Annotated in this window: 50 protein-coding genes and 4 tRNA genes (2 of these 54 only partly in view); 30 read left to right on the plus strand and 24 right to left on the minus strand. The window is 60.6% G+C overall.

The window, feature by feature from the left end:
- The 3 genes from EI291_RS13385 to EI291_RS13395 form a co-directional block, all read right to left on the minus strand.
- Positions 1-581, minus strand: partial view of a metallophosphoesterase family protein gene (locus tag EI291_RS13385; protein WP_125420698.1) — the 5' portion only. It extends 247 nt beyond the left edge of the window; the window shows 581 of its 828 coding nt (coding positions 1-581); the start codon lies at positions 579-581; its stop codon lies off the left edge, out of view.
- 277 nt (positions 582-858) lie between these two features.
- Positions 859-2,514, minus strand: coding sequence for an FAD-dependent oxidoreductase (locus EI291_RS13390; protein WP_125420700.1), 1,656 nt, complete (start codon positions 2,512-2,514; stop codon positions 859-861).
- Positions 2,515-2,672: 158 nt separating this feature from the next.
- Positions 2,673-4,049, minus strand: coding sequence for a sensor histidine kinase (locus EI291_RS13395; RefSeq protein ID WP_125420702.1), 1,377 nt, complete (start codon positions 4,047-4,049; stop codon positions 2,673-2,675).
- Positions 4,050-4,236: 187 nt separating this feature from the next.
- Here EI291_RS13395 and radA point away from each other — a divergent pair, with 187 nt between their 5' ends.
- On the plus strand, positions 4,237-5,628 hold the full coding sequence (radA, locus tag EI291_RS13400) for a DNA repair protein RadA (RefSeq protein ID WP_125420704.1): 1,392 nt from the start codon (positions 4,237-4,239) through the stop codon (positions 5,626-5,628).
- A 197-nt stretch (positions 5,629-5,825) separates the two neighbouring features.
- A complete protein-coding gene (locus tag EI291_RS13405) occupies positions 5,826-7,373 on the plus strand; it encodes a TlpA family protein disulfide reductase (protein WP_125420706.1) in 1,548 nt (515 codons plus the stop codon).
- 328 nt (positions 7,374-7,701) lie between these two features.
- On the opposite strand, the gene EI291_RS22885 is transcribed toward EI291_RS13405, so the two are convergent.
- Complete coding sequence (locus EI291_RS22885) at positions 7,702-7,860, minus strand: hypothetical protein (RefSeq protein ID WP_170172635.1); 159 nt, start codon at positions 7,858-7,860, stop codon at positions 7,702-7,704.
- Between the two features lie 128 nt (positions 7,861-7,988).
- On the opposite strand from EI291_RS22885, the gene EI291_RS13410 reads away from it, so the two are divergent.
- Positions 7,989-8,603 carry an RNA polymerase sigma factor gene (locus tag EI291_RS13410; RefSeq protein WP_125420708.1) on the plus strand — a complete coding sequence of 205 codons (615 nt, stop codon included), beginning with the start codon at positions 7,989-7,991 and terminating at the stop codon, positions 8,601-8,603.
- Positions 8,590-9,993, plus strand: a complete 1,404-nt coding sequence (locus tag EI291_RS13415) for a TonB family protein (protein ID WP_125420710.1) — start codon at positions 8,590-8,592, stop codon at positions 9,991-9,993. Before EI291_RS13410 ends, EI291_RS13415 begins: the two co-directional genes overlap by 14 nt.
- Before the next feature lie 251 nt (positions 9,994-10,244).
- On the opposite strand, the gene EI291_RS13420 is transcribed toward EI291_RS13415, so the two are convergent.
- Positions 10,245-10,532, minus strand: coding sequence for a hypothetical protein (locus EI291_RS13420; RefSeq protein WP_125420712.1), 288 nt, complete (start codon positions 10,530-10,532; stop codon positions 10,245-10,247).
- Positions 10,533-10,726: 194 nt separating this feature from the next.
- Here EI291_RS13420 and fumC point away from each other — a divergent pair, with 194 nt between their 5' ends.
- The 6 genes from fumC to EI291_RS13450 all read left to right on the plus strand — a co-directional run bounded on the left by fumC (position 10,727) and on the right by EI291_RS13450 (position 15,262).
- The gene (fumC, locus tag EI291_RS13425; protein WP_125420714.1) at positions 10,727-12,133 is read left to right on the plus strand and encodes a class II fumarate hydratase; all 1,407 of its coding nucleotides are present in this window, start codon (positions 10,727-10,729) and stop codon (positions 12,131-12,133) included.
- A gap of 180 nt (positions 12,134-12,313) precedes the next feature.
- On the plus strand, positions 12,314-12,907 hold the full coding sequence (locus EI291_RS13430) for a GNAT family N-acetyltransferase (RefSeq protein WP_125420716.1): 594 nt from the start codon (positions 12,314-12,316) through the stop codon (positions 12,905-12,907).
- The gene (locus EI291_RS13435; RefSeq protein ID WP_205701601.1) at positions 12,900-13,307 is read left to right on the plus strand and encodes a diacylglycerol kinase family protein; all 408 of its coding nucleotides are present in this window, start codon (positions 12,900-12,902) and stop codon (positions 13,305-13,307) included. Before EI291_RS13430 ends, EI291_RS13435 begins: the two co-directional genes overlap by 8 nt.
- 120 nt (positions 13,308-13,427) lie before the next feature.
- Positions 13,428-13,898: a DUF6970 domain-containing protein gene (locus EI291_RS23200; protein WP_240635546.1), complete on the plus strand. Its 471-nt coding sequence runs from the start codon at positions 13,428-13,430 to the stop codon at positions 13,896-13,898.
- A gap of 110 nt (positions 13,899-14,008) precedes the next feature.
- Entirely contained in the window at positions 14,009-14,521 is a 513-nt protein-coding gene (locus tag EI291_RS13445) for a DinB family protein (protein WP_125420718.1), read from the plus strand.
- A gap of 123 nt (positions 14,522-14,644) precedes the next feature.
- Entirely contained in the window at positions 14,645-15,262 is a 618-nt protein-coding gene (locus EI291_RS13450; RefSeq protein ID WP_125420720.1) for a thioredoxin family protein, read from the plus strand.
- 176 nt (positions 15,263-15,438) lie between these two features.
- Here EI291_RS13450 and EI291_RS13455 read toward each other — a convergent pair whose 3' ends face one another.
- Entirely contained in the window at positions 15,439-15,918 is a 480-nt protein-coding gene (locus EI291_RS13455; protein ID WP_125420722.1) for a DUF4293 domain-containing protein, read from the minus strand.
- Between the two features lie 91 nt (positions 15,919-16,009).
- On the opposite strand from EI291_RS13455, the gene EI291_RS13460 reads away from it, so the two are divergent.
- From EI291_RS13460 to EI291_RS13480, 5 genes are all read left to right on the plus strand, one after another.
- Complete coding sequence (locus EI291_RS13460; RefSeq protein WP_125420724.1) at positions 16,010-17,209, plus strand: thiolase family protein; 1,200 nt, start codon at positions 16,010-16,012, stop codon at positions 17,207-17,209.
- A gap of 74 nt (positions 17,210-17,283) precedes the next feature.
- A complete protein-coding gene (locus EI291_RS13465) occupies positions 17,284-17,844 on the plus strand; it encodes a GNAT family N-acetyltransferase (RefSeq protein ID WP_205701602.1) in 561 nt (186 codons plus the stop codon).
- A gap of 104 nt (positions 17,845-17,948) precedes the next feature.
- Complete coding sequence (gene truA, locus EI291_RS13470; RefSeq protein WP_125420726.1) at positions 17,949-18,740, plus strand: tRNA pseudouridine(38-40) synthase TruA; 792 nt, start codon at positions 17,949-17,951, stop codon at positions 18,738-18,740.
- 149 nt (positions 18,741-18,889) lie between these two features.
- The gene (locus EI291_RS13475; protein ID WP_125420728.1) at positions 18,890-20,662 is read left to right on the plus strand and encodes an ABC transporter ATP-binding protein; all 1,773 of its coding nucleotides are present in this window, start codon (positions 18,890-18,892) and stop codon (positions 20,660-20,662) included.
- Positions 20,663-20,836: 174 nt separating this feature from the next.
- Positions 20,837-21,361 carry a hypothetical protein gene (locus tag EI291_RS13480; RefSeq protein WP_125420730.1) on the plus strand — a complete coding sequence of 175 codons (525 nt, stop codon included), beginning with the start codon at positions 20,837-20,839 and terminating at the stop codon, positions 21,359-21,361.
- Between the two features lie 74 nt (positions 21,362-21,435).
- On the opposite strand, the gene EI291_RS13485 is transcribed toward EI291_RS13480, so the two are convergent.
- The 3 genes from EI291_RS13485 to EI291_RS13495 form a co-directional block, all read right to left on the minus strand.
- Complete coding sequence (locus tag EI291_RS13485; protein WP_125420732.1) at positions 21,436-22,125, minus strand: hypothetical protein; 690 nt, start codon at positions 22,123-22,125, stop codon at positions 21,436-21,438.
- 282 nt (positions 22,126-22,407) lie between these two features.
- A tRNA-Pro gene (locus tag EI291_RS13490) sits at positions 22,408-22,481 on the minus strand.
- 87 nt (positions 22,482-22,568) lie between these two features.
- Positions 22,569-22,642: transfer RNA gene (locus EI291_RS13495), tRNA-Pro, on the minus strand.
- Positions 22,643-22,937: 295 nt separating this feature from the next.
- Between EI291_RS13495 and EI291_RS13500 the strand changes: the two genes are divergently transcribed.
- Together EI291_RS13500 and EI291_RS13505 are read left to right on the plus strand one after the other, a co-directional pair.
- Complete coding sequence (locus EI291_RS13500) at positions 22,938-23,420, plus strand: T9SS type A sorting domain-containing protein (protein ID WP_125420734.1); 483 nt, start codon at positions 22,938-22,940, stop codon at positions 23,418-23,420.
- A gap of 106 nt (positions 23,421-23,526) precedes the next feature.
- Positions 23,527-24,660 (plus strand): NAD(P)/FAD-dependent oxidoreductase, encoded by a 1,134-nt coding sequence (locus EI291_RS13505; protein ID WP_125420736.1) that lies wholly within the window; start codon positions 23,527-23,529, stop codon positions 24,658-24,660.
- 171 nt (positions 24,661-24,831) lie between these two features.
- On the opposite strand, the gene EI291_RS13510 is transcribed toward EI291_RS13505, so the two are convergent.
- Positions 24,832-26,616 (minus strand): ABC transporter ATP-binding protein, encoded by a 1,785-nt coding sequence (locus EI291_RS13510; RefSeq protein ID WP_125420738.1) that lies wholly within the window; start codon positions 26,614-26,616, stop codon positions 24,832-24,834.
- A 549-nt stretch (positions 26,617-27,165) separates the two neighbouring features.
- Here EI291_RS13510 and EI291_RS13515 point away from each other — a divergent pair.
- The 8 genes from EI291_RS13515 (at position 27,166) to coaE (ending at position 34,296) form a co-directional block, all read left to right on the plus strand.
- Positions 27,166-28,257 carry a Glu/Leu/Phe/Val dehydrogenase dimerization domain-containing protein gene (locus EI291_RS13515; protein ID WP_125420740.1) on the plus strand — a complete coding sequence of 364 codons (1,092 nt, stop codon included), beginning with the start codon at positions 27,166-27,168 and terminating at the stop codon, positions 28,255-28,257.
- Positions 28,258-28,354: 97 nt separating this feature from the next.
- Positions 28,355-29,539, plus strand: coding sequence for a transcription antitermination factor NusB (nusB, locus tag EI291_RS13520; protein WP_125420742.1), 1,185 nt, complete (start codon positions 28,355-28,357; stop codon positions 29,537-29,539).
- Between the two features lie 232 nt (positions 29,540-29,771).
- Positions 29,772-30,083, plus strand: a complete 312-nt coding sequence (locus EI291_RS13525; RefSeq protein WP_125420744.1) for a YtxH domain-containing protein — start codon at positions 29,772-29,774, stop codon at positions 30,081-30,083.
- A 227-nt stretch (positions 30,084-30,310) separates the two neighbouring features.
- Positions 30,311-31,315, plus strand: a complete 1,005-nt coding sequence (locus tag EI291_RS13530; protein ID WP_125420746.1) for an isocitrate/isopropylmalate dehydrogenase family protein — start codon at positions 30,311-30,313, stop codon at positions 31,313-31,315.
- A 186-nt stretch (positions 31,316-31,501) separates the two neighbouring features.
- Positions 31,502-32,029, plus strand: a complete 528-nt coding sequence (locus EI291_RS13535) for a DUF1573 domain-containing protein (RefSeq protein WP_125420748.1) — start codon at positions 31,502-31,504, stop codon at positions 32,027-32,029.
- A gap of 101 nt (positions 32,030-32,130) precedes the next feature.
- Positions 32,131-32,451: a preprotein translocase subunit YajC gene (gene yajC, locus EI291_RS13540; RefSeq protein ID WP_125420750.1), complete on the plus strand. Its 321-nt coding sequence runs from the start codon at positions 32,131-32,133 to the stop codon at positions 32,449-32,451.
- 160 nt (positions 32,452-32,611) lie between these two features.
- Positions 32,612-33,565 carry a YbbR-like domain-containing protein gene (locus EI291_RS13545; RefSeq protein WP_125420752.1) on the plus strand — a complete coding sequence of 318 codons (954 nt, stop codon included), beginning with the start codon at positions 32,612-32,614 and terminating at the stop codon, positions 33,563-33,565.
- Positions 33,566-33,702: 137 nt separating this feature from the next.
- The gene (coaE, locus tag EI291_RS13550) at positions 33,703-34,296 is read left to right on the plus strand and encodes a dephospho-CoA kinase (protein ID WP_125420754.1); all 594 of its coding nucleotides are present in this window, start codon (positions 33,703-33,705) and stop codon (positions 34,294-34,296) included.
- Between the two features lie 201 nt (positions 34,297-34,497).
- On the opposite strand, the gene EI291_RS13555 is transcribed toward coaE, so the two are convergent.
- Together EI291_RS13555 and EI291_RS13560 are read right to left on the minus strand one after the other, a co-directional pair.
- Entirely contained in the window at positions 34,498-35,670 is a 1,173-nt protein-coding gene (locus EI291_RS13555; RefSeq protein WP_125420756.1) for a GNAT family N-acetyltransferase, read from the minus strand.
- A 158-nt stretch (positions 35,671-35,828) separates the two neighbouring features.
- Entirely contained in the window at positions 35,829-37,451 is a 1,623-nt protein-coding gene (locus EI291_RS13560; protein ID WP_125420758.1) for an ArnT family glycosyltransferase, read from the minus strand.
- A gap of 177 nt (positions 37,452-37,628) precedes the next feature.
- On the opposite strand from EI291_RS13560, the gene EI291_RS13565 reads away from it, so the two are divergent.
- A complete protein-coding gene (locus EI291_RS13565) occupies positions 37,629-38,924 on the plus strand; it encodes a hypothetical protein (protein ID WP_125420760.1) in 1,296 nt (431 codons plus the stop codon).
- Here the strand turns inward: EI291_RS13565 and EI291_RS13570 are convergent.
- The 3 genes from EI291_RS13570 to EI291_RS13580 form a co-directional block, all read right to left on the minus strand.
- Positions 38,899-40,512: an ArnT family glycosyltransferase gene (locus EI291_RS13570; RefSeq protein WP_125420762.1), complete on the minus strand. Its 1,614-nt coding sequence runs from the start codon at positions 40,510-40,512 to the stop codon at positions 38,899-38,901. The genes EI291_RS13565 and EI291_RS13570 overlap by 26 nt on opposite strands.
- Positions 40,513-40,628: 116 nt before the next feature.
- A tRNA-Val gene (locus EI291_RS13575) sits at positions 40,629-40,706 on the minus strand.
- Positions 40,707-40,731: 25 nt separating this feature from the next.
- Positions 40,732-40,806: transfer RNA gene (locus EI291_RS13580), tRNA-Val, on the minus strand.
- A 193-nt stretch (positions 40,807-40,999) separates the two neighbouring features.
- Here EI291_RS13580 and EI291_RS13585 point away from each other — a divergent pair.
- Together EI291_RS13585 and EI291_RS13590 are read left to right on the plus strand one after the other, a co-directional pair.
- On the plus strand, positions 41,000-43,471 hold the full coding sequence (locus tag EI291_RS13585; protein WP_170172636.1) for a YhdP family protein: 2,472 nt from the start codon (positions 41,000-41,002) through the stop codon (positions 43,469-43,471).
- An 88-nt stretch (positions 43,472-43,559) separates the two neighbouring features.
- Positions 43,560-44,462, plus strand: coding sequence for a TerB family tellurite resistance protein (locus tag EI291_RS13590; RefSeq protein WP_125420766.1), 903 nt, complete (start codon positions 43,560-43,562; stop codon positions 44,460-44,462).
- A gap of 109 nt (positions 44,463-44,571) precedes the next feature.
- On the opposite strand, the gene EI291_RS13595 is transcribed toward EI291_RS13590, so the two are convergent.
- Positions 44,572-45,681 (minus strand): mechanosensitive ion channel family protein, encoded by a 1,110-nt coding sequence (locus EI291_RS13595; RefSeq protein ID WP_125420768.1) that lies wholly within the window; start codon positions 45,679-45,681, stop codon positions 44,572-44,574.
- Positions 45,682-45,796: 115 nt separating this feature from the next.
- Positions 45,797-47,026, minus strand: coding sequence for a Glu/Leu/Phe/Val dehydrogenase dimerization domain-containing protein (locus tag EI291_RS13600; RefSeq protein WP_125420770.1), 1,230 nt, complete (start codon positions 47,024-47,026; stop codon positions 45,797-45,799).
- A gap of 343 nt (positions 47,027-47,369) precedes the next feature.
- Here EI291_RS13600 and EI291_RS13605 point away from each other — a divergent pair, with 343 nt between their 5' ends.
- Positions 47,370-47,678 (plus strand): ArsR/SmtB family transcription factor, encoded by a 309-nt coding sequence (locus EI291_RS13605; RefSeq protein ID WP_125420772.1) that lies wholly within the window; start codon positions 47,370-47,372, stop codon positions 47,676-47,678.
- A gap of 106 nt (positions 47,679-47,784) precedes the next feature.
- Here the strand turns inward: EI291_RS13605 and hemA are convergent, their stop codons facing one another.
- Positions 47,785-49,056, minus strand: a complete 1,272-nt coding sequence (gene hemA, locus EI291_RS13610) for a glutamyl-tRNA reductase (protein ID WP_125420774.1) — start codon at positions 49,054-49,056, stop codon at positions 47,785-47,787.
- Positions 49,057-49,323: 267 nt separating this feature from the next.
- Here hemA and EI291_RS13615 point away from each other — a divergent pair, with 267 nt between their 5' ends.
- On the plus strand, positions 49,324-50,511 hold the full coding sequence (locus tag EI291_RS13615) for a sensor histidine kinase (RefSeq protein ID WP_240635547.1): 1,188 nt from the start codon (positions 49,324-49,326) through the stop codon (positions 50,509-50,511).
- 94 nt (positions 50,512-50,605) lie between these two features.
- Here the strand turns inward: EI291_RS13615 and EI291_RS13620 are convergent, their stop codons facing one another.
- The 6 genes from EI291_RS13620 to EI291_RS13645 all read right to left on the minus strand — a co-directional run.
- Entirely contained in the window at positions 50,606-51,715 is a 1,110-nt protein-coding gene (locus EI291_RS13620) for a lipocalin family protein (protein WP_170172637.1), read from the minus strand.
- Between the two features lie 69 nt (positions 51,716-51,784).
- The gene (locus EI291_RS13625; protein ID WP_170172638.1) at positions 51,785-52,849 is read right to left on the minus strand and encodes a succinylglutamate desuccinylase/aspartoacylase family protein; all 1,065 of its coding nucleotides are present in this window, start codon (positions 52,847-52,849) and stop codon (positions 51,785-51,787) included.
- Between the two features lie 156 nt (positions 52,850-53,005).
- Positions 53,006-54,388: an ABC transporter permease gene (locus EI291_RS13630; protein WP_125420782.1), complete on the minus strand. Its 1,383-nt coding sequence runs from the start codon at positions 54,386-54,388 to the stop codon at positions 53,006-53,008.
- Positions 54,389-54,392: 4 nt separating this feature from the next.
- On the minus strand, positions 54,393-55,811 hold the full coding sequence (locus EI291_RS13635; RefSeq protein ID WP_125420784.1) for an ABC transporter permease: 1,419 nt from the start codon (positions 55,809-55,811) through the stop codon (positions 54,393-54,395).
- A 3-nt stretch (positions 55,812-55,814) separates the two neighbouring features.
- Positions 55,815-56,522 carry an ABC transporter ATP-binding protein gene (locus EI291_RS13640; protein ID WP_125420786.1) on the minus strand — a complete coding sequence of 236 codons (708 nt, stop codon included), beginning with the start codon at positions 56,520-56,522 and terminating at the stop codon, positions 55,815-55,817.
- Positions 56,523-56,637: 115 nt separating this feature from the next.
- A protein-coding gene (locus tag EI291_RS13645; RefSeq protein ID WP_125420788.1) for a TonB-dependent receptor crosses the window boundary here: on the minus strand, positions 56,638-56,807 show its 3' portion. It continues 2,260 nt past the right edge of the window; only the last 170 of its 2,430 coding nucleotides appear in the window; its start codon lies beyond the right edge, outside the window; its stop codon occupies positions 56,638-56,640.

The following is a 56,807-nucleotide window of genomic DNA, read 5'->3' on the forward strand; positions in this document are numbered from 1 at the left end:
ATCACGTGGCGGCGCACCGAGTTATCGGCCAGCTCGCGCTTCACAAACGTCATGTCCGGGGCCGTGCCGTCGAAGTTATACTCGCGGCCATTCGTATCGACGAAGATGAATTTGGTGTCGCCGTACACGAAGGAGTAGTTACGCGGCCCAAAAATGGCTTCGTAGGCCTTGCGGCCGTTACCCACCAGGTCGTGGTTGCCCACTACCGTCAGGTAAGGCACTTTCAGCTTGCGCAGGTCGTCGTTGATCCAGCGCATTTCCCGGGCAAAACCGAAGTCGGAAATGTCGCCGGCCACCAGCATAAACTGAATGCCAGGCTGCTGGTTCACGCTTTTTACCAGGTCCTCGGCATCATCGTAAAACCGCTGAGAGTCGCCGGTGAACACAAACCGCAGCGTATCGCCGGCGGGCAGGGGGCGCTGGGCCAGCATTGCCAGGTTTTTGGCCGTCAGGTCGCGCTCCGACTCGGGGGCGCGGTGGTCGTTGGGGCTGAATTCCAGCAGGTCGCAGCTGCTGAGCAATAGGGAAGCCGCCACGGGCAGCAGAGCCCGCACGGAAGGAGTTCGGAAAAATGAGCGCATACGCCTCGGCACTGAATACAACAACTGGCCTATCCGGCGGGATAGGTTTGGCGCTATATACTGTGGAGGTAGGTATAGAGTTTGACGAATAGCAGCAGCTCCGGTACCGATATATACTGTACTGGAGCTACCGTTTCCACTGAGCAATGGCTTTAAAGCGCGTCAAGCCCGAAAATCGATTTCTGAAGACATTCTGTGCAAATGCCGCGTTTCCAGCAAAATTTTTTCTGCGTGCCTACCGGGCGGCCAACCTGGCAGGCACGCAAAGCGGGTTCAGCTACTCATCCAGGTACTGGTGCACAAACTTGATGGCCATGCTGCCCTCGCCCACGGCCGAGGCTACCCGGGCCATGGCCCCCGAGCGACTATCACCGGCGGCAAAAACGCCGGGCACGCAGGTTTCCAGCAGGTAGGGCTCACGGCGCGGGTGCTTCCAGGAGGTGGCGTAGCGCGCGTCCGTCACCAGGTCGCGGCCCGTAAGCACGAAGCCTTTGCCGTCGCACACAATGGTGTTGCATACCCACTCGGTGCTGGGCTTGGCTCCAATGAACACGAACAAGGCCCGGGCCGGGCGGCGCTCCAACTGCCCCTGCCGCCGAATGACGACCTCCTCCAGATGATCAGTGCCGCATACTTCCGCCACTTCCGTAAACGGCAGCAATTCAATGTTTTCGGTTTGGTCGATCTGCTCAATCAGGTACGCCGACATGCTGGCGGCCAGACTTTCGCCCCGAATCAGGATGAACACCCGGCGGGCGTAGGTGGCCAGGTACATGGCAGCCTGCCCCGCCGAGTTGCCGCCGCCCACAATGTACACATCCTGCTCCTGGCAGAACCGGGCCTCGGTGCGGGCCGCCCCGTAGTACACCCCCGCCCCACTCAGCCGGTCAATGCCCGGCACTTCCAGGGTGCGGTAGCTCACGCCGGTAGTGAGGATAACGGCCCGGGTTTTTACCTCGCTGCCGTCGCTGAGCCTGAGCACTTTGTAGCCGTCCTGCACACACAGGTCTACCACTTCCTGGGGAGCCAGAATTTCGGCACCCAGGCGCACGGCCTGGGTCCAGGCCCGGTGGGCCAGCTCGCTGCCGCTCAGGCCGGTAGGAAAGCCCAGGTAGTTCTCGATGCGGGAGCTGGTGCCGGCCTGCCCGCCGGGTGTCTGCCGCTCAATTACCAGGGTTTTTAGTCCTTCGGAAGCCCCATACACCCCCGCCGCCAGACCGGCGGGGCCGCCCCCAATCACCACCACATCGTACAGCTCCTGCGAGGCCTGCACCGTCAGGCCGATGCGGGTGGCTACCTCCGTGGGCATGGGGTTGGGCAGGGCCGTGCCGTCTTCCAGAATCACCACGGGCAACTGGTGTGAGGTAAGCTGCTTGCGGGCCATCAGGGCTTGGGCTTCGGCGTCGGTTTCGAAATCAAGCCATTGGTAGCCAATCATGTAGCCCGCAAGAAAGTCCTTCAGCTCGTGAGAGCGGGGCGACCATTGAAAGCCAATGAGGCGCACGCCGCGGTAGGGTGGCTTGTAGGCCGCTTCCCAGGCCGTGAGCAGGTCGCGCAGGGTGGGATAAAGCAGCTGCTCGGGCGGGTCCCAGGGCTTCATCAGGTAATGGTCGAGGCGGGCGGAGTTGATGGCCCGAATGGCTGCTTCGGTATCGGCGTAAGCCGTGAGCAACACTCGTTTGGCCTCCGGAAATAGCTCCCGGGTGCGCGTGAGCACCTCCACGCCTTCCAGATCGGGCATGCGCTGGTCGGCCAGCACCAGGGCCAGCGGCTCGTCCCGGTCGTGCAGCTCCTGCACAATGCTCAGGGCCTCGGTGCCCGAGCCGGCCCGTAGCACGCGGTAGTCGCGCCGAAACTCCTGGCGCAGGTCCCGGTCGATGGCACTGAGTACCTGCGGATCATCGTCTATGCAAAGAAGGACCGGCTTTTTCATGCTTTGGGGGTAACTGAGTAAAAAAGTAACTGCGTAGTAAGTAGGCAGGTGACGGTAGCTATTGAGCAGACGAAATAAGCAGGTAATTACCCGGGCTTTTTTTCGCAGATACCTGCACCACCCGCGCCAGCCGAACAATTACTCCGTTACTCCGCTACTTAGTTGCTCACCGGCAGCCACACGCCAAACTCCGTGTGGCCGGGCTCCGACTGAATTTCCAGGTGGCCGCCGTGCTGCTCCACAATCCGCAGGGCAATATCGAGGCCCAGGCCGGAACCTTCGCCGGCGGGCTTGGTGGTGAAGAAGGGCTCCAGAATGCGGGGCAGTACCTCGGGCGGAATGCCGGGGCCGTTGTCGATGATGAAGACGCGGACAAAATCGTCTTCGCGGCGGGTACGCAGGGTGATTTCGCCCCCGCCGGGCAGGGCATCAATGGCGTTATCGAGCAGGTTGGTCCATACCTGATTGAGGCTGCTGACCTGGCCCCGCACCTGTGGCAGATCAGAAGCATATTCGCGTACTACCCGCAGGTTTTTGGCCCGCAGAGAATAGCCGAGCATGTTAAGGGTGCTTTCCAGGCCAGTGTGAATATCCAGAGGGGCGAAATCCTGCCCCCGGTCCATGTGGCTGTAGGTTTTTACGTTGGTTACCAGCGTAGTAATGCGGGAGCCGGCCTCCTGCACATCGTGCACTAAGCGCAGGCCGGTCAGCTGGCCTTCCAGCCAGGCCAGCGCGGCGGGCCGGGCTTCGGCGGCCCACGCTGCCAGGGCGGCCGTCAGGACCGGAAGGGTAATTCCGGCATCCAGCAGACCGGCCGCCAGCTGGTAACCATCGGGCACGCCCTGGTCTTCCAGCCAGTTCGACAACTCGTCCTCGGCATCGGCGCGGTCCAGGGCCGAGGAGAAAGTGGGCGTAACCGGCGCGGCGGCCAGTCGCGTCAGCTCAGCCAACGCCTCGGGGCTGGGGCAGTGGCGTACCAGCTCCTGCAACAGCCCGGGCCGGGCCTGCAGGTTGCAGTTGAGCCGCTCGGAGGCCCGCATGATGGCCGCAGCCGGGTTGTTGAGCTCGTGGGCCAGGCCGGCCGAGAGCTTGCCCAAAGCCCGCAACTTGTCGTCGCGCTCCTGCGCACGTGCTTCCTGCCGGGCCCGGTCGCTCATCAGACTGACCAGGCGCTGCACCAGCTCGGGGCTGGTTTGCTCCAGCTCCGGAAACTTGCTGCGGTGCAGCATGTACAGCCAGGTTTCGCCCACGGCCACACTTTCGCCCCGAATAACGCGCAGCCGGGAATAGGGTAGTACTCCACTCACCTGGCCGGTTTCAATACGGAAAGCCGGTTCCCGGTTGCCATTATGCAACGTATAGAACTGCAGGCCACCCGCCAGAATGGCCATCATATACTCGGCTTCGTCGCCGGGCCGGGCTACTATTTCACCGGGTTCAAAGCACCGTTGCTCCCCGTTGGCCAGCAGCCAGTCCAGGGTTTCGGGGGGGAGCCCGGCAAAGGTCGGGATGCGGGTTAAGTCGGGAGCAGGCATGGCAGGAAGCTGAGGGTGTCATTTCACGGGCCCACCGCGGCCTGGTGTTAGGAAACACAGGCGCGCGGGCTTCGGGCAATGAGTGCTGCAATAGTACCAACTCCGGGTAAAAGATGTTTCTTGCCAAACTTTTTAGCCCCGCGCTGCATTCTTTAGTTTTCCCTCTCTTGCTTCTGAACTCATCGGCATGGCCAAAGTCAAAACCCTCTTTTTCTGCCAGAACTGCGGTGCCCAATCTGTAAAATGGATTGGCCGCTGCCCCAGCTGCGGCGAGTGGAACACCTACGTGGAGGAAGTAGTGGAGAAGCCCGATACGGCCACGGCCGCCAACGCCTGGAAGGCCTCTACCTCGGTGGGCAGCACCGCCGCTAAAGCCGCCAAGCCCAAACCCCTTGGCGATATTATTTACGAAGAAGAATCGCGCCTGAATACCCACGACCAGGAGCTGAACCGGGTGCTGGGCGGCGGCTTGGTTCCGGGCTCTTTGGTGCTTATCGGCGGGGAGCCGGGCATCGGTAAAAGTACCCTGATGCTGCAGATTGCCATGCAGCTCAATGGATTACGAATTTTATATGTATCGGGGGAGGAAAGCGAGCAGCAGATCAAAATGCGCGCCGAGCGCCTGGGCCGGCAACATCCGGGCCTCTACATCCTCACCGAAACCAACACCCAGAACATCTTCCGGCAGATTGACCAGCTCCAGCCCAACGTGGTGGTGGTCGATTCCATTCAGACGCTGCACAGCACCATTGTGGAGGCGGGGCCGGGCTCCGTGAGCCAGGTGCGCGAATGCACCACCGAGCTGCTCAAATACGCTAAGGATACCGGCGTGCCGGTGCTGCTCATCGGCCACATCACCAAGGATGGCTCCATTGCCGGCCCCAAAATTCTGGAGCACATGGTAGATACCGTGCTGCAGTTTGAGGGCGACCGGCACCTGACCTATCGCATCCTGCGCACTGTTAAAAACCGTTTCGGCTCCACTTCTGAGCTGGGTATTTATGAGATGCAGGGTGCCGGTCTGCGGCAGGTAAGCAACCCCTCCGAAATTCTGCTCAGCCAGCGCACCGAAAGTCTCAGCGGCATTGCCATCGGGGCCACAGTGGAAGGCAACCGGCCGCTGCTGGTGGAAGTGCAGGCGCTGGTAACGCCTTCCACTTACGGCACGCCCCAGCGTAGCGCCACCGGCTTCGATGCCAAGCGCCTGCAGATGCTGCTGGCCGTGCTGGAGAAACGCAGCGGCCTGCGACTGGGTCAGCATGATGTGTTTCTAAATATTGCCGGGGGCCTGCGCCTCGAGGATCCGGCGTTGGATTTAGCTGTGTGTGCCGCTGTGGTCAGTTCGCTGAATGATGTACCGATCCGCAATGAAATATGCCTGGCAGCAGAAGTGGGCCTAAGTGGTGAAATACGGGCAGTTAGCCGCCTGGATCAGCGCTTAAGTGAGGCCGAGAAGCTGGGCTTTGCGGAAATGTACATTTCGCAGTTCAACGCCAAAGGCCTGGACTTGGCCCGCTATGGTATCCGGGTACACCCCTCAGGCCGTTTGGATGAGGTACTGACGGGGTTGTTTGGCTAACCGGCAGGTCCGCGAAACAAAATGGTAATACACGCTCTCTTTGGTCTTAAATTGGTTAAATCCTGTTTTTTACCTGCGTGGTACCGTGCGTTTTCGCATCAGTGTTCAAAACTTTGGTATCGGTCAGGGGGTTACGAAAAAAGTAGCCTGTCGGATTGGACTTTCTCGACAGTTCTCTCGTATCTTCGGAGAAGGAATTGACTTTTACCGCGAATCACCTGACCTCGCACCGCAAAAACCGCCCCCACGGTTATGCAGGGTCCGATTCCTCACTCCGCAACCGCTACCGACCAATGGCCTATAGATCTACTCTCACTGCTGCCCTGATCTGGGCCGGGTTGCTGGCCGCCCCGCTGCTGGGGCGGGCACAGGGAACCGTCATTCTCACGGGTAAAGTGAGTGGCCGCACGACCGATACCGTGGCCGTATCGGTGCGCGAGAACCCCCTTGACATCAAGGAGCAGATTACTTACGCCCGCCTCGACAGCAAGGGCGAGTTCCGGCTGGCCCTGACTGTGAACGGCCCCACCCGCGCCGACCTGGTGTATGGTGATGACGTGGCGGATATGTTCCTGGAGCCTGGCAACCAGCTGGAAATCCGCTTCAAAGGCAACGACCTGGCGTCCTCCGTGCGCTACAAAGGCAAAGGCGCGGAAGCCAACACGTTCATGGCCGAAATGGACGACAAGTTTGTGGAAAACGACGGTTTCCAGGTACTGCCCGACAACATCATGCTGTACGAGGCCCCGTTCCTCACCTTTCTGGACTACCGCCGCAAGGAAGAAAATAAGTTTCTGGAAGATGGGGGAGAGGGCCTGAGCCAGGCGTTCAAGAACTATATCAAGGCCGAAATTGATTACAGCTACGCCAACGACCGGCTCACTTTCCAGGACCTGCGTGAACAGGTAGTGGCCACCGAGGGCCGCCTGAAAATGACGCCGGGCTATTACAGCTTTCTGGACGATAAAGCCCTGATCAATAACCCCGGAGCCGTGCAGAGTGAGATGTACCAGGAGTTTCTGCTCAATTACATCCATTATCTGGCCATTACCAGCGGCAAGCAGCGCTCCGACCCCGACTTCTACCAGGTGTGCTATGACATGGCCAAAAAGCAGCTGAGCGGACCGGCCAAGCCCATCATTATGGGCCGGGTGCTGAAAGAGTCGTTCCGGTTCGGGCACGTGAAGCAGTCAGCCGCCATGCTGGAGGATTTCCGCTCCGTTGACAGTGCAAACGGCTACTACCCGGTGCTGAAGCAGGACTTCGATACGCATAAAGCCTTTGCCATCGGTGCCCCGGCCCCTGATTTCCGGCTGGTTTCCTCCACCGGTGATACCGTGAGCCTAAAGCAGTTTGCCGGCAAGCTGGTGTACGTGAACTTCTGGCGCACCACCAGCGGCCTGGCCCTGCGCGACCTGCCGTACGAGACGGAACTGGCCAAGAAGTTTGAGGGCAAGAACATCGTGTTTTTGAACATTGCTCTCGATGAAAATGAAGGTGCCTGGAAGCAGCTGGTTATCAGCAAGAAGCTGCCGGGTCTGCACGTGCGTACCAACGGGGGCATGCGCTCCGCCGTGGCCCGAGCCTACGCCATTCAGGATGTACCCAGCTACTTCCTGCTGGCCGAGGACGGTACTTTCCTCAACACCAAGCCCAAGCGCCTGAGCAGCCGCGCCGCCTACGACGAAATCAAGGAGTCGTTCGGGAAGGCCAACACCTACAGCAGCACGCTGCCGGGGCGGTAGGCTATTCCACCCTCTGCCAGTAGTGCACCAGCGCCGCCTCTTGCTTTAGCAAGAGGCGGCGCTGTTTTTTTTAGGTATAGCCCGCTATACTTCACCTTACGGCCTTCCTGCCTGCTAGTGCCGAGGATTCTTTGCCGCAGCCAGAGCCCAGCCGCGCGTAGTGCCGTGGCCCCTGCCACAATGTAGCGTTGCGTTCCTGATTCTCACTGCGTAGCCTGCCCCACCGCGCTACCTATTGCCTATTGCTAGCATACCCCGCACTGGCGGGTGTTATTTATCCTTTCACTTTTATCTGGCGCCTGCTCTACGCCGGCCTGCACGCCAGCATCTACAACGGCAACGTGGCGCTGCCCCCGCTGCCCACGGCCACCCAAGCGCTGGCTGCCGGGGCCAAGCCCGGCCGCGTGGGGCTGGCCGCGTGGCCGCCGCCGAAGCGGCCGGGCTGTACCAGCTGCACGTGGGCCAAGGCATCCTGCTGGAGCGCCATACTCTGCAGGTGACCCGTTAGCCGATTGCAAAGAACAGAGCTGGTTTATTGATATAGTGCCTTGTTCTCCCTAGTGAGAATAGGGCACTTGCTTTTTTCCGGCCCCGATACCGTAGCTTGCATAAGCCATGTTGTTCCGCCGCTCCCGCCCCGCACCCGCCGCCGAGCTGTCCGATGAGGACCTGCTGCGGCGCTACCGTGCCCAGGGCGAGGTGGCCGATGTGGGCACGCTCTACGAGCGGCACATGAGCGGGGTGCTGGCCATTTGCCGGCGCTACCTCCGCGACGAAGAAGACGCCCAGGATGCCGTAATGCAGCTGTTTGAGCAGCTGGTGCCCAAGCTGCTCCGGCACGAGGTGGAAAACTTCCCGCCCTGGCTGCATGCCACAGCCCGCAACCACTGCCTGATGGTGCTGCGCGCCCGGCAGCGGACGGGCCCGGCCGTGGTGCATTTTTCTGATGAGGCCGGTATGGAATCGGTAGCGGCCCGGCATCTAACGGCCGACGACCCGGCCGAAGCCGAGCTGCACGAGCAGCACCTGCAACAGCTGGAACACACCCTCGCCGAACTGCCCCCCGGTCAGCGCCAGTGTCTGGAGCTGTTTTATCTGGAAAAGAAAAGCTACCGCGAGGTAGCCGCCCTCACCGGGTTCGACCTGAACGCCGTAAAAAGTCACCTTCAAAACGGGAAGCGCAACCTGCGCCGCCTGCTGCAAGCCTCCGCCTCCGATGCCTCGCCCTGATTCTACGTCCGCGTTTTCTGCCCCGGCCGGTGCCCACCTGCCCGTGGAGCTGCTGCGCCGGTACGTGGCCGGCGAATTGCCGCCCGCCGAGGAGCACGCCGTGGAAGCCCACACGCTAGACTGCGCCGTGTGTGCCGATCTGCTCGAAGGGCTGGAAATACAGCCTACCGCCGCGCACGAGGCCAGCATGGACACGCTACGCCAACGCCTGCACACTCGCGTAGCCGAGTTGGCTACTGAAACTGCTCCTGAGCCGACAGTAGTACCGTTGTGGGCGTGGCGGCCATTTGCGGCGGCGGCCGTGCTACTGCTGTCATTGGGCGTGGTAGGCTGGCTGACGATAAGCCGGTTGAATAGCTCCCCAGAAATTGCCCGCCAGTCGTTGCCGGCAGCAACGCGCCAGTCGGAGGTGGCGGCCACCGTTCGGCCGGCCGAACCAGCTGCTACAGCATCTCCGGCAGTGGCGGCCGTAACACCAAAAGCGCCAACCTCGCCGGTGCGGCGGCCGGTGCTGGCTCCCCGCTACCGCCGCCCGATTGTGGTGGCTGATGCGGAAACAGCACCGGAGCAGCCCGCCGACCTAGCTGGGTTGGCTGCTTTTGCTGATTCCCGCCCGGCAGCTGCTGCGGCTGAGGTGGCGGCAACGGTACCGGAGCCGGCAGCGGTGATGATGTCGAAAGCCGAGCCGGTGGCCGGTAACGCGGACGTAGCGGCGGCTCCGCAACCAGCGGCGGCGAAAGCCAAGATGGCGCGGGTGGCGGGCGTTGCAGCTGCCGCGCCGGCTGCGGCTCCTGAGGCAACCCGTACTATTCAGGGCCGCGTGACGGATAATGCGGGCCAGCCGCTGCCCGGGGCTACCGTGCTGGTACCCGGCACGCAGAACGGCACCAGCACCGACGCCGATGGTAAATTTCAGATGAGTGTGCCCGCGGCTACCGGGCAGTTACTGGTTACCTCTATTGGCTACACCAGTAAAACCCAACCCCTGCGCCCCTCCGATTCCACGTTGGCGCTGGCCCTGTCTCCCGATACTAAGCAACTCAGCGAGGTAGTGGTAGTGCGCCGCGAGGCTCCGCCCATGCTGCCCAGCATTTCGGCCACGCCGGCCGGGGGCTACGGTAAGCTGCGCCAGTATCTGGCCGACAGCCTCGATTACCCCGAAAAAGCCCTCACAGACCGCCGCGAAGGTACCGTGCGCGTACAGTTCATAGTAGGAGCCGACGGCAAGCTTAGCGACTTTAAAGTGGTAAAATCCGTGTCGCCGGAGTGCGACGAGGAGGCCCTGCGCCTGCTGAAAGAGGGCCCCACCTGGTTCCCGGCCGTGCAGAACAACCGCCGCACCGCCCGCAAAGTCGTCGTCAACGTCCCGTTCAAAATAGAGCAACGGTGAAGTGGTGATTTAGCGAGTTAGTGAAGTGGTAAATAGTCATTGCGAGGCGTAGCCGAAGCAATCCGTTCTTCAAGCAATTCGCAGCCTTGCCCCACGCAAAAGCCCCTGACGCCATAACTAGGCATCAGGGGCTTTCTGCGTTTCAGGGAGTAGAGCAGTGAAAAGGACAGATTGCTTCGGCTACGCCTCGCAATGACCATTTACCATTTCACTAACTCGCTAAATCACTAAATCACTAAATCACTTCACCGCTACCCGCTGTAGCCGCCGCCGCTTTCGGGTTCGGTGGCGCTGCCGCCAGCTTTGTCGTGGGTGGGCAGCTCGGGCTCGGTTTTCAGCTCTACTTGGCTGTAGTCGGGGGCACCGTTGCCAGTGGTGGGTACTGCGGTTTCGTTAGTGGCCGAGGTGCCGCCTACGCGGGTGCTGGTGGACTCCTGGTTTTCGTGGTTAGGCGGCGTGACGGCGGCGCTTTGGTGAGCAGTCGGCGTGGCGGGCGAGGTAGACAGGGCGTCGGATTCGTCTTCGAAGGTCTTTTTCATGGGAAGGGCAGATAAGTCGGATGGAAAGCTACTGGCCGGCTATACGCAGCCTGCGGGCTGGCGGCCGCGCCTGATACCCGCAGAATTTGGGGATTTTGGGTCGGGTACGGAGCCAGGTTGCGTACTTTTGCCCGGCGGCCCCGGCCGCAGCCTGTTTCCCTGTCACCTCATCCTCTTCTCACCCCACAAGAAGCATGACGCAGTTCCGCACCGAGAAAGATACCATGGGCACCGTGCAGGTGCCGGCCGACGCCTACTACGGCGCCCAGACCCAGCGCAGCATCGATAACTTCCAGATTGCCCAGGACATCAACCGGATGCCCAAGGAAATCATCCGCGCCTTCGCCTACCTCAAGAAAGCCGCTGCCCTCACCAACCGCGACGCCGGCATCCTGCCCGCCGACAAAGCCGAGCTGATTGGCCGCGTGTGCGACGAAATCCTGGAAGGCAAGCTCGACAAGGAGTTTCCGCTGGTGGTGTGGCAGACCGGCTCGGGCACCCAGAGCAACATGAACGTGAACGAGGTGGTGGCCTACCGCGGCCACGTGCTGCAGGGCGGCAGCCTCTCGGATGAGAAGAAGGTGCTGGCCCCCAACGACGACGTGAACAAGAGCCAGAGCTCCAACGACACGTTCCCGACGGCCATGCACATTGCGGCCTACAAAATCCTGGTGGAAACCACCATTCCCGGCATCGAGAAGCTGCGCGATACGCTGAAAGCCAAGTCGGAGCAGTTCATGCACATCGTGAAAATCGGCCGCACCCACCTCATGGATGCCACCCCGCTGACGGTAGGCCAGGAGTTCAGCGGCTACGTGTCGCAGCTCGACCACGGCCTGCGCGCCATCAAGAATACGCTGGCGCACCTTTCGGAGCTGGCGCTGGGCGGCACCGCCGTGGGCACCGGCATCAACACGCCCGCCGGCTACTCGGAGAACGTGGCCAAGCACATTGCTGACCTTACCGGTCTGCCCTTCATCACGGCCGAAAACAAGTTTGAGGCCCTGGCCGCCCATGATGCCATCGTGGAAGCCCACGGTGCGCTGAAAACGGTGGCCGCTTCGCTGATGAAAATCGGCAACGATATCCGCCTGCTGGCCTCAGGCCCGCGCGCTGGCATCGGCGAGCTGCACATCCCCGACAACGAGCCCGGCTCCAGCATCATGCCCGGCAAGGTGAACCCCACCCAGTGCGAGGCCATGACGATGGTAGCCGCTCAGGTAATGGGCAACGACGTAGCCATCAACATCGGCGGCATGAACGGCCACTTCGAACTGAACGTGTTCAAGCCCGTGATGATCTACAACTTCCTGCACTCGGCCCGCCTCATCGGCGACGTGTGCGTGTCGTTCAACGACAAGTGCGCCGTGGGCATTGAGCCCTTGGAAGCCAACATCAAGAAGCACGTGGATAGCAGCCTGATGCTGGTAACGGCCCTCAACCCGCACATCGGCTACTACAAAGCCGCCGAAATTGCCCAGACGGCCCACAAAAACGGCTCGACCCTGAAGGAAACCGCCCTCCAGCTCGGCTACCTCACCGAGGAGCAGTTCAACGAGTGGCTGAAGCCCGAAGACATGGTAGGCGAGATTAAGAAGTAGTTGTTAGTGCTTAGTTGATAGTGCACAGCGAGTGTTTCGATAAAACGGCCTAAGCACTATCAACTAAGCACTAGGCACTACCAACTAAGCACTAAACAAAGCGCCGCTGCCTGATTCCGGGTAGCGGCGCTTTGTTTTTTCGGCATCTTTACGCCGCACTCCCCAATTCATTCCGCCCGCATGGATTTCTCCCAGGATATTCAGCTCGAAAACAACCGCGTGCTGCTGCGGCCCCTGCAAACTGCCGATTTTGAAGCTCTGCGCCCGGTAGCCGCTGCGCCGGAGCTGTGGGCTTACACCCTCACCCGCGCTGACGACCCCATCAGTCTGGCTACGTACCTGACGGAGGCCACGCGGGGCCGGCAGCAGCAGCGCCGCTACCCGTTCCTGATCATCGACAAAGCCACCGGGCAGGTGGCCGGCAGCACTAGTTACTACAATGTGGAGGAGGCCGACGCCCGCCTCAGCATTGGTTACACCTGGGTAGGGGAGGCGTTTCAGCGCAGCGGCCTGAACCGGGCCGCCAAGCACGCCCTGCTGCGCCACGCCTTCGATGTGCTGGGCTGTGAGCGGGTGGAGCTGGAAACGGATTCGCGCAACCTGAAGTCGCAGCAGGCCATGCGCCGCATGGGGGCCACCGAGGAAGGCACGTTGCGCAGCCACCGCTACACCCAGGGCGGTATCCGCCGCGACACGGTCATTTTCAGCATCATCCGGCCCGAGTGGAACATGCTGCGCCAGACGGTTTTTCAGCAGTTTGAGGCCCGTGGCTGAGCCCAGTAAACCTACCCCGCGCCGTTTTCCGGCCCTGGTGCGCAAGCGGGCGGCCAGCTTCGGCTATGCTTTCCGGGGCGTGGTGGCGGCTCTGCGTACCGAGGTGCATTTGTGGGTTCACGCCGCGGCTACAGTGGTGGTAGTGGGGCTGGGACTATACTTTGGGCTGGCGCGCTGGGAGTGGGCCGCCGTGGCGCTGGCCGTGGGGGCCGTGTGGTGCGCCGAGCTGGTGAATACGGCCCTTGAAGCCGTAGTGAACCTGGTGTCGCCGGATTACCACCCGCTGGCCGGCCGGGCCAAGGATGTGGCCGCCGGAGCGGTGCTGGTAATGGCCCTGGCAGCGCTGGTGGTAGGGCTGCTGATTTTCGGCCCGCGGGTGTGGGCTCTGCTGGCACTATGAAGAAAGGCGTGAGCTACTGAACAATGGATAGATAACTGCGTAACGCAGGTTTGTGTGCATCTTTGCCGCCCCATTGCGCGTGCGGATGCAGCGGTTCCCCGCCTAACTCACCTTCGACCTATGCGTTTCTTCCTGTTTCTGGCTGCTGCCTCCGGTGCCGCCCTGCTCAATACCACCGCCTGCCAGCGCAACGTGGCCGTTACCACGCCCACCGATGCGCCCCAGACCGGGCTGGCCGGCAGCGTATCCACCCCGGCTCCCACCAGTGCCAATACCGTGGAACCTACCCCCGATAATCAGCCGGCCTTTGATGACCGGAAGCGGCCGAAATGGCTGGAAGACCGCATTCAGCAGCACCTGAACGACAAAAAGGCCAACCCGCCCATTCACGTGTACAGCTACCAGTTCAATGGGGCCACGGTGTACTATGAAACCAGCCCCTGCTGCGACCAGTACACCACCCTCTACGCCGCCGACGGGAAGGTACTCTGCCACCCCGATGGCGGCTTCACAGGACGGGGCGACGGTAAATGCGCCGACTTTTCTAAAAACAGAACCGAGGAAAAGCTGGTTTGGCAAGATCCCCGGTAAAGTAACAGTGAGTACAGAGACATGAGAAGTGAGATTCTGTACCGCTTCCTTTTTTCCCTTTTGCCTGGCAGAGTCTCACTTCTCATGTCTCTGTACTCATTTCTATTACCATGATTAACACCATCGAAAAGCTGGGGGCCTACTCCGTGTGGGCTAACGCCACCCTGCTGCGCCACCTCGACGGCCTCGTGGCCGAGGGTGCCACCCTGCCCCAGGGTGCACTGCGCATCTTCAGTCACGTCCTCAATGCCCAGGCTATCTGGCTGGGCCGCCTTACCAGCACACCCAGCCCCGTAAAAGTGTGGCAGGAGCATGATCTGGCCGGTTTGCACCATTGGCACGAGCAAACGTCGGAGCGGTTTCACCAATACGGCGTGGAGGCTACCACTACCAACCAAGCCGAGCTGGAGCGCCTCATCACCTACACCAACTCCATTGGGGAAGGCTACACCAGCCAGGTGTCGGATATTCTGACCCACGTACCCATGCACGGCAACTACCACCGCGCCCAGGTGGCCAAGGAGTTGCGCGCCGCCGGTCTGGAGCCCATCAACACCGACTTTATCACGTATTGCCGGGAGTTGTCGGCAAAGGCGGAAATGGCCGACGCGCCGAGCCTGTAAGGAAGCACCTGAATCAATAGTTTCTGAAAACCCCTGCGGTGAAGCTTCGGCTAACCGCAGGGGTTTTTCGTTTGTTATATTCATCTAACACTTTCTCCACCGTTTTCTGAGTTGCTACTCCGCATGAATCCTCCCGCACAACCTCCCGTTATCAGCCCTGAGCGCCTGGCCGAAGCCTATTCCTACGATGCGTACCGTGCCCTGATTGACACGCTGATAGCCGAAGGCAAAACCACCGGCGAAAATCAGTCGGACGACCTGACGGCCTACGCCCGCCTCAACATTCAGCGTATGGAGCGGCTGGATAAAAAGGCCGAGCTGACCCCGGAAATGCAGGCGGCGCTGGACAAGCTCACCCGCAGCTACGAGTGGGTGATTATCACGGAAGGCTGGTGCGGCGACGCGGCCCAGATTGTGCCGGTACTGGAAAAAATTGCCCGGGCCAGCCACGGCCGGCTGCGCACCCATTACCTGCTGCGCGACGAAAACCTGGACCTGATGGACCGCTACCTCACCAACGGCAGCCGCTCCATCCCCAAGCTGCTCATTCTGCACGCCGATACCCTTACGGAAGCCACCAGCTGGGGACCCCGCCCCAACGAGGCCCAGAACCTGCTGCTGGAGATGAAAGCCGCCGGCGCCACCCACGAGGAATACGCCGAGAAAATCCACGGCTGGTACGCCAAAGATAAAACCCTGAGCACCCAGCAGGAGCTGCTGCAGATTGTGCGGGCGTTGTAGTAGAGTTATCAGTTGTTGGTTGTTCGTTGATAGCTGGCTGAAGCCATCTGCACGACAAAGCCCCACCGAAAAACCGCGTTTACGATTTTCCGGTGGGGCTTTTTTCGCGGTGGCATTGTGCCAGTGTCTGCTCTTTAGTCGGCTAACAACTGACAACCAGTAATCAGCAACTAAAACTACCGAAGGCGGTCCATGCTGCGGACCAGCTGCTCGTCGCGGCGAATGAAGCGGGAGGCCAGCAGGTTTAGCAGCAGACAGAGAGTGGCAATGTAGAAGCCGGCCTCAAACGTGCCGGGAATCTTGATGTTGAGCATCTGCTCCCCCACGTTGGAGAAGTAGAAAGCCGCCCCGATAGTAGCCGTAATCAGCAGAATATTGAGCGTGCCCAGCTTGAGCTGGTTGAAGCGGTTGCGGAACTGAAAGATTTCCAGCAGAGCCACCGCCGCCGAAGCTACGGCCAGCGCCGCAATGGGCCAGGGGTTGGCCGGGGGCACCGACATGCCGGCATCGGCGTGCTGGTAGCCTAAATGCGTGGCCGTGAGCACCACGGTTTGCTTGCTGGCGGGGTCGGTTTTGCTCCACAGGGGCAGGAACAGCAGGCTCAGCATGCCCAGGGCCAGCAGCAGCAGGAATACGCTTTGGATTCTTTGTATCATCTTTGTGTTTTGACAGTTCGATTACTGGATCAGCCCCCTGACAGGGCCGGCAAAAGTAGCCAACTACGACCGGAATAACGCATTTAACCCGATGCCAACTGCATACATTGTGGACGCCGTCCGCACCCCTATTGGTAAATTTGGTGGCGAGCTCAGCAGCGTCCGCCCCGACGACATGGCCGCCCACGTACTCCGGGAGCTGCTGCGCCGCAACCCTTCCCTGGATAAATCCGCCATTGAGGACGTCATTATCGGGGCTGCCAACCAGGCCGGTGAGGATAACCGCAACGTAGCCCGCATGGCGGCGCTGCTGGCCGGTCTGCCCATTACGGTGCCGGGCAACACCGTCAACCGTCTCTGCGCTTCTGGCCTGCAAAGCATCATGGATGCTTCCCGGGCCATTCGGGCCGGGGAAGGCGACGTGTATCTGGCCGGCGGGGCCGAAAGCATGACGCGTGCCCCTTTCGTGATGGCCAAATCGGCCACTGCCTTCGCCCGCGACTTCACTGCCCACGATACCACCCTGGGCTGGCGCTTCGTGAACCCCAAGCTCTCCAAGCTGCACCACCCCTACGCCATGGGTGAAACGGCCGAGAATGTAGCCCGTCGCTACGGCATCACCCGCGAGGAGCAGGACCAGTTTGCCTTCGAGTCGCAGCGCAAATACCAGCGGGCCTTCGAGAAAGGTCGGTTCCGCAAGGAAATCGTGCCGGTGTTCATTCCGCAGCCCAAAGGCAACACGGCCCTGTTCGACCAGGACGAGCCGCCCCGCCTCTCCAGCCTCGAAAAGCTGGCCTCTTTGAAACCGGCTTTCCAGGTAGATGGTACCGTAACGGCCGGCAACTCGGCTGGCATCAACGACGGTGCTGCCGCGCTGCTGCTGGTGAGCGAGGAGGCCCTCACGCGCTACAACCTGAAGCCCATGGCCCGGGTGGTGGCCTCGGCCGTAGCCGGCGTCGACCCCGCCTTTATGGGCATTGGTCCGGTGCCCGCCACGCAGAAAGTGCTGCAGCGTGCCGGCCTCACCCTGCAGGATATGGACCTGATTGAGCTGAACGAGGCTTTTGCTGCCCAGAGCATCGCCTGCATGCGCGACCTGGACCTGGACCCCACCAAAGTGAATGTGAATGGTGGCTCCATTGCCATTGGCCACCCGCTGGGCGCCAGCGGCTCGCGCATCTCGGCCACCCTGCTCCACGAGATGCAGCGCCGCGACGACGTGCGCTACGGCCTGGCTACCATGTGCGTAGGCGTAGGCCAGGGTGCCGCCGTGATTTACGAAAAGATGTAACCGTCATTCCGACGCGAAGCGAGGAATCTGAGTTTGCTGTTAAAGGCTCAACCAGATTTCTCGCTTCGCTCGAAATGACAAAGCGTGATTTGTGCATGGCCGATTCGTTGCTGACTCCTGTACTTGCCCTGCCGGTAGCAGGAGCCCGGCTGCGGCCCTGGCGCTTCTCGGATGCTGATGCTTTGGCCCGTCACGCCAACGACGAGCGAATTGCCCGCAATCTGCGCGACACCTTCCCTTATCCCTACACGCCCCAGGACGCGGAGTTCTTTCTGTGCCTGGTAGCCGACAGCCAGCGTGACCTGTTTCTGGCCATTGAGGTAAATGGGGAAGCCGTGGGCGGCATTGGCGTACACTTTAAGTCGGATGTGCGCCGCCGCTCCGCCGAAATCGGGTACTGGCTTACGCCGGCCTGCTGGGGGCGGGGCATCGTCACGGAGGCCGTACGTACGCTCAGTGCTTATGTGCTGGCCAACTTTGATGTGTGCCGACTCTACGCGGCCATCTTCGCCACCAACCCCGCCTCCGGCCGTGTGCTCGAAAAAGCCGGCTACGAGCTGGAAGCCCGCATGCGCCGCAGCATCGTGAAAGATGGCCAGATGCTGGACTCTTTGCTGTACGCGCTGGTGGTATGAGTTGGTAGTTGTTTGTTATTGATTGTCAGTTGTTGGTGCTCAATACTCATCACCTGACAGCTGCCAACGAATAACTGCCAACGAACAACGAATAACTAAACGCCATGCGCTACTTTCTTCACCTGGCCTACGATGGCACCGCGTTTCACGGCTGGCAGATTCAGCCGGGCGTGATTACTGTGCAGCAGGAACTGGACCGCTGCCTCTCGCAGGTGCTGCGACAGCCGGTGTACTGCCTGGGCAGCGGCCGCACCGACTCGGGCGTGCACGCCAGCCACCAGGTAGCTCACTTTGATGCCGACCTGCCCCCGGGCCTCGACGAAGCCACGCTGCTCTACCGCCTCAACCGGGCGCTGCCGGCCGGTATCCGCTGCCAGGTGCTGCACCCGGTGCCGCCCGACGTCCACGCCCGCTTCAGCGCCAAAGCCCGCACCTACGAGTACCACGTGCGCCTCACCCCCGACCCGTTTGCCGCCAACTTCAGCCTCTACCTCGACCGGGCCCCCGACGTGGCGGCCATGAACGAGGCGGCGGCCATGTTGCTGGGTACCCACGACTTTACCACGTTTTCCAAGGTGAAAGGGGCCGAGAAGCACTACAACTGTACCTGCTTCGAGGCCGGCTGGCACGAGGAGCCGGGTGGGCTGGTGTTCCGCATTCGGGCCAACCGCTTCGTGCGGGGCATGGTGCGGCTGGTGGTGGGCACCTTGCTGAGCGTGGGCCGGGGCAAGATGAGCCCCCGGGAGTTCGGGGAAGTATTCCGCAGCCTCAACCGGGTGCACGCCGGCGGGGCCGCCCTGGCCAATGGCCTGTTCCTGTGCCGGGTAGAGTATCCGGCTGAAATTCTGGGTGATGCAGCGTTGCCTACCGGTTTGCCGTACTTCTCCAAAGTGTAGCGCACTGCTGAACGACACCGTTAAAATGTCCTTCCTGGGCTGCGGCTCCTCCTTTGCTCGGAAGGACGTTTTAACGGTTTCCTGTCCTCCCTATCTAACCCATTGCCGCACCCGTCGGTTACTTTCAGACCCCCACCCAACAACCCGAAATGGAGCAAGCAACTACCGCCCCCAAAAGCGGCAATATCTTCGACTGGCAGGTGCTGCGGCGGCTGATGGTGTACGTGCGGCCCTACCAGCGCGTCTTTTACTTCCTGATTTTCCTCACCATTGCCACCGCGGTGCTGGGTACGCTGCGGCCCTTCCTGATTCAGCGGATGGTGGACGTGACCATTGAGCAGGGCGACTGGCAGGGGCTTAACCGTATGTTCGGGCTGCTGCTGGTGCTGCTGGTAGCCCACGCCATTGTCAGCTACCTGCAAACGTACTTCGGGGGCTGGCTGGGCCAGTACATTGTGCGCGACATTCGGGTGGACTTGTACAAGCATATCCTGGATTTGCGCCTCAAGTTCTTCGATAAGACGCCCATCGGCCAGCTCGTGACGCGCAACATCTCCGACGTGGAAACCCTCTCCGACGTGTTCAGCGAAGGGCTGGCGGCCATGATTGGCGACATTCTGCAGCTGGTGTTCATCGTGTCGTTCATGTTCTACATTGATTGGCGACTGACGCTGATCAGCCTCTCGGTGATTCCGCCGCTGCTGTTCAGCACCTACGTGTTCAAGGAGAAGGTGAAGAAGTCGTTCCAGGAGGTGCGCACGGCCGTGGCCAACCTCAACTCCTTTGTGCAGGAGCACCTGACGGGTATGAACGTGGTGCAGATTTTCAACAACGAGGAGCGGGAGCTGCGCAAGTTCAAGGCCATCAACCAGGAGCACACCCGCGCCAACATCCGCTCAGTGCTCTACTACAGCATCTATTTCCCAGTGGCCGAAGTGCTGGCCGCCGCCGGCGTGGGCCTGCTGGTGTGGTACGCGGCCCAGGGCCAGATTGAGGGCACCATCTCCAAGGGCGCGCTCATTGCCTTCATCATGTACAACGCCCTGTTCTTCCGGCCCATCCGCCAGATTGCCGACCGGTTCAACACCCTGCAGCTGGGCCTTGTGAGCACGGAGCGTCTGCTGAAGCTGCTGGATAGCAAGGAACTGATTGCCGACAACGGCACCTACGCCCCCGCCGACCTGCGCGGCGACGTGGATTTCGACCACGTGTGGTTTGCCTACAACGACGAGGAATGGGTGCTGCGCGACGTAAACTTCTCGGTGAAGGCCGGCCAGACGTTTGCCTTTGTGGGCGCTACCGGAGCCGGCAAAACCAGCATCATCAACCTGCTCAGCCGCTTCTACGAAATCAACAAAGGCACCATCCGCATCGACGGCCACGACCTGCGCGAGTACGACCTCAAGGACCTGCGCCGCCACATTGGGGTGGTACTGCAGGATGTGTTCCTGTTCGCCGGGGCTATTCGGGACAACATCACCCTGGGCAAGCAGGACATTACCGACGAGCAGATCTGGGCCGCGGCCGACCTGGTGGGAGCCCGCCGCTTCATTGAGCGCCTGCCCGGCGGCCTCGATTACCAGGTGATGGAGCGTGGGGCCACGCTGTCGGTGGGCCAGCGCCAGCTCATCAGCTTCGTGCGGGCCATGGTGTACCAGCCCCGCATTATCATCCTGGACGAAGCCACCTCGTCGGTGGACAGTGAAACCGAGGAGCTGATCCAGCAGGCCATTGAAAAGCTGATGCAGGGCCGCACCAGCCTCGTCATTGCCCACCGCCTGAGCACCATCCAGAAAGCCGCCCAGATCATCGTGCTCGACCGGGGCGAAATCAAGGAGGCCGGCACCCACGAGGAACTGCTGCGCCACCAGGGCTTCTACGCCAACCTCTACCAGATGCAGTACAAGGACGTGCTGCAATAGGCCGGGGAGAACAGCACGTCATGCGGAGGCGTAGCCGAAGCATCCCGCGTGCTGACGTTGCAGTAGTAACTCAACCCTTCAGAACGTCATGCTCCGACAAGCTCAGCATGACGTTCTGTTGTTTCTTTGCATCTCCGAGCCGGAAAAACCTTCCCGCTTCCTCACTTCTCTGATATGAATAGAATTTTTCTGGCCCTGGCCCTGCTGCTTACCGCCGGGTTTGCTGTGGCCTACTGGCGCATGGGCGGCTTCAAAGCGGCCACCGTGGCCCTCGAAACTACTGCGAAACCCTACTATCTGGCCGGCCGCTACTACGAAGGCCCGGCCCAGGACGAAGCCTTTGGCGACCTGACCCGGGAGGCTTACAACCTGCGCAAAGCCGGCAAGCTCCGCGGCGACTTCGGCAACATCTTCTACAACAGCCCCGAAAGCTCCCGCGACTCGGCCCGCGTGTTCGTGGGCGTACTCGTGGCCGACACAACCTCCCAGCAACTCCCTGCCGGCTACCGCTACCGCTTGTTTCCGGCCGGCCAACGCGTACTACACGCCCACATCGACGCCAGCTACCTGGTTGCGCCTGATAAGCTGTACACCGGCGTGAAGAAAGCCGCCGAAGCGCAGAAACTTACGTTGCAGAACGTATATCTGGAGCATTTCCCGGAGCAGGGAGAGCCGGAAGTGCTGGCCGTAGTGAAGTAACGTAACCTTTCTAAAGCAGAACGCCCGTCCAGAATGTTATATCTGGACGGGCGTTCTGCTTTAGAAAAGACTTGCTATCGACCCAAATACAGCGAGATACCCAGGTTAAGATCATTCAGACCAAATCCCAAATCGAGGTTACTGGTCGTGTTTTTTACTTCTATACCGGAACCCGAGGTGTCACGCTTATCAGTCAGACGGTTATATGTGGCTCCCCGGAGCGTAAGCTCCAGCCCCAGCTTGTTGGTTGGGAAAAATACGATGCCTGGCAACAGGCTGGCATAAAAACCTTCCTGACGATTATCTGCCCCGCGCGGGAACCCATTAGCGGTGTTACCTGAGGTGTAGATATTCTGGTAGCCACCACCTAATTGCCCGTACAGTGCAAATTTCTCACCCACGAATTTATAGTATCGGCCAAATAGTCCACCGCTCAAGCTCCGCGTTTTATTTTCGGTTGGCACATAGGTTGGGCCGTAAGGGGAATTGACGTAGTAATAGCCCTGCGACTTATTCAACGATGCTCCCGCTGAGATGCCGAGAGCTAAGTTGTCAGCAACGAAATATCCTACACTGGGAGTGAAATAGGCGGTTTCATTTTTGATTTCCATAGTGGAAATGCCTGGTAGAGAAACGCTCTGTTCCTGTTTTTGCCGACTGTAACCAATAGAGCCGGAGAGGAGCTTGGTGCCGGCAGCTATTTGTGCCTGAACTGATAGGGTGCTGAAGCCGAGAATAATAGCTCCGAAAATAGACTTTTTCATATGAGAGAAAAGAAGAATGAGTGAACGAAATTACCTGCCTGACTTCAGATAGAAAGGATACTCGTGGAAATAATGCTTCCCGTTTATGCAGTTGATGCATAATATCAAGTAATGGTTGCAACGCACTCAGCGGAAAGCAAACATAGTATAGTAGCCTGTTTTTATCTTCAATCATTATAACTTTTTATAGAAATGAAGAGAAAATAATCGTATTGCACATAGACGCAAAAAAGCCCGCTGAACCGGAGTTCAGCGGGCTTTTTAAAGGAGAGAGTACCAGAGTCGGGGTGGCAGGATTCGAACCTACGGCCTCGTCGTCCCGAACGACGCGCGCTACCGGGCTGCGCTACACCCCGAAAGTAATTCGGATACTCGTACTGTTCTGTCGAAAAAAGCCTCCGGGTGGGGTTCCCAGAGGCTTTTCGATCAGATAAACTCTTCGGTCGGAGTGGCAGGATTCGAACCTACGACCTCCAGCACCCCATGCTGGCGCGATACCAGGCTACGCTACACCCCGAGGAATTGTGATGCAAATGTAACCCGCTAAATGATATTCGCGCAACTCTGCGAGTGTTTTTTTCTGGGTTTGGCTTCGTATAGTTGAGCTGAAACGGGCATAATGAGCGGTAGAGGTTTCAGAATGTGCACGTTGGAAGCGCGAAAAAAAGCAGGCCGCCCGAAATAAAAATTAGCTCTGGCGCGTTTATTGCGCTGGTTGGGCTTCGCGCTTTACGCTCGACCAATCCGATATGGGGGTAGAGTTTCGTACCTTTGTCTACCCGTATCGTTCACATAATCTGATAGGAACGCGTATGAAAACTTCTACTTTGCTGGGTTGCCTGCTGGCACTGCTCCTAACCGGGCAATTTGCGCAGGCGCAAACCAAGGCTGCCGCCAAGCCGGCTACCTCCGTTGCCAAACCCGCCGCAGCCAAACCGGTAGCGGCCCCGGCTTCCAAGCCCGCAGCTGACGCTGCATCTGCCTCCATGGTGGCCGTGGCGGCTCCGGCTCTCATTACAGATAAGATGGCGGACCCCACGCCCAACACCAACGCGCTAAAAGTGCGGGCCGAAACCAACCCGCTTACCAAGCGCCTCACGGTGCGCACCGATGCCACCGGTCCCACCCGCGTGGAGCTCAACAGTACCGATGGCCGTCCCGTCCTGACCCGGGACATGATTTCGGGGGATGCTGCCGCCGTGCTGGACGTGAGTAATCTGCCCGCCGGCTCCTACATCGTGCAGTGCACTGCCGGAGAGCGGCGCGGTATGAAACGCGTAATGATAGGACAATAGAAGGCTCTTCTTTCAGTTTTCCAAAAAGCTCCGTAGCATTAGCTGCGGAGCTTTTTGTTTGTCTGAACTTTCGGCCGCCATTTGTACTATGATTGGTTGACTACGCATGAAAAACCTGTCGTATTGGGAGCACCAGACGTTTCTGCAAGGCGCGGATGTAGTCATAGTCGGGGCGGGACTGGTGGGGCTCACGGCTGCTATTTATACCCGGCAGCTGCGGCCCACGGCGCGGGTGCTGGTGCTGGAGCGCGACGTGCTGCCCAACGGAGCCAGCACCAAAAACGCGGGTTTCGCCTGCTTTGGTAGTATCTCGGAGCTGCTGGAGCAAGAGCAGCGCGGCAGCACCGACGACTTGCTGCGCGTGGTACAGGCCCGCTGGGAAGGTCTGCGCCGACTGCGCGAATTGCTCGGCGACCAGACTATTGGCTACCGGCCGGAGGGTGGTTTCGAGCTGTTTCGCCCGCAGGAAGCCGAGTTGGCTGCCACGTGCCAAGCGCACATCGATTACTACAATGCCCTGTTGGCTCCTGTCATTGGCCACACCAATATATTCCGGGACGTCTCCACCCACCTATCTGCCCTGGGCCTGAGCGGAGCCACGGTGATGCTGGAAAATACCGCCGAAGGCAGCCTTGATACCGGTTGGATGATGCAGGCGCTGCTGCAGTGTGCCTGGACCGCGGGTGTTACGGTGCTGCATGGCTGCTCGGTGCTGGCTGTGGAGGGTGGGCCCAATGGCGTGCGGGTGCAACTGGAAAATCTGGAGCTGACGGCCGGCCAAATGCTGGTAGCCACCAACGCTTTCAGCCGGCAGCTGCTGCCGGAGCTGGATGTAGTACCCGGCCGCGGGCAGGTGCTCGTAACGGAACCCATTCCCGGCTTACGCCTGCCGGGCACGTTTCACTACGATAAAGGCTACACCTATTTTCGGCAGGTGGGCGAGCGGGTGCTGCTGGGCGGCGGCCGCAACCTCGATTTTCAAACCGAAGAAACCACCGAGCCCGGCCTCACGCCGCGGGTACAGCAGTACCTGGAGCAACTGCTCTACGAAGTCATCCTGCCCGGCCGCCGCCCCCGCATCGACTACCGCTGGAGCGGGGTAATGGCCTTCGGACAGGAGCTGGAACCTATCATCCGGGAGGTGCAGCCGGGCCTGTTCGTAGCCGTGCGCTGCAATGGTATGGGTGTGGCAATGGGTGCCGGCAGCGGCTGGCAAGCGGCGCAGCTGATGAATAGTTGATTTTTCGTCATTGCGAGGCGAAGCCGAAGCAATCCTTCCTGCACGAAGCGCCAAGCCCTGAAACGCAGAAAGCCCCCGGCGTATGTGCTAACGCCGGGGGCTTTTGAATGAATTAAAGCGAGGAGTCTGGAAAAGGAAGGATTGCTTCGTCGTGCCTCCTCGCAATGACGGTTAAGCTTCCTCGCTTTGCAGCTGCCGCTCGTAGAGCGCGCGGTAGAGGCCGTTGGGGTCCTGCATGAGGGCCTCGTGGGTGCCGTGCTGCACAATCTGACCGTCATCGAGCACCAGAATTTCGTCGGCCAGCTTCACGGAGCTTACCCGGTGGCTGATGATGAGGCTGGTGCGGTTGTGCATGATGCGCTGGAGCGCATTCAGAATGGCGTTTTCGGTGTTGGTGTCTACGGCCGACAGGGCGTCGTCCAGAATTAGGATTTTGGGCTCCTTCACCAGGGCCCGGGCAATGCTCACGCGCTGCTTCTGCCCGCCCGAGAGCGTGATGCCCCGCTCGCCCAGCTTCGTATCGAAGCCCTCCGGGAAGCGCATGATGTTGTCGTACACATTGGCATCCTTGGCGGCCTGCTGCATGCGGGCCTCATCGGGCTCATCCAAGCCGAAGTTGATGTTGTTGCGGATGCTGTCAGAGAACAGGAACACATCCTGGGGTACGTAGCCAATCTGCCCGCGCAGGGTGCGCAGCGACAGGTCGCGTACGTCCTCGTTATCTACCCGAATGCTGCCTTCCATTACGTCGTAGAGACGGGCGAGCAGGGCGGCCACGGTGCTTTTACCTGAGCCGGTGTTGCCGATGACGGCCAGCGTTTGGCCGTGCCGAATGCGGAACGACACGTCGCGCAGGGCCTGAATGCCGGTGTCGGGGTAAGTGAACGATACGTGGTCGAACACGATGTCGCCCTGCAGCTCCAGCTCCAGGTTCTGGCGCGACACGATGTCCGTTTGCTGGTGCATGAACTCGTTGATGCGGGCCTGGGAGGCTTCGGCGCGCTGCACCAGGGAGCTGGTCCAGCCCAGCGCCGTTACGGGCCAAGTGAGCAGGTTCACGTAAATCAGGAACTCGGCAATGCTGCCCGTGGTGATGGTGCCCCGAATCACTTCCTGCCCGCCAATCCAGACAGTGATGATGGTGCTCAGCCCAATCAGGAACAGAATCAGCGGGAAAAACAGTGAATTCACAAAGTTCAGGCTCAGGCTTTTCTGCTTGTACTCCTCCGACGCCACCGCAAACTGCTGCCGCGAGTCTTCCTCCCGCACAAACGACTTAATCACGCGGATGCCCGAAAACGCCTCCTGCACGAAAGTGGTCATGCCGGCCAAAGAGCGCTGAATCTCGTCGCTCTTCTTCTCAATAAGGTTGTTCACGTAGAAGATGCTCACGCTCAGGATGGGCAGCGGCAGCAGGGTGTAGAGCGTCAGCTTCACGTTCACCATGAACATGAGCGGCACGATGAGCAGGAACAGAATCACGAGCTGCATGAAGTACATGAGCGCCGGCCCGATGTACATACGCACCCGCCCCACGTCCTCCGAAATGCGCGACATCAAATCGCCGGTGCTGTGGCGGCGGTAGAAGCTCAGCGGCAGGCTCTGGTAGTGCTGGTAGATTTCGTTTTTCTGGTCGTTTTCCACGTGTCGGCTCATCACAATGAGCGTCTGGCGCATGAAGAACAGGAAGATGCCGCGCAGCAGCGCCATCAGCAGAATCAGGATGCCGTACAGCAGCACGTTGCGCCCGAACAGCTCGTACACCTGGCTCTGGGCCTGGGTGCCGGCGTAGAGGTGGTACAGGTCGATACCTTCCCCTACCAGATCGAAGGCGTAGCGCACAATCTGGGCCGGGAAGATGGCCAGCAGCGTGCTGAGGGCCACAAACAGCACACCCCCGAGGAAGTGCCACTTGTAGCAAAACAGATACTTATTGGTAGCGGAAAGTGCGCGCACGGTAGATGGGGTATGGGGGAAGGAGGGTGCGTGGGCTGAGATTGGAGCTAGTTACCCTCCTTGGAAAGGAGGGGTTAGGGGCGGTTGATATGCGTCAGAGCATTACTAGTGCTACATCTAAAATCCGTTCTGACAGCATCAACCACCCCTAACCCCTCCTTCCCAAGGAAGAGAACCTTGTTCAGGCGCTGTTAGCATATTTTCAACGGGAGCCGGCAGAAACTAGCAGGTTGGGTAGTAGAAAGTTAAAAGACTGCTAAACGGTTTCGGTGACTGTAAAACGTGGGGATAACGCCCTAGTTGCCAAACGTCTAAACCGAGGAAAAGACGGGTGGTCAGTGGCCGAAATCGGAAAAACGGCGTACTTTTGCACCCGCATTGCGGGCGGTCCTGAGCAAAGGAGCGGGCTGTGGGTTTCATTGAACGACGGGAAAACAGCCACGGGGCGTTGTCATTCGTTTAACGAAACGCGGAGTGCAGCCTCTTTACCAACGCCGCCCAAAGGTACAACAACCACCCCACCCACCTCTTTTTTCCACCCCAACAGCAATGGTAGAAACGAAAGTGCTGACCGAATCGTCGGTCTTCGGGCAAATTGCCGAGTATCAGCATGAGCAGGTAGTATTCTGCCATGACCACGAAACCGGTCTGAAAGCCATCATCGGCATTCACAACACCGTGCTGGGGCCGGCCCTGGGCGGTACCCGCATGTGGCATTACACTTCCGAAGCCGAAGCCCTGAACGACGTGCTGCGCCTGAGCCGGGGCATGACGTATAAAGCCGCTATTTCGGGGTTGAACCTGGGTGGGGGCAAAGCCGTCATCATCGGCGACGCCAAAACGATGAAGACCGAGGCCCTGCTGCGCAAGTTCGGCCGCTTCGTGCAGAACCTCAACGGCAAGTACATCACGGCTGAGGATGTGAACATGACCACCAAGGACATGGAGTACATCCGCATGGAAACCAAGCACGTATCGGGCCTGCCCGAGAGCATGGGCGGCAGCGGCGACCCGTCGCCGGTAACGGCCTACGGCACCTACATGGGCATGAAAGCCGCCGCTAACAAAGCCTTCGGCTCCGACTCATTGGCCGGCAAGCGCGTGGCCGTGCAGGGCGTAGGCCACGTGGGTACCTACCTGATGGAATACCTGCAGAAGGAAGGCGCGCAAATCGTGCTCTGCGACTACTACGAAGACCGCGCCCTGGAAGCCGCCGCCCGCTTCAATGCCCGCATGGTGGGCCTGGATGAAATCTACGACCAAGACGTGGACATCTACTCGCCCTGTGCCCTTGGTGCCACCCTCAACGACGACACCATTTCGCGTCTGAAGGCCCAGGTAGTAGCCGGCTGCGCCAACAACCAGCTGGCCAACGAAGACGTGCACGGCCCCGAGCTGGCGCGCCGCGGCATCATCTACGCCCCCGACTTCCTCATCAACGCCGGCGGCCTCATCAACGTGTGCTCCGAAGTACAGGGCGGCAACCGCCAGTCGGTGATGACCCAGACGGAGCGCATCTACGACATTACCACCCAGGTGCTCCAGAAAGCCGAGCAGGAAGGCAGCCACCCCCAGGCCGCCGCCACCCGCCAGGCCGAGGAGCGCATCGCCGCCATCGGCAAGGTTAAATCAACATACTAATTTGAGTTGCCAGTTGCCGGTTATCAGTTGTCAGTTTAGTGGACTTACTCCTGAACGACACTGGTAACCGGCAACTGACAACTGACAACTCAACCACATGCTCAACCGTCGCACGCTCCGCATCAAGGTCATGCAAGCCCTGTACGCCTATCATCAGGCTGTCGGGTCCGATTTTCTACTCGCCATTGACCGGATTGCGGATGCCTTCGCGCCCGATTTGAACTCGCCGGAGCCCCAGGACCGCAAGATGTTGCAGGGCCAGCGCAAAATGGCCGAGCTCATTTTCAAGGAGTGGCACAAAACCGGCGAGGAGCCGGAAGCCACCGACGACACCGACGTAAACGACGCGGTGAAGGACGCCATCAAGTACTACCAGAAAGCCGTGGGCAAGGATGCCACCTACTACGCCGGTCAGATGGTGTACGCGGCTGAAAGCATTCATAACCAGTACATTCACCTGCTCAACATCCCTGAGGCGCTGCTGCAGGTGATTGAGGAGGAGCGGGTGCGCGACTCCCGCCGCCTCACGGCCGCCAAGGAGCCCCTGCTGGATGCCACGCGCCTGCTGGAAAACAAGGCCATTGAAAAGCTCATCGGCAACCTGCAGCTGCAGGACCTTACCATCCGCCGCGCCATGCGCTGGCACGGCGAGGATGAGTTGGATGCCCTGCGCACCGCCTGGCGCAATGAGATGAAGCAGGACCCGGAGCTGCTGAGCTACCTGGCCGCCCCTGCCGGCAGCTACGAGGAAGACCAGGAAATCCTCAAGCATCTCTACAAAACCTACGTGTTCAAGGGCGAAAGCCTGCCGGCCTACATTGAGGAGGACGACCTGAACTGGGAGGAAAACCGCGCCGTGGTGAAAAACCTGGTCATCAAGACGGTGAAGATGCTCGATGAGGCCGCCGACGAAAACCTGGTGCTTATGTCGCTGTCGGCCAACTGGCAGGAAGACAAGGAGTTTGCCGAGAGCCTCTACCAGCAAACCCTGGCCGACGACGAGAAGTACGAAAAACTCATTGCCGAATCAGTGCAGAACTGGGACGTGGAGCGCGTGGCCCTCACCGACAAGATTCTGCTGAAGATGGCCCTCTGCGAGATGCACCTGTTCCGGGCCATTCCGGTGAAAGTGACCATCAACGAGTACATCGAAATCAGCAAGATGTACTCCACGCCCAAGAGCAAGCAGTTTGTAAACGGTATTCTGGACAAGCTGGCCCAGGACCTGACGGCCAGCGGCGCTATCCGCAAGTCGGGCCGGGGGCTGCTGGACAACCAGTAAAACCATTGGCGGCCTACTAGAACGTCATGCAGAGGCGCAGCCGAAGCATCTCGCGTGCTGATGTTGGTAAATTAATTCAGACATCAGCACGCGAGATTCCTCGACTCCGCTGCGCTGCGCTCGGAATGACGTTCCAGTGGAGGGCTATATCTTCCGGCGCTTTTTTACGTACTATTGGGCACTCCCAATGCTCACGTCATTTTCCACCTGTACTCACTTCTAAGCAAGAAATATGAGTAGCAAAACCACCACCGGCATTCTGTGCTTCGCCGGCGGCGCCCTCACCGGGGCCGTAATCGGACTTCTGTATGCGCCCGAAAAGGGCCGCGAAACCCGCAGCTGGCTGAGCTATCAGCTGGAGAAATACCGCGAAACCCTGGCCGACCTCACCGAAAACTTGGTGACCAGCCGCGCCGACCAGGGCCCCAGCTCCGCCAAGAGCGAAGGCCAGCGTGTAATTCAGGACGCGAAAAGTAAAGCCGAACAGCTGCTCGGCGACGTGGACCAGCTTATCAACCAGATTAACTCCCGCAAAACGGTATAGCCAAATGTGGGAAATGCGAAAATGTGCGAATGTGCCCTCGAACCATCTGGGCACGTTCGCACATTTTCATTTTCTTCATTTTCAGCACCCGCCGGTAGGCGGTACCTTTGTACAAAATTGTGGGATTGGGCCGGTTGTTGCGGTCCGCCCCGCCTAGTACCCCCGCGAGCTGCTCTCCTCCGCTGCCCGGCTCGCCTTCCTCTTGCCCATTAACCCAACTCAATAGCATGCATCTCATCACGCTCATCCCCGGCGACGGCATTGGCCCCGAAATCACGAAAGCAGTAACCGATATTTTCGCGGCGGCCCAGGTGCCCGTGCAGTGGGAGGAACAGAACGCCGGCCAGACCACCTTCGACCAGTCGGGCGAGCTGATTCCGCAGGCCCTGCTCACGTCGCTGGAGAAGAACAAGGTGGCCCTGAAAGGTCCCATCACCACGCCGGTAGGCAAGGGCTTCCGCAGCATCAACGTAACGCTGCGCCAGAAGTACGACCTGTACCAGAACGTACGCCCCAGCAAAACCACAGCTGGTATCAAGACCCGCTACGAGGGCATTGACCTGGTGCTGTTCCGCGAGAACACCGAGGGCCTGTACGCCGGCCTGGAAATCTGGGATGAGCACAACGGCATTGGCGACTCCATTGCCCGCGTGACGGTGAAAGGTGCCCGCAACATCTGCCGCGCGGCCTTTGCCTACGCCGCCAAGCACGGCCGCAAAAAGGTAACGCTGGCCCACAAAGCCAACATCCTGAAAGTGCCCGGCAAAATCATGCTGGACGCGGCCCAGGAAGCCGCCCGCGAGTTTCCGCAGGTGCAGTACGAGGAGAAAATCATCGACAATATGTGCATGCAGCTGGTGGGCAAGCCCGAGCAGTTTGATGTGATTGTGACCACCAACCTGTTCGGCGACATCCTCTCCGATCTGTGCGCCGGCCTGGTAGGCGGCCTGGGCGTGGTAGCCGGTGCCAACATCGGCGACGACATGGCCATCTTCGAGGCTGTGCACGGCTCGGCTCCCGACATTGCCGGCCAGGGCAAAGCCAACCCCACTGCTCTGCTCCGCTCGGCCCTGATGATGCTCCACCACATTGGAGAGCACGAGCAGGCCGTGAAAATCGAAAAAGCCCTGGAGCTGACCCTGCAGGACAAAGCCAAGTGCACCGGCGACTTGGGCGGCTCGGCTTCCACCTCGGAATTCGCCCAAGCCATCATCGACAACCTGGGCAAATAGGTTCTCGCGTATAAAAGAACGTCATTCCGAGCGGAGCCGAGGAATCTCGCGTGTTGATGTTGTAGAAGTAACTCTACCGTCAGCACGCGAGATTCCTCGGCTGCGCTCGGAATGACGTTCTAATACCAACAATCAATTACCTTTAACGCCCTGAAGACCACCGACGGACTTCTTTTCCTGATCCTTATGAAACGTACGCTGTTTTCTGCCGTTCTGCTTTCCGGCGCGCTGCTGATGGGCGCCTGCAACAACAATAAGACCGCTGAGGTGGGCACCGAGGGCATGAATGCCGCCGCTGCCAACGCCAACGAGGCCGCTGCCAACCCCACCGTTGACAACCCCAACGTAACCAACGAAACGGAGGCCCCGAACCCCAACGCCCCGGTAATGACCTTCGCCGTATCGGAGCACGATTTCGGCGACATCAAGCCCGGCGAAGTGGTGAAGCACACCTTTGAATTCACCAACACCGGCAAGTCGCCGCTGCTGATTGAGAATGCTACGGCCAGCTGCGGCTGCACCACGCCCAACTGGACCAAGGAGCCCATTCAGCCCGGCGCTAAAGGCACCATCGACGTGCAGTTCGACTCGCACGGCAAAATGGGTATGCAGAATAAAGAGGTTGCCATTCAGGCCAACACCCAGCCCAGCATCACCAAAGTGGTGATTAAAGCCAACGTGCTGAGCGAGGGCCAGAACGGTCCCACCCGCTAAGCCATACACTGCCCCAGCGGGGCTTTACAGAAAGTTGAGGCATGACCAACCGGTCAGCGCTTCAACTTTCTGGTTTTTAGTGTTTACCAGATTTCACTCGCATGCTCGCAACCCTATTTCTACAAGCTGCCCCCGCAACGGGTAGCAGCCTGATCAGCTACCTGCCTATTGTGGGGATGGTCATTGTCATGTACTTCTTCATGATCCGGCCCCAGCAGAAGCGTTCCGCTGACGCCAAAAAATTCCGGGCCGCGCTGGGCAAAGGCTCCAATGTGGTAACCATTGGCGGGTTGCACGGTAAAGTGGTGGACCTGACTGAGGAGACTGTGACGGTAGAAGTGGACAAAGGCGTGCGCCTACGCTTCGACCGCTCGGCTATTGCTCGCGAAGTGACCAGCAAAAACGCTACGCCCGCCGCGTAGTGCCCGGCGTTACCTGCTGCAAAGGCCCCGGCCAAAGTATCCTTTCAGGCTACCCCAGTTTGGAAAGGTGCTTTAGTCGGGGCTTCGGCGTATCTAGGGGCAGTAGCACCGCAACCGGCTAGTTAGTACCTTGCCAGCCCCCATCATTCTGCCCGTTGCTGTGTCGTCTGTTCGTCCTACCCGTTGGCTGCGCTGGTTTATCAACCCGTTTTACGGGCAGGAGCGGAGCTATTGGCGGGCCGTAACGGCGTGCTTCCTGGTAGCCAGTACCTTCTGGCTGCTCAATGCTCTCAACAAGACGTACACCACGCGTATTACTTACCCACTGGCCTGGCGCTACGACGAAAGCCGCTTTGTGCCGGTGCAGCCGCTGCCCACGGAGGTGCCTGTAAACGTAACCGGCCGTGGCTGGAAGCTACTGCGGCGGCAACTGCTGCTGGACGTAAAACCTGCCGAGTTGACGCTGAGTACGCCCGCCACTACCCGCTACCTCACGGCCCGTGCTTTGCGGCCGGCGCTGCAGCAGGCCATGGAAGGCCTGCAGTTCAACTACCTGCTCTCGGATACGTTGTGGGTGGAGCTGGACCGGCTGGTGAGCCGCCGGGTGCCCCTGGCTTTGAGCCCGGCAACCAACGGGCTGGCCCTGCCCTATGATGCCCGGTTTGAGCCCGCGCAGGTTGTGTTTCGGGGTCCGGAAAGCAAAATCAGCACCCTGCCCGACCCGTACCCGGTGCATCTGCCCACGGCCCCGGCCGGCTCCAGCACCGGCGACATCCGGGTGCCCATTGGCGGCCCGGATCTGGTGCAGACCAACGTGCAGGACGTGCGCGTACGGCTGCTGCGCCGCCCGGTTATTACCATTCCGGTAGATGTGGTGCCCGAACTGCTGGATGCCCCGGCGGGCCGAAAGTATAGCTTCACGCCGGCTACTGTGCGGGTGCGGCTGCAGTTTTTTCCGGAAGATACGGTCGGCTTCCGGCCTGAGCAGGTGCGGGTACAGCTGCACTACGGCCAGTTTACCAACCAGGATTCCAGCCTGCGCCCCTTCCTGTCGGAGAAACCGGCCCGGGCCCGGGGCTACCTGGTGCTCACGCGCGGCGTAAAGGTGCGGTAGGAGAGTTGAATGATGAAATGGTGATGCCTTAGCGGAGTAGCGGGCACTTTCATGGCTATCAACTCCTACATTCTGTCTTCTCGTGCCATACCCCCCAATTCATAACTCATCATTCATAACTCAACTCTCCCCAGCGTATGCTGCAAATCGGAATTACGGGCGGAATCGGTTCCGGCAAGAGCGTGGTGTGCCGGCTGTTTCAGGTGCTGGACGCGCCGGTGTACGACTCGGATGCCCGCGCCAAATGGGTAATGGCCCACGATGCGCAGTTGCGCGACGAGCTGACGGCTGCTTTTGGTCCCGAAACCTTCGATGCCCAGGGCCAGCTTAACCGCGCCTACCTAGCCCGCGTGGCCTTCCCCGACCCGGTGCAGCTGGCCCGCCTTAATTCGCTGGTACACCCGCATGTAGGCCGTGATTTTGCGGAATGGGCGACTGCCCGCCAAGCCGAGGGCCACGCCTACATCCTTAAAGAAGCCGCCCTGCTCTACGAATCGGGCGCGTACCGACAGCTTGATCGGGTTATCACCGTGTTTGCCCCCCAGACCCTGCGCCAGGCCCGGGTGCTGCGCCGCGACCCGCACCGCACCCCCGAGGATATCCTCACCATCATCGGCAAGCAGATGAGTGAGGAGGAGAAACTGGCCCGCGCCGATTACGTGGTCCATAACGACGACGAGCAACTGCTCATTCCGCAGGTGCTGAAGCTGGACGCGGAGTTTCGGGCGTAGAGACGCAATATCTTGCGTCTTGTCATTGCTGATGTTGCTTGTCCAGAACCAATCGTTCAACGACGAGACGCAAGATGTTGCGTCTCTACACGCAAAAGCCCCTGACGCCAGCACGGACGTCAGGGGCTTTCTGCTGTTCAAGAGTTGGCGCTTTGGTAAGGACGGATTGCTTCGTCGTGCCTCCTCTAAATGACAGTGTTGCTACCGAATAATCGGGCACCGTTCGAAGGGGCGGGTGCGGTCGAACTGGTAGCGGTAGGTGGTGTGGGTTTTGTAGATGCGGGCCCCGATGGAGCGCGTGACGGCCAGCATGCGGGGGTTAAAGTCGCCAATCCAGTTCATTTCGATGTCGTGGTAGCCGGCGCGCATGAACTCGTGGCGGGCGTGCACCATCAAGGCGCTTTCCACGCCCTTGCCCTGCCAGGCCGGCACCACCCCGAAGATGACGCCGAACAGCTTTTTGTCGCGCCGCTGCTCGTATTTGCGCTTTTCCCAGAGGAAGCGCAGCTTGGCCCACAGGTTGAAGTTGCGGCCCACGTGCTTGAAAATCTGGTTCAGCTCGGGCAGGCTCACGAAGAAAGCCACCGGCTCCTCGCCGGCGTAGGCAAACCACAAAATCCGCTCATCCAGCACTGGTTTCATCTGCTTCACTAGGTCGCGGGCCTTGTCCAGGCTCATGGGGTTGATGCCGCTGTGGTTGGCCCAGGCTAGGTTGTAGACGTGGTGGAAGTCGCGGGCCAACTTCTCGGCGTCGCGCTTGTTGGCGTGGCGGAAGCTGAACTCAGGGTGCTCCTGGGCGTATCGCTCGGCGGCTTTGTCGAAGGTGGGGTGCAGGGCGGTGGCCACTTCGCGGTAGCAGGTGTACTGCTTGAAATAGAGCTGGAAGCCGTAGTTCTCGAACAGCTGCTGGTAGTAGGGCTGGTGGAAGAACATGCCGTAGTTGGGCTCGGTGAAGCCATCCGTGAGCAGCCCCCAGAACCGGTCCCGCTCCCCGAAGTTGATGGGCCCGTCCATGGCCGCCAGCCCGCGCTGGGCCAGCCACTGCCGGCAGGCCTCGAACAGCTCGTTGGCGGCCGCCTGGTCGTCGATGCACTCGAAAAAGCCCATGCCGCCCACCGGCTGGGTGGGGTCGGGCTGGGGCGTTTCGTGGTTGATGAAAGCCGCCACCCGGCCGATGACCGTGCCGGCCGCATCGGTCAGCACCCACCGGATGGCCTCGCCATGGGCGAAGTTGTGGTTCTTCTGCGGGTCGAACACCGCTTCAATCTCCTGATCGAGCGGCGAAATCCACTGGGGCTGGTTCTGATAAATCCGGGCGGGCAAATCCAGAAACTGCCGGACGCGGGCCGGCGAATTCACTTCAAGCAAAGGCATGGGAAAGGCAATTGGCAATGGGCAATTGGAAAGGAGCGGTGCTGTCATCCTGAGCGACGACGAAGGACCTTACCATGCCAGCACGAGTCGTTGTTACGAGTATCGTTCTACTGTCATAAGGTCCTTCGCAAGCTCAGGATGACCGCCCCACTAATTGCTCACCGATTTTTTTCAAAGACGGACAGCAATTTAAGGCCATTTACGCGGCGCACGTACACTTCACGGCCCAGGAAGTCGGGGTAGGGGCCGGGGTGCCAGCGGTAGGTGGTGAGGAAGTAGCGGGCCTGGGCCGGCGGCACCATGCTGAGGCGGGCGCGCTCTTTGGGCGGCAGCAGTAGCTGGGCGTTGTGCAGCATCAGGGCCGTGCGGGCCTCGGTAGCGACAGTTACGGTGGCGCTGGAATCGTGGGCCATAATCCACTCCACCCCCTCCCGGCCCGAGAGGCCCCAGTAGTCGCGCTCAAACAGCCGCTCAGCGGTGGGGCCTGGCAGAAAGCTGAAATACACGTTCTGGTAGGGGTGGTCGAGCACCATGCGCAGGGCGGTGTGGCCGAGGCCGAGGACCAGCAAACCAGCCGCCGCATAACCCGCCAGTAGGGCCGGCCGAGTGGTAGCCCGTTGCCAGCCGCGCCAAGCCGCCTGCGCCCCGCGCCCCGCCAGCAGCAGCAGGGCCGGGTACACGAAATACAGGTGCCGCCACCCGTCATATACCACCGAGTGCAGCACGATAATGGCCAGCAGCGGCCCGAAAAACCAGGCCAGCACCAGTAAATCCTGTCGGCCGGCGGTGGTGCGGAGCCAAACCAGCGGCCCGCGTACGGCAGCGGCCACCACTACGGCTACCCCCGCCAGAAACAGCGCCACGTACGGCAGCGGCGTGGTGACCAGTATCCAGACGGGCACGTAATGCCAGGGCAGCTCCCGTACCGATATTTCCTGGCCCAGGTACAGCGTAAGCATATCGGCGCGGTAGCGGCTGAAGCTGCTGAAGGCGGCCGTAAAGTGCTGCCAGGGCTGCTCCCACAGATAGGGCCAGCCGGCTATTACCACGGCTACCAGCAATGGGGCCATCAGCAGCAGGCCTGCCCCCAACCGCCGCCACAAAGCTGGCCGGGCCCAGGCTTCCAGGCCCGCAAACCCAATGGTAAGGGCCGCCAGCAGCACGCCCATAGTGCGTACGTCAATGGCAGCGCCCACCGCCACGGCGTGCAGGGCTGCCCGCGGCCAAGTAGGCCGCCGCAGCCACCGCTGCAGCGTGCCGATGCCCACGGTGAAAAACCCCAGAAACACGAGGTCCTTGTAGTTGTAGAACGATTCGGCAAACATCCTCGGGGAGAGCACCAGGGACGCCGCCACGACCAGCCCCCACGGGCCGCTGCTCAGGTAGCGCGCCCCCACCCGGTACACGGCGTAGGTGCCCGCCACGCAGGTCAGCCAGATGACGAGGTGGCGGAAAAAGTACACGTCGCGGGAGTCCTCCACCCGGGCCACCTTCTCCAGCACCACCAGCGGCAGCTGGTAGAACACGCCGTGGTCCACATCCTGATTTTCGCTCATGTCCGGAATCTGGGCGAAGGTGGCTTGGCGATGGGCCAGCGCGGGGGCCAGTTTCAGGGCCACGTACTTGGCGTTGATGATGCCGTTGAGCCGGTCCAGCTGCTCGTCCCAGCCCACGCCGTAGTCGCGGTGCAAAGCCACGCCCAGCAGCGTCAGCAGCCCGAAAAACGCGCCCACCAGCCAACGAAACCAAACGGGGCGGGCGGGAGCAGGGGTAGAAGGCATACGGGCAGGAATAGAATGGCCGGCTGTCATTCCGAGCGGAGCGAGGAATCTGAAGTAATCAGCGAAGGAAAATCCAGATTCCTCGCTCCGCCCGGAATGACAAGCGGGCGGCTGGAAAGCTGCGGAAACGCCGCTAAATTCGGCAATTCATTCTCAATCCTTATTTTCCATTCTCTAGTGCTGCGCTCCATTCCCCGCTACATCTGGCCCGTGGCCGCGCTGCTGCTCGTCGTTCGGCTGGCGCTCAACCTGGGCCTGAACCCCGGGCTGGAATGGAACTACGATGAGCGCCGCAACGGCCGCATTGCCGATAACTACCTGGCCGGCAGGGGCTACGTCAGCCTCGACCCCGAGCGGAAGCAGCTCCGCCCCGATTCCTTCCACGCCAGCTTTCCGGTGTTCGTGTACGTGGGCTGGAGCCGCGCCGGCCTGCCCCGGCACTACCTTACGCTGCTGGTGTACGCCGCCGCGGCCGGCCTGTATTTGGTGGGCGGGCTGTACGTGCAGCGCACGTTGCGCTACTTCGGGCTGGCCCCAGGGGCGGCCTGGGCAGGGGCGGGGCTCTGGGCGGTGTCGCCGGGGGTGGTGTACTACATCGGGGCGTTCTGGTGGTTCGAAAACCTGGCCCTGCCGCTGCTGATTCTGGTGGTGTACAAGCTGCTGCGGCTGCACGGCGGGCGGCCCCTGCGCTGGCCCGATGCCCTGCTGATTACGGCCAGCGTGGTGCTGTCGTGCCTGTTGCGGGGGTACCTGCTGGCGGTGTACGGGTTGCTGTTCGCGGTATTTCTGGGGTTGATGAGCTGGAAGCCGGCCCGGCCGCGGCAGGCGGCCTGGGGTCTGGGCCTGGGGCTGCTGCTGGCCCTGGGGCTGGCGCACGCGCCCATCTTCCTGAAAAACCACCGCCTGTTCGGGGCCTACACGCTCAGCAACCAGGCCGGCTTCGAGCTGTTGCAGGGCCATAACTCCATCACGCAGGGCCGCTTCATGTTTGACTGGGACGAGCGTCAGAGGCCGTTCGACCAGTTTGTGCGCCGGCATATTCCGCAGCTCGATTCCCTGAATCAGTACCAGGAAAGTCAGGCCCGGGCCCGGCTGGCGCGGGAGTGGGTAGCGGCGCACCCGGCCGGGGAGCTGCGCCTCTGGGCGCGGAAAACGGCTTTGTTCTTCTCCCCCGAAAACTTCATTGCCGACGCGCCCCGCACGCCCTGGAACCCTTTCACGGCGCTTACACTCCTGGCTTTTTTCGGGGTGCTGGTGCTCACGCTGGGGCGCTACCGGGGCCTGCGCTTCCGCGCCGCCGATGCACTGCTGCTCACGCCACTGGTAGCCACGTGGCTGCTGAGTCTGGTGTTTTTTGTGGGGTTCCGGTGGCGGTTTTTTGCCGAGCCGGCCCTGCTGCTGTTTCCAATGCTGGTGGCCGGGCGGCTGGGCTGGCTTCGGTCGGGGCCTACTGCTCAGGATACTGATAGATAGAGAGAATCGGCAGGCCACCGGCCGTTACCCGGTATACCTCCCAGCCCACAGGCGTCACCACGGTGCCCGATTGGCTGCGGTAATCCAGGATAACAAACCGCCCCGGTGCTTTTTCATTCACCACTAGTCGCGCCTGGTCGGCTGGGGGCAGTAGGGTACGGTTGTTTTCAAAGGGCGAAATGTGCTGCGGGTCTACCACAATCTGACCCTGGGGGTAGGTGCTCACCAAGTACTCCAACCCTTGGCGGTAAGCCAGGCCCCAGTAGTCACGCTCAAACCACTGCCCGGCCAGCCGGGCGGGCAGCACGCTGAAATACACCTGCTGCTGCGGGTGCATAAGGACCATGCGCGTGGCGGTAACCAGCAGCTCAACTGCTACTACGCCGGCCCCAACCAACGGAATCCGCCGGCGTTGGACGGCCTTTTGCGCCCAATGCCACGCCTGCCAGCCTCCGCCCACGGCCAGCAGCAATAGGGCCGGATACACAAAATACAGGTGCCGCCATCCATCATACAGCACGGAGTGTAGTCCGATTACCAATGCCAGGGGCGCCAGCAGCCACCCCGCAAATAGCAGATCGAGCCGGCCGGCGTAGGTGCCCAGCACAGCCAGCGGCTGCCGTAGCAACCGGCTCAGCAGGAACAGCAAGCCCATAAGGGCTGCCAGTGTATAAGTGAGCGGGGTGGTAATCAGCAGCCAGACCGGCGCATAATGCCAGGGCAAGGCCTGCGCCGAAACGTACTCGCCCCAGTAGAGGACCTTGCCCGGCCACCGGAAGTGCTGCATGGCCACAAATGCCTCCCGAAAATGATCCAGCGGTGCTGCCCACAGGTAAGGCCAGCCAACGATGCTGGCGCACAAGGCGCAGGCAACATACACGGCCGCCACCAACCCAAGCCGCCGGGCCGGCTGCGTAGGCTGCACCGCTTCTAGCACCAGCAGCACCAGTGTAAACGGCAGGAGCATACTGCCCAGGATGCGAATATCCAGCGCCGCGGCGGTGGCCAGTCCGTGCACCACTGCCCGCCCCGGCGTGGGCCGGACCAGCAGTCGGGCCAGGGTGTACATGCCCACCGTAAACGCGGCCAGGAACACTAGGTCCTTAGCGTTGTAGAACGACTCGGCAAACATGCGCGGTGACAGCACGAACAGCCCCGCCGTGAGCAGCGCCACGTACTGGTTGCGGAAGCGCAGCAAAGCCAGCCGGTACAGAGCCCACACGCCGCCCAGGCACACCAGAAACGTACTTAGGTGCCGCCAGAAATAGTACGTGCGCAGATCGGGGCTGGCCAGCAGCGTATCGAGCAGGGCCAGAGGAAGCTCAAACAGCACGCCGTGGTCATTATCCACGTAGCCCTGCAGCGGGGGCACCGCCTGCAGCGCCGGCTGCTGCGCGGCCCAGCTGGGTGCCAGCAGATCGGCCACATAGCGCAGGCTGACCAACCCGTTCAGGTGGTCCACGGGCTCATCCCAGGATACGCCGTAGTCCTTTACCAGCCAAACGCCCAGCAGCAATAGTCCCCCGAAAAAAACGGGTGCCAGCCAGCGGGGTCCCCGAACCGGGGGAGCAGCAAAAGAGGAAGCCATTCGCGAAACAGACAAACCACACACAGGAAAGCGGCAAGTTACTTTGCGAAGTAGCAAGGGGCTGCCGGCAGGCCGGAAAACAAAAAAAGGACTGCCACGGGTGGCAATCCTTTTAGTGGTGGGAGATACTGGGTTCGAACCAGTGACCCTCTGCTTGTAAGGCAGATGCTCTGAACCAGCTGAGCTAATCTCCCGAGGGTAAGCGTACTCTAAAAAAAGTGGGAGATACTGGGTTCGAACCAGTGACCCTCTGCTTGTAAGGCAGATGCTCTGAACCAGCTGAGCTAATCTCCCAATGGGCGTGTCCTGTTTGGGATGGCAAATATGGGGGGCTGTTTTCGAAAACGCAACACTTTGTGCCATCTTTGACGCAAGAATTTTTGCAACAATTCAGTTATCAGAGCCCAACTGGCTGCCAGTCAGAAATTTCAGCGGAGGAAACAGTGTGCGTAGATTTCTGAAAATTTTCTGTTTTACCGGGCTGGCCATGGTGTGTATAGCATGGCTGGGGCTGTGGCTGGGCGAGGATGCTGTGATTCGGTTGTTCGTAACGGGCCTGAACCGCTACCTGTGCGTACCCGTGCAGGCCAGCCGGCTGGAAGTGTCGGCGCTGGATCAGTTTCCGCGGCTCTCCGTTACGCTACACGATGTAACGGTGCACGGCTCTCTGCCCTCCGATACCGTGCAGCTGGCCCGGGCCCGGCGGCTGTACTGCGCCTTCAACGTGTGGGATGTGGTAAGCGGTCAGTACCGAATCCGGGAGATAACGCTTACCGATGCCCGGGTGCACATTCGACGCAATCAGCAGGGCGTGGGCAACTACCACCTGCTCTGCCCCGATACGGCCGCTACCTCCCCCGATGATGCCCCCTTCCGGCTGGCGCTGGAAGGTATCCGGCTGGAGCGAGTGGCCGTGGTGTATGAGGACGCCAGCCGTCAGCAGCGTATTGCACTGCGCGCACCCGATGTTCAGGCGCGGGTAACCATAGCCGGCCCGCTGGTAATTGTGAAGGCTGCCGGCGCGACGGAAGTGCAAACCGTCCGGCTCGGCACCGACGATTATTTCCAGCAGAAACAGCTGCAACTGCAGGCCACCGTTGCCATTGACCGGGCGCGGCAGCAGCTGGCTATTCAGTCGTCTACCATCGGCATCGGGCCGGCCCGGTACGAGGTGGCGGGCACTATCGGGTATCAGGCCGCCCCGCACCTGGATTTGCGGTGCGAAGCTACCGGAGCCGATATTCAGGCGGTGCTGGCTCTGTTGCCGCCCCGGCTCACGCGCGCGGTGGCGGGCTACCGGAGTCGGGGGCAGGTGTATTTCGGGGGCACGGTGCAGGGTGAGTGGTCGGAGGCGCACAACCCAGCGGTGCAGGTGCGGTTCGGCTGCCGGAATGCCTCGTTTTTTCACCCGAAATATCAGCAGGCGGTGGAGCAGGTGAGCTTAACGGGTACATTCAGTAATGGAGCCGCCCGCTCGACTCGTACGACGGTGCTGAGCCTGCAGAACGTACACGGGCAGCTGGCTGGTCGGCCGTTTAGCGGGGTGCTGCGCCTGGAGAATTTTCAGAATCCGCAGTTGACACTTACCGCCCGGGCCAACGTGGACCTGAGCCGGGCGGTACGGTTTTTTCCGGTGTCGGCGGTGCAGTCGGCCCAGGGTACGGCGCAGGTAGCTCTGCAGCTGAATGGACCGCTACGGACTATCCGGACGCAACCCACCGCCCGGCAAGCCAGCGGCCAACTGACCTTTCAAGGCGTGGCACTGCGCCTGCGCGACTTCCGGCAGCCATTTACCGGGCTTACAGGGGAACTAGCGCTACGTGGTTCCGATGTGGCTTTCACCGGGTTGCGGGGCCGGCTGGGTAGCTCCGACTTTCAGGCTCAGGGCGTTTTGCACAACGTAACCGGCTGGGCGGCCAGCCCTGGGCAGCCGTTGCGGGTGCAGGCTGCTGTGGTAGCTAACCTGCTCGATTTCAATCAGCTGTTGTATGTATATCAGCCAAGGAAAAGCCCGGCGGCGGTGTCACCCCGGCCAGCTTCGGGCGGCCTGCACGTACCGGCCACGCTGGCGCTGAGTGTGCAGGTACAGGCCCGGCAGGTGCGGTTTCGGCGGCTGCGGGGGCGGCAGCTGCGCGGCACGCTGCGGCTGCAAAACCAGGTGTTCAGCTCACCGGGCCTGACGCTGCTGGCCGCCGGCGGTCAGGTGAGTGTGCGGGGCACTGTGGACGCCCGCCGCGCCAGTCTGCTGAAAGCCAGTACCGTGGCCAGCTGTCAGCAGCTGCCGCTGGATAGCCTGTTTTACGTGTTCGAGGATTTCGGCCAGCAGTTCCTCACGGCCCGTCACCTGCGCGGCCGCCTCACCGCCACCGCCGAATCGGACACGTACTTCGATGCACATCTGACGCCGCTGACGGAACGGCTGGAAGCCGAGGTGCACGCCACTATTCACGATGGGCAACTGCTGAATTTTGAGCCGTTGCAGCGCCTGAGCCTAGTGGCCGACCGCGCCACCTTACGTCACCTTCGCTTTGCCGAGCTACACAATAGCCTCTATGTGCAGAGCCGCACAGTATATATCCCGCAAATGGATATCCGCTCCAATGTGCGGGCGGCCTCGCTGATTCGGGTAACGGGCACGCATACGTTTGATCAGCAGCTGGACTACCATGTGCAGATTCCGCTGCTGCCGGGCCTGCTGCCCCGGGCCGCAGCCCGCGCCGATGGGCCGGGCCTGCGCCTGGCCATCCAGGGTACCGAAGACCAGTTTACCGTTCGGTACGAAACGGGACCGGACAGGCCGCGTGAACCGCCGGTAGCAGCCGGTACGCCGCTGCCGGCTTCATCCGCCGCCCCGGCACCCGCGCCCGGTACCCGGCCGGCTGAGCGGCCCTCGTTCGAGCTGAAAAAGCCGGTGAAAAAGCCGGCCCAGCCTCAGGTGGGAGAGTATTTTGAATTTTAAGGGCAATACATTCGGTGCGTGGGTCAACCTCAGCCGCTGGCAGTGCGTTAAGGAGGGCGAGTTATGTCCCACTCCAACTCCTCTCGCCATGAACGATACGCAACTACTCCAGAATTACTCCGATCAAGAAAAAGCAGCTTACCTGAGCGTAATAGCTAGTCTGGCTTCCGCCGACCGGGAAGCCTCGGCTGCTGAAATCGAATTTTTGCAGCAACTGGCCCACCAGGCCGGCCTGAGCGGTGGTGCTACCCAGCAGGTGCTGGCCTCAGCCAAAGATGCCACCAACGAATCCATCAAAAGCAACCTGGATGCGTTGCGCGGCAGCGACCTGCGCTTCTCGCTGGTTACCGACCTTATCAGCTTTGCCCGCGCCGATGGCTCGTACGCCAACGACGAGGAGGCCATGGTGAATAAAATAGCTGCCTACCTCAACATCACACCCCAGCAGACCCAGGCGCTCAACCAAGTGGTAGACCAGGCTGCCCAAGTTCCGCACGATGCCAGTGACCCCGCCAAGCAGGGTTTCTTCAGCGGCATCACCGATAAGCTGGACAGCGTTGGCATTCCGAAAGGTGCCCTGATGGCCGGCCTGCTCGGCGTGGTGGCCCCCATGGTTATTTCGAAAGTGATGGGCGGCCGCAGCCAAAGCTCCGGTATTGGTGGCGGTATGATGGGTGGTGGTACTATGGGCGGCCTGCTCGGCGGTGCTGCCCAGAGCGGTATGGGCGGCTTGCTTGGTGGCCTGCTGGGCGGTGGTTTGCTCAGCGGCGTACTCGGCGGCGGCCAGTCCCAGTCAACTGATTCGTACGGCAACTATCCGCAGCAAGGCTCACACGTGGGCAGCGGCGGCCTGGGCTCGTTGATGTCGATTCTGGGCGGTCTGGGCGGTCAGCCTAACTCCCAGCCCCGCAGCAACGGCGGCGGCGGCCTCGGTGGCCTCATGAGCGGCGGTATGGGCGGGTTGCTCGGCGGCCTGCTCGGTGGCCGGTAATCAGCCCTTAGTTAGCCCTAATGCAAAAGCCCCCGACGTTGTCTAAACGTCGGGGGCTTTTGCATTGGAGTATAGATTGTTATCAAATGGATAACGGGACCAAGCGTGCTTAGGCGGGCAGCCCGTTTACCTGCACAATGGTGGTGCCGGTGCTGGCGAAGGTGCCGCCGGCCTGCTCCACGGCTTCGATGAGGCGGTAGTTCAGCTCCTCCTTCACCTGCAGATATTCCTCGTAGTTGGTGGTTTCCACGAAGTATTGCACCGTTACTTCCTTGGCGGCCGGGGTCAGGGCCGAAAACTGAATTTGCACTTCCTTGGTCACCAACGGGTTTTCCTCGATAGCGCGCTTGCCGTCCTGCACAATGCGGTGGAGCTGCTGGCTGGTGGTGGCGTGGCTCAGGGCCAGGGTGAAATTCACGCGCCGGGCCGTACGCAGGCTCAGGTTGTCCAGCGGCTTGTCAATCATGCTTTTGTTGGGGACCGTCACGTAGCTTTTCTCGGCCGTGCGCAGGCGGGTGCTTCGAAAACCCACTTTCTCCACGGTACCGGTTACACCGCCCACATCCACCAAATCACCCACGGCGAAGGGCCGGTCGAGGAAGATGGTGAACGAGGCAATCAGGTTTTCCAGGCTTTCCTTGGCCGCAAAGGCCACGGCCAGACCACCAATGCCCAGGCCCCCGATAAGCGCCGTTACGTTTACGCCGAACACCTTGCTCAGCATCACCAGAAACGTGATGGTAAGTACCAGCACTTTCAGCAAATCCTTGGCGAAGGGCACCAGCTGGTTGCTGATGCGGGAGGTGCTGTTTTCGGAGCGGCGCTGGAATACCAGCACCAGAAAATCGATAATGCGCAGCCACACCCAGCCGATACCCCAGATAACGGCCATCTGAAATAGCCGGAACAGCAGCACCTTCGGCCAAGGCTCGTTGCGCCCAATTTCGGAGCTGCGCACCGGGTAGTCCAGCACCTGAAACGCAAAATAGGCCGTTATTAGGAAGATAACGATGGACAGCGGCTGAATCAGCAGGGCCTGAAACTGGTGCTCGGCCACTCCCTCCGTGCGCTTGCGGATAAACCGGAACACCAGCTTGGACAGGAGCCTCGACAGTAGCGTTTTGAAGGCGTACCCAAACAGCAGAATGCCCGCGCACCACAGGTACGCCGTCACGTTGTTGCCCAGAAAGCGGTAGTTGAGGATTTCCTGGATGCTCATTTACTAGTGCTTAGTTGTTAGTGCTTAGTTGTTAGTGCCTGGTGCTTAGGTTGTTCGACGTTATTCTTGGATTGAACAACCTAAGCACCAGACATTAGGCACCAAGCACCAGACTCTATACCAACTGGCGCAGCGCCATTTCGAACGACTTCTGGGCAATGCCAGTGCGGGAGTCGCCTTGGTGGCGGGTGCGGGCTAGGGCTGCCCGAATCACGCGGGAGGTGTCCTGGAAGATGGCTTGGTCGGTAATTTCGGCGTTGGATTCCATCAGGTAGGCGAATACCCGGGCCATGCCGCAGTTGGCAATAAAATCGGGGATGACGCTGGTGTGGTCGTCGGCAAACTCGCCGGTGGGGCCGAAGAAGATTTCCGGATCCTGGAACGGCACGTTAGCACCGCAGCTAATTACCTCCAGCCCGCCGGCTACCAATTGCTCCACCTGCTGGCGCGTTACCAGCCGGGAGGCCGCCGCCGGAATGAAGATTTCGGCCCCGCTGCTCCAGATGCGCTGGTTCACTTCCTCGAAGGAAAGCAGGTTATCGGCCGTAAGCGCATTCCCTTCGCGGCGCAGAAACAGCTCCCGAATTTCCTCCAGCGTGAAGCCGTCTTCCTTGATAAGGCCGCCGGCCCGGTCGATGATGCCGGTAATGCGCGCGCCCTGGCTGGCCAGGTAGTAGGCGGCTGCCGCGCCCACGTTGCCCCAGCCCTGGATGATGGCGCGCTTGCCCTGCACTGCGCGGCCGCCCCACAGCTCGTAGTAGTGGCGCACGGCCTCGGCCACGCCATAGCCGGTAATGAGGTCGGCCACGGTGTATTTGCGGCTCAGATCGGGGGTGAAGGAGGCGTCTTCGAGCACCTTCACCACGCCCTGGCGCAGCTGGCCCAGCTTCTGAATCTTCTGGGGCTCGGTGGCGCGGTAGTGCCCGTTCACGATGCCCTCCTGCGGGTGCCACAGGCCATAGTCCTCCGTAATCGGAATCACGTCGTGAATCTCGTCTACGTTCAGGTCGCCGCCGGTGCCGTAGTAATTCTTCAGCAGCGGAATAACGGCCTTGTACCAGCGCTCCAGCACGCCGCGCTTGCGCGGGTCCTGGGGGTCGAAGTTGATGCCGGATTTGGCTCCGCCGATGGCCGGTCCCGACACGGTGAACTTCACCTCCATGGTTTTGGCCAGGCTTTCCACCTCGCGCTTGTCCAGGCCCTTGCGCATACGGGTGCCGCCGCCGGCCGCCCCGCCGCGCAGGGAATTAATCACCACCCAGCCCTCGGCTTCGGTTTCCGAGTCTTTCCATTCAAAAACGATTTCGGGACGTTTGTTCTCAAACTTGGCCAGCAGGTCTTTCATTGGGGGTAGTAGATGGAGTGGGGTGGAATTCAGTGCCGCAAAGGTAAGCAGCCACTGCGGCAACCAACCGGGCGTTGGGCGGTCCGCTGCCGAATAAACGCGTAGCGGATACGTTATACATCGACCCAGACGAAAACCAAAATCGGAGGTCACGCATCCTTACCTGGCAGATATCGTCTGTTCTGAGTGTGTAGCCGTAAAAGGGTACACGGATCCAATTTCGGCGCTTTTATAATTTTTTTTTGCCCCTGGTACGTTGGGAGGAACTTTGCAGGGTTGAAATATCGTATTACCCATATTCCTGCATATCCACCCACTGGTACCACCACCGTTGTAACGATATATGAAACCTTTGCTTTCCCGAGTAGAATCCAAAAAAGTAGATAAGGCCGCCGCTATGCTGAAAGTGCTGGCCCACCCCAAACGGTTAGCCATTGTGGACCTGCTGGGCAAGGAAGAGAAAATGACCGTCACGGAAATTTACCGTTCCCTGGATTTACCGCAGGCCATTGCCTCTCAGCATCTTATCACTCTGAAAGACCGGGGTATCCTGTCGTCGTTCAAGGTGGGCACCAAAATCTACTACTCGCTGTCCATTCCCAAGCTGCTCGATGTAATCGACTCGCTGGAGGATTGCTGCGACACGATTTAATACCGCCCCTCATCCACTGGTATCGTTACCTGTGCATGCAAAACGCCCGCCCTACTGCTTGAGTAGGGCGGGCGTTCTGTTGAGTTGGTTGGGTACCGGGAGCGGGCTACGCTACGTCGGGCTGACGCTCCAGGTCGAACAAGTCGGTGAGTACGTCGATGAGCTGGTCGGCCTCGCCGCGCTTGCAGGCAGCTTTCAGCTGTAGCACCGGCTGCTTCAGGATTTTCTGCATCAGGGAGCGGGTGATGTCGTCCATGCGCTTGGTTTCCTCGGGGCTCATTTTCTTCTGGTAGCGGTCCATTTCCTCCAACCGAATCTGCTCCAGGGCATTCTTCAGCTTTTGAATGGTGGGCGACACCAGCATTTCCTTGCTCCAGTCCTGCAGACCGTGGATGCTTTCCTCGATGATGGCGCGCACCTGAGGCACGGCGGCCAGACGACGCTCCAAAGCGGCCGAAGCCTTGCTCTGGATGGCATCGATATTATAGACCAGCACGCCGGGTACCTGCTCCACATCGGTAGCAATGCTGCGGGGCACGGAGAGGTCAATGAAAAACTTATAGCTCAGCACCTCCAGGCGCTCCACCATGTCGCGGGTGAAGAACGGGTCCTGGCGGGAAATGCTGCTGATGATGACATCAGCCTCTTTCAGACCCTGCACCAGATTCTCGAAATCCAGCACCTGCAGGCCGCATTCCTGGGCCAGTTCGTCGGCTTTGGAGCGGGTACGGTTGCAGATGGTTACGTCGGTGAATACCTTGCTGTCGCCGAGGTGGCGGCATACATCGGCCCCGATTTCGCCCAGGCCCACTACCAGCACGCGCGGGTTGGCTACGTCGGCCGTCAGCTCCTCTACCAGCTCCAGGGCGGCGTAGGAAGTAGAAGCGGCCCCGTCGCGGAAGGAGGTTTCCTGCTGTACGCGCTTGTTGGTGAAGAACACCGTGTGCAACAACCGGTGCAGAAAAGGGCCGGCGGCATCCTCATCAGCCGACCACTGGTAGGCCTGTTTGACCTGATTGCTGATCTGCAAGTCGCCGACTACCTGAGCATCGAGGCCCATGGCCACCTCAAACAGGTGGCGCACAGCTTCCTGCTGCTCGTTCAGGACATCGAAATAGGGGAAGTACTCCGTTACTTCGGGCAGATTTTTCAGCTGGCCCAAAGCTTCGATGATGGCCGGGCTCTGGTCCCGCTCCGCCGAATAATACACCTCCGTACGGTTGCAGGTGCTCAGCACCAGCAGGTCGGTCAGGCCAAACTCGTGGTGCAGGGTGTGCAGAAAACGCCGGCAGGCAGCCTCATCCAACGCAATCAACTCCCGAATTTCGAGGGGAGCTTTTTTGAAGGACAGACTTAGGGCCTTGAAAGGTTGAAGCATAGCAGTTGCTAGTGCGAAAATCAGGGGGCAAAAATACGTTACAAATTGCTAGGGTAAAAACAGTTGGTGTATGCAGGAGGTTCGGAAACTGCACGATTTACCGGCATAAACTGCTTTTCAGGCAAGTTAGCCCCGGTTTCGGGTGCCGAAACATGATAAAAATCAGTTGCCGGGCGTTACCTGTATCAGGGTAGCCCGTGGCCCCCGCGTATCTTCGCCGGGGCGGCGGCCGTATCCGGCCCTGCTGACTCCCGAATTTTCGTGCCCGTGCTGCCCATCCCCATCTACGACCAAAAGTCCCGCATCAAGCTCGTTATTGTGGCCGTGGCCCTGCTGATTGGGGCCGCCACTGTTATCTACACCAACGTGCTGGTGCAGCGCCTCTCGGAGCGGGAGCAGGAGCAGATTGACCTGTACGCCAAAACCCAGCGCTACATCATTAACACCGAGGAAACGTCCAACCTGTCGTTTCTGATGGATGAGATTATCGGGGCCAACACCACTATTCCGGTTATCGTGACGGATGGGGAAGGCAATATTGTGGATGCGCGCAATGTGAACGTGCCCAAGGGCGCGTCGGAGCAGGCTTCCATTAAGCTGTTGCGCAAGGAAATTGAGCTGATGAAGGAGCAGCACCCGCCCATCATCATCGAAATCGGGGCCGGGCTGCGCAACTACATTTATTATAAGGAGTCGGATTTGCTTACGCAGCTACGGCTGTACCCGCTGGTGCAGCTGGCTATTATCGGGTGCCTGGGGGTTATTGCCTATTTCGCCTTCAGCTACTCGCGCCGGGCCGAGCAGAACCGCGTGTGGGTGGGTCTGGCCAAGGAAACAGCCCACCAGCTGGGTACGCCTTTGAGCAGCCTGGTGGGCTGGCAGGCCTACCTGCGGGAGAGTGAGCGGTTTCGGGGGGAGCCCATTGTGGAGGAACTGGGCAAGGACATCCGGCGGCTGGAAATTATTACCGAGCGGTTCAGCAACATCGGCTCGGTGCCGGTGCTCAACGACGAGAACATCCTACGCGTTACCCAAAACGCCATTGCCTACCTACAAAGCCGGGTGTCGCGCAAAGTGACCTTCGAGGTAAAAACCGACCTGCCCACCGACACGCCCGCCCAGGTAAACATTCCGCTGTTCGACTGGGTAATCGAAAACATCTGCAAAAACGCCGTGGACGCCATGGACGGTAAGGGCAGTATTACCATTCACCTGCGCCGCCCCATCCGCAACAAGTCCCAGATTGCCATTGACATAACGGACACCGGCAAGGGTATTTCCAAGAGCAAGCTGGACCGGGTATTCCAGCCCGGCTTCACCACCAAAAAGCGAGGCTGGGGCCTGGGCCTGGCTCTGGCCAAGCGCATTATTGAGAACTACCACAAAGGCAAGCTCTTCGTGAAGTGGAGCGAAGTAGGCCGCGGCACCACCTTCCGGGTGATTCTGAACGGGTAAGTTTTAGTTGTCAGTTGCTTGTTGTCAGTTATTAGTTCGCTTCAATTGAATCTAGTAACTAACAACTAACAACTGACAATAAGCAACTGACAACTCATTTCCCCCGGTTGGTCAGCTCCACGTAGCTGTTGCCGCTGACGGGGCGGCCGTGGTGGGTGCCTTCTACCCGGCACATGCCTTCCCAGTAGTGCATTTTGATGCCGGCGAAGAGCTTAAGCGTAAGTTCCTGGTCGGCTACCAGCGGCGTAATGGTGAGGTCGTACTCCTGGCTGGGAATGCGCAGGCGCCACTTGCTGGGGTAGGGAAGCTTGGAGTGGGGGCTGGTCCAGTACTCCTGCACTTCCAACTGAAAATCGTCGGCTTTGAGGTCTGCCACGTTGCCCCGTTCAGCCCCGTTGTAGGTGCCGCCGCTCACGCTCCGGTCGGAGTTCCGGTCGAAGAGCTGGTAGGTCATGATTTCGTGGTGCTCAACGGCCGTAGGACTGGGCTGGCCGCTTTCTGTGAGCAGCGGCTCATCCAGCTGCAGGGAAAACCAGTCCCAGCCGATGCCTTTGTTGGTTACGCTGTTGCAGTTCCACTGCCGGTCGTACCACAGGTAGCCCTCCACCTCGTGCATTTTGCCATCTACCTCAATGGTGCCCTGCGTGGACATGCGCGGGTAGCTGTAGTAGCCGGCCTTGGCTACGTCGCCGTAGTTTTCGTAGCCGGTGCCGCTGTGCAGCAGCAGGCCTTTATGGGGCGTGGTACGCAGGTTGATGGCGTAGCCGGGGTGGGCCGCCATCCGGCCCTGCAGCACGTACTCGCCGGTTTGGCCGTCCAGGGTCCAGAGCTGGTCTTTTTTCTGGGTGCTGAGGCGGATGGGTAACTGAGGTTCCAGCAGCTGGGGCAGGCGCTGCACCTTGTAGTCGTAGCGGAACTGCTTGGCTTGCGGGTCGGTGAGGGCGAAGTTGACCATTTGCCAGTCCCGCTTCCCATTCAGGTTGAAGTGGAAAAACACGTACTCCACCCCAAACTGCTCGCCGGTTTTCACGTCGCGCAGGTGGCCGGTGAAGTACCACCACTCCAGGGAGTTCTGCTTGTGCACGGACTCCTCCTGGGGCAGCTGGGCCCGTTCCGTGAATACGTCAAATTTATTGGTCGGCTTCAGGGCGCAGCCTGAGGCCGTAAACAGCAGCAATACGGTAGCTAGCAGCAGGTTCTTCATACTGCCGGAATAAGACATTTCGGGGCCGAAAGGTTTATTCCGTGGTGGCAGCCAGGCAGAGAGGCGAAACTACGGTCGGGCCGGGACTTCGCCTATGGTGAACAGGTTGTCGCCCTTGTTGATGGGGGGCGTGGCCGTCATCACTAGCACAACGCCGTTGGTGGAGGCCGTTACGTCGGTCAGGTAGTTGCCGAACAGGTCGGTTACGTAGCCCAGCGCCTGGCCTTGGTACACAAATTCCCCGGCTTTCACCCTCGGGAAGAAAAAGCCGGTGTGCTGGCTATCAATGCTCACGCGGCGGGTAACCAGGTAGGGCGCCGGGCTGGCGGGCAAGGTGCCTTCCTCAATGCGCAAGTGTACTAGCAGCCGGTGCAGGGCCTGTTTGATGAGGGCTACGTTTTCGGCTTCGGGCATCCCCAGTCGGCCGCATTCAATGTCGGCAGCCGGAATGCCGCGCTTGACGGCTTCGCGGGAGCAGTACACGCTTGCGGCCTTGAGCGTGGGCTCGTTGCCGAACTGGATGACGTAGGGAAAACCCATGGCTACGGCTATCTGCCGGCCTTTCTCGGATAGCTCGGGCGTATCGAAGTAGTTGTAGTAGCCGGCGTAGGGACGCAGGTCTTCGGGGGCGTCGCCGGCGTGCACGTCCACCACATAGTGGCAGCGGCTGATGATGTTGTTGCTCAGCAGCCAGGCCAGCCGCTCGGTAACGGTGCCGGTGGCCTTGCCGGGAAACACGCGGTTCAGGTTTTTGCCATCCTGAGGATTGAGGTTGACGCTGTGCCCCAGAAAACCCGCCACGTTAGCCACGTGCACCAGAATGATAGTGCCGCTAAGCTGGGTCGGGTCCAACTCCCTGGCCAGCTGCTGCGCCGCCAGTATAGGCGGGTATTCGTAGCCGTGCACCCCGGCAATGATACCCAGCACCGGCCCCGGCCGGCGCCCGTGAAACACCGTCACGGGCACTACGGCCGTGTCGCGCCCATCGTGCACCGGTAGCAGCACCGCCAGCTTCTGGCCCGGCGCAATGGCTTTGCCGTTGAACTGGAAAGGCTTCCAGGGAGCCGCAAAGGAGGAAATAGCGGCGGTGATAATGTAGGTGAATAGCAGGCAGAAACGGAGGGGATTCGGCATTGGAAAGGCAATCAGGTGAAGAAAAGGCATCTGAATACGCCCGTATTTTTAGCTGTCATCCTGAGCGTGCGAAGGACCTTGTTACGCAAGAACGTCAGGCGTGATAAGGTTCTTCGCACGCTCAGAATGACAGGAACGGGAGTCTGACCGTACTTCTTAACGCGGCAGTACCGGGCGTACCCGCAGTAACACCAGTCCCAGCCCGAATACTGCTGCCACGCTCAGTAGCAGCTTCAGCAGGCCGCGCCGGGCGGTAGCCAGCTCGGGTTGGCTGGTGAAGGAGTGGCGGGGCTTCTGGCCGTAGTCGGTATGGGTGAAAGCAACTTTGCGGAACAGGAACGGGTAATAGAAAGCTCGCAGCGCATCGTGGTAGCGGGTGGCGCTGCGCTGGAAGGCCAGGTGGGTGGGTAAATCGGAGCCGGCCAGGGCGTTGAAGCTGGTTTGGGCGTTGATGGCCGGGGAAAGAAGGTTGAGGCTTTCGGCCAGGTTGTGGCGCGCCTGCAGGCCGGTGGCGTAGGCAGCAGCCTGCGGGGCCACAGCTAGGTCGCCGAGGTGCTGGAAGGCGTAATACCAGCGCCACACAAACCGCTCCCGGATGGTGGCCGTGTCGCGGAACTGCGGGTAGAGGGCGAAAAAGCGGTTCATGGTTTCCGCCTTGGGCCGGTCCCAACCCCCGTGAATTTCCTCGCGCTGCTTAATAGTCAGCTCGATACCCTGAGGCAACGGCCGGGCCGCAGCTACTCCCAGACTCAACAGGCTCGGCACCAGCACCACCAGCAAAAGCCATACGCCCAGCAAGGCCACGGCATTCACGGCCGAAGTGCGTTGCAGGGCCGTCACCACCAGCACTACCCCAAACCAGAACAGGCAATACAACGTGCTCAACGCCAGCCAGCTCAGTACGCGGCCATCCAGCGGCACCCCGGCCCACAGCATCCCCACCACCGACAGCAGCCACACCAACCCCAGCACTACCGCCACCCGAAACGCCAGCTTAGCCCCAATAACTGTGGCCGGGCGAATAGGCTGGGCCAGTAGCAGGGGCAAAATACCCTCTTCCCGTTCACTGGACAGCAAGTTGAAGCTCAAGGCAATGATGAGCAGCGGCAGCAGGTACACCAGCACAAACGCCAAATCGAAGTTGCCGCTGAGTAGCTTTAAGGGGTTGGTGTTGTCGGTGGCGTAGAGCTGGTTTTGCAAACCCAGCAGGCGCAGCTTCACGTAGCTGGGGTTCACGTCGCGCAAGCCCAGAGACAGGGCCGCCCACGCATCAGGATGGTGTACGGCGAAGGTGGAGTGGTAGTAGCCGATGTCGCCGGCGTCGGCGGGGCCGGGAAACTTCGCCTTCATTTCCTCCACGTTGCGGCGGGTCAGTTCGGGCAGGGCGGCCAGCTGCTGGCGCTGCCGGGCTATTTCTGTGGTGCCGTAGTAGATGCCGTAGAGGCCCGTGGCCAGCAGCAAGCCGCAGAGCAGCACCAGCCCCTTGGCCGCCCGGAAGTGCCGCCACTCGGCGGCAAACAGTATCGAAAATACGCGCATCAGCTCAGGAAACAGACGTGTTGGAAATCAAGCGCAGCCCCAGCCAGCACAACCCCACGGCCCACAGTAGCAGGGCGGCCACCGGCAGCAGCAGACGCGGCAGCGCCCAGCCCAGTGGCGGGGCTTGGTAGGAAAATACCGGCAGCTTCTGCCAGGTGCTGGCGTCCAGGCGCCGCTCTTTGTCGCCGTAGCCCATGCTGGCCTGCAGGCCATTCAGGCGCTGCACGAGGCCGTAGCGGTAGGCTTCGGCGGCTTGCTGGAAATGCACGTAGTGGGCGAAGTCAGAGCCGGCTAAGCTCATCGACAGCGGCCGGATGGCTTGATAGGGATTCAGTAGGCCAGCCCACTCCGACAGGCGGTTTTGGCGCTCATAAGTGGCATTCAGCTCGGCGAAATGCTGCTGGTAGACTTTGGCGGAATACTCCTCGCCGGCCGCCATTTGCACCCCGGCCAGGCTCACCGGTAGCTTTTCCTCGGAGTCCACTCCGTACTTTTTAAACAGGTCGGCTTTCAGGGCTGCGGCGCGCTGGTCGTGCGGGTCGTGGCCGTCGATGCCGTGCTGGGCCTCGTCGTGCACCTCGGCGTCCATCTGGGCTTTGGTGATGGTGGGGTAGAGGGTAGCGCCCAGGTTGGCCGTGGCTTTGGGCAGAATCACGCCGCCCAGAATCCAGAGGCCGAGCAGCGTAACCAGCGCCGCGCGGGAGCTGACCTGCCAGGCCGACACCACCACCGCACCCACCACGAACACGAAGAAGTACACCGCGTAGCCCGCCACGAACAGCGCCAGCCGGGCCACCAGATCAAGGCCGCCGGCAAACTCCTCGCCTGTAAACAGCAACGCCGCCGCCAGTGCCAGGGCCGGGGCCACCACCAGCGCCACGGCCTGGCTGTATCCCCGAATCTTGCCCCAAGCCACCTGCCGCAGGGTTACGCCCTGGCTAAGCAGCAGCTTGAGCGTGCCCGTGGCGCGTTCCTCCGAGAAGGCTCCAAAACACAGGAATATAATCAGCAGCGGCACCAGCAGTTGCAGTACAAACGCCACGGTCATCTCCCCGAACCGAATCAGGGAACCGGCCTGCTGGGCCTGGCTGAAGTTGATGCTGTTTTGCTGGTGGGCCTCCAGGTACACGGCGCTGCCCGTAAACGAGTCCACGCCGCCATCCAGCAAGCTCAGCCCCGATTTTGGCCGGAACGCAAACGAGCCGTAGTGGGCCACGCGGTGCGGGTGCCGGGCGGGTTGGTTTCGGAACTTGTCGTTGACGGTTTGCTGGGCCAGCTGGCGCTCCTGTTGCAGGGTGCGGAACGAGGCCCGGCCCACCAGCGTGGCGGCCAGCAACAGCAGCAGTACCAAGCCACTCAGCACCGCAAAGCGCCGGTCGCGCAGGGTGCTGATGAATTCTTTTTGGGCAATGCTCCGGATCATCTGCTAGTGAATGTAGGTGAGGTAGAGCTGTTCCAGCTCTTGGGCGTTGAGGGCAGCGGTGGGGCGCACGTCCACCAGCTCGCCTTCGCGCATGATGCCCACGCGGGTGCCTACTTCCTTGGCCCGGAAGATGTCGTGGGTGGCCATGAGCACGGCCGTGCCCTGCCCGCTGAGGCGGTGCAGCAGCTCGGAAAACTCGTTGCTGGCTTTGGGGTCGAGTCCGGAAGTAGGCTCATCGAGCAGCAGCACCTTGGCGTGCTTGGCCACCGCAATGGCAATGCCCACCTTCTGGCGCATGCCCTTGGAGTAGGCCCCCACCCGCCGCCGCACGGCTTCGGCGGGAAGCCCGGCGTCGGTGAGGTAGTTCGGCAGCTCGCTTTCCGGGTACTTAAAGCCCGCCAGACTGCTGAACAAGGCCAGATTCTCCAGCCCCGACAAGTGGGGGTACAGCAGCACGTTTTCCGGAATGTAGGCCAGGTGCCGCTTGATTTCGAGCGGATTAGCGGCCACTTCCAGCCCGTTTACAAAGGCCGCGCCCGAAGTGGGCTGGATGAAGCCCAGAAACAGATTGATGGTGGTGCTTTTGCCGGCCCCGTTCTGGCCCAGCAGGCAGAAAATTTCGCCTGGCGCAATCTGCAGGTTCAGCCCGCGCAGGGCCAGCTTATCGGCGTACTGCTTGCGCAGCTCCCGGGCTTCGAGAAGGTAGGTCATTGGAGGTAGGGTAAGAGGGGAAGAGGGTGGGCGGGTAAACGGATATGGGGGTAGGAGGGGAAGGCGGCTTCTTTTTACCCTCCTACCCCCATACCCGCTTACCCTCATAGCCTACTCAAAACGTATAGCCCATGGTGGCCATGAAGTTGCGGCGCGCGCCGGGGCTGGCCCGGAAGAAGTCGTAGCCGCCCACGAAGTAATAGGTGTCCAGCAGGTTGTTCACGTTCAGGTGGAAGTTGAACTTGCCGGTGGTGTAGAACAGAGCCACATCGAGGGTGGTGTAGC

The sequence above is a fragment of the Hymenobacter rigui genome (assembly GCF_003944715.1).
Classification (GTDB): domain Bacteria; phylum Bacteroidota; class Bacteroidia; order Cytophagales; family Hymenobacteraceae; genus Hymenobacter; species Hymenobacter rigui.

Excerpts from the sequence above, each read along its gene's own strand:
- EI291_RS13570 (WP_125420762.1), bottom strand. The coding sequence starts at position 40,512 with ATGGCTTCCTCTTTTGCTGCTCCCCCGGTTCGGGGACCCCGCTGGCTG.
- yajC (WP_125420750.1), top strand. The coding sequence starts at position 32,131 with ATGCTCGCAACCCTATTTCTACAAGCTGCCCCCGCAACGGGTAGCAGC.
- EI291_RS13625 (WP_170172638.1), bottom strand. The coding sequence starts at position 52,849 with ATGCCGAATCCCCTCCGTTTCTGCCTGCTATTCACCTACATTATCACC.
- EI291_RS13630 (WP_125420782.1), bottom strand. The coding sequence starts at position 54,388 with ATGCGCGTATTTTCGATACTGTTTGCCGCCGAGTGGCGGCACTTCCGG.
- EI291_RS13460 (WP_125420724.1), top strand. The coding sequence starts at position 16,010 with ATGCCAACTGCATACATTGTGGACGCCGTCCGCACCCCTATTGGTAAA.
- EI291_RS13635 (WP_125420784.1), bottom strand. The coding sequence starts at position 55,811 with ATGATCCGGAGCATTGCCCAAAAAGAATTCATCAGCACCCTGCGCGAC.
- EI291_RS13480 (WP_125420730.1), top strand. The coding sequence starts at position 20,837 with ATGAATAGAATTTTTCTGGCCCTGGCCCTGCTGCTTACCGCCGGGTTT.
- EI291_RS13395 (WP_125420702.1), bottom strand. The coding sequence starts at position 4,049 with ATGCCTGCTCCCGACTTAACCCGCATCCCGACCTTTGCCGGGCTCCCC.
- EI291_RS13590 (WP_125420766.1), top strand. The coding sequence starts at position 43,560 with ATGAACGATACGCAACTACTCCAGAATTACTCCGATCAAGAAAAAGCA.
- EI291_RS13600 (WP_125420770.1), bottom strand. The coding sequence starts at position 47,026 with ATGAAAGACCTGCTGGCCAAGTTTGAGAACAAACGTCCCGAAATCGTT.
- hemA (WP_125420774.1), bottom strand. The coding sequence starts at position 49,056 with ATGCTTCAACCTTTCAAGGCCCTAAGTCTGTCCTTCAAAAAAGCTCCC.
- EI291_RS13605 (WP_125420772.1), top strand. The coding sequence starts at position 47,370 with ATGAAACCTTTGCTTTCCCGAGTAGAATCCAAAAAAGTAGATAAGGCC.
- EI291_RS13525 (WP_125420744.1), top strand. The coding sequence starts at position 29,772 with ATGAGTAGCAAAACCACCACCGGCATTCTGTGCTTCGCCGGCGGCGCC.
- EI291_RS13515 (WP_125420740.1), top strand. The coding sequence starts at position 27,166 with ATGGTAGAAACGAAAGTGCTGACCGAATCGTCGGTCTTCGGGCAAATT.
- EI291_RS13485 (WP_125420732.1), bottom strand. The coding sequence starts at position 22,125 with ATGAAAAAGTCTATTTTCGGAGCTATTATTCTCGGCTTCAGCACCCTA.
- EI291_RS13555 (WP_125420756.1), bottom strand. The coding sequence starts at position 35,670 with ATGCCTTTGCTTGAAGTGAATTCGCCGGCCCGCGTCCGGCAGTTTCTG.
- EI291_RS13410 (WP_125420708.1), top strand. The coding sequence starts at position 7,989 with ATGTTGTTCCGCCGCTCCCGCCCCGCACCCGCCGCCGAGCTGTCCGAT.
- truA (WP_125420726.1), top strand. The coding sequence starts at position 17,949 with ATGCGCTACTTTCTTCACCTGGCCTACGATGGCACCGCGTTTCACGGC.
- EI291_RS13585 (WP_170172636.1), top strand. The coding sequence starts at position 41,000 with ATGGTGTGTATAGCATGGCTGGGGCTGTGGCTGGGCGAGGATGCTGTG.
- EI291_RS13560 (WP_125420758.1), bottom strand. The coding sequence starts at position 37,451 with ATGCCTTCTACCCCTGCTCCCGCCCGCCCCGTTTGGTTTCGTTGGCTG.
- radA (WP_125420704.1), top strand. The coding sequence starts at position 4,237 with ATGGCCAAAGTCAAAACCCTCTTTTTCTGCCAGAACTGCGGTGCCCAA.
- EI291_RS13500 (WP_125420734.1), top strand. The coding sequence starts at position 22,938 with ATGAAAACTTCTACTTTGCTGGGTTGCCTGCTGGCACTGCTCCTAACC.
- EI291_RS13530 (WP_125420746.1), top strand. The coding sequence starts at position 30,311 with ATGCATCTCATCACGCTCATCCCCGGCGACGGCATTGGCCCCGAAATC.
- EI291_RS13430 (WP_125420716.1), top strand. The coding sequence starts at position 12,314 with ATGGATTTCTCCCAGGATATTCAGCTCGAAAACAACCGCGTGCTGCTG.
- EI291_RS13505 (WP_125420736.1), top strand. The coding sequence starts at position 23,527 with ATGAAAAACCTGTCGTATTGGGAGCACCAGACGTTTCTGCAAGGCGCG.
- EI291_RS13415 (WP_125420710.1), top strand. The coding sequence starts at position 8,590 with ATGCCTCGCCCTGATTCTACGTCCGCGTTTTCTGCCCCGGCCGGTGCC.
- coaE (WP_125420754.1), top strand. The coding sequence starts at position 33,703 with ATGCTGCAAATCGGAATTACGGGCGGAATCGGTTCCGGCAAGAGCGTG.
- EI291_RS13445 (WP_125420718.1), top strand. The coding sequence starts at position 14,009 with ATGATTAACACCATCGAAAAGCTGGGGGCCTACTCCGTGTGGGCTAAC.
- EI291_RS13455 (WP_125420722.1), bottom strand. The coding sequence starts at position 15,918 with ATGATACAAAGAATCCAAAGCGTATTCCTGCTGCTGCTGGCCCTGGGC.
- EI291_RS13535 (WP_125420748.1), top strand. The coding sequence starts at position 31,502 with ATGAAACGTACGCTGTTTTCTGCCGTTCTGCTTTCCGGCGCGCTGCTG.
- EI291_RS13595 (WP_125420768.1), bottom strand. The coding sequence starts at position 45,681 with ATGAGCATCCAGGAAATCCTCAACTACCGCTTTCTGGGCAACAACGTG.
- EI291_RS13465 (WP_205701602.1), top strand. The coding sequence starts at position 17,284 with ATGACAAAGCGTGATTTGTGCATGGCCGATTCGTTGCTGACTCCTGTA.
- nusB (WP_125420742.1), top strand. The coding sequence starts at position 28,355 with ATGCTCAACCGTCGCACGCTCCGCATCAAGGTCATGCAAGCCCTGTAC.
- EI291_RS13620 (WP_170172637.1), bottom strand. The coding sequence starts at position 51,715 with ATGAAGAACCTGCTGCTAGCTACCGTATTGCTGCTGTTTACGGCCTCA.
- EI291_RS22885 (WP_170172635.1), bottom strand. The coding sequence starts at position 7,860 with ATGGCGCTCCAGCAGGATGCCTTGGCCCACGTGCAGCTGGTACAGCCC.
- EI291_RS13420 (WP_125420712.1), bottom strand. The coding sequence starts at position 10,532 with ATGAAAAAGACCTTCGAAGACGAATCCGACGCCCTGTCTACCTCGCCC.
- EI291_RS23200 (WP_240635546.1), top strand. The coding sequence starts at position 13,428 with ATGCGTTTCTTCCTGTTTCTGGCTGCTGCCTCCGGTGCCGCCCTGCTC.
- EI291_RS13475 (WP_125420728.1), top strand. The coding sequence starts at position 18,890 with ATGGAGCAAGCAACTACCGCCCCCAAAAGCGGCAATATCTTCGACTGG.
- EI291_RS13390 (WP_125420700.1), bottom strand. The coding sequence starts at position 2,514 with ATGAAAAAGCCGGTCCTTCTTTGCATAGACGATGATCCGCAGGTACTC.
- fumC (WP_125420714.1), top strand. The coding sequence starts at position 10,727 with ATGACGCAGTTCCGCACCGAGAAAGATACCATGGGCACCGTGCAGGTG.
- EI291_RS13640 (WP_125420786.1), bottom strand. The coding sequence starts at position 56,522 with ATGACCTACCTTCTCGAAGCCCGGGAGCTGCGCAAGCAGTACGCCGAT.
- EI291_RS13450 (WP_125420720.1), top strand. The coding sequence starts at position 14,645 with ATGAATCCTCCCGCACAACCTCCCGTTATCAGCCCTGAGCGCCTGGCC.